Below are 57,671 nucleotides of genomic sequence, written 5' to 3'. Positions count from 1 at the left end.
CCGCGGCGCGCTTCATGATCCGCGCCTCGATCGAATCCGTGCCGCCGATCCGCCGCATCAAGAACCGCGAGATCGACCATTTGCGGAAATTCGCCGGCGCCATGCGCCGCGCCCTGCCCGAGCGCAGCGACGTCGATGTCTACTGGGGCCTCAACTTCGCGCTCGCGATGGCGCATCACACCATCCGCGAGAGCGAGCGGCTGACCAAACTGTCGGAAGGCAAATGCGATCTCGACGACGTCGAGGACGTGGTCGCGCGCGTGGTCAGCGTGGCGACGATGGCGCTGACGGCGGGAAAGGCGGAAACGAAGGCGCCGCCGCGGGTGGCGGCGCGGTAACCCATGAGCTCGGTAGAGCACGCGCCTCGTCCTTCGAGACGACCGCTTTGCGGTCTCCTCAGGATGAGGCTGAACCCGCATTTTTGCTCGCGGAACCTATCGCCGCGTACTCCAGCCTCATCCTGAGGAGCCCGCCCCAGCGGGCGTCTCGAAGGATGGCCGCAGCGACCATGGGGACTTTCAGCGCCTCACATCATCGCGATGCAGTCGATCTCGACGTCGAAGGGGCCGAACCATTCCGGGGTGCAGACGAAGATGCGCGCCGGCGGATCCTGCGGGAAATAGCGGGCGTAGACCGCGTTGAACGCGGCGAAGTGTCTGGTCGAGGTGCAGTAGACGTTGCACTTCATGACGTTGTCGAGCGAGGCGCCGGCCGTTTCCAGGCACAGCTTCATCTGCTCCATGACGCGCTCGCTCTGCCGCTCGATCGGGGCGGAGGCGATCTTGCCGGTCTTCGGGTCGAACGGCGGCAGGCCCGAGACGAAGATCATGTTGCCGGCGCGCGTCACCGGCGAGGTCGGCGCTTTCACGCGATCGAGAAAGGTCGAGATCGGCTCGACACGGAGCGCTTCGCGTTTCATGGGCGTCACTTTCGGTTCAAGCGAGAACGTGAGCCTGACTACATCATTCTGCAGCCGGCATGCTTCGCTTCTGACCGAAGTGTGACTGTAACGGCGGGTTACGCCCGCTGCGGCATCTCCTCGGCCTCTTCCTTGGCGAGCAGCAGCAGCATCTCGATGCCCATTTCGCCCTCCTGCGGCGAGCGGATGAACTTTATTTCGTCGGCACTCTGCCGCAGCGCGGCAATGATGGCGACGGCCTGATTGGCGGTGGCCGCCTCCGTCGCCAGAATGGACTTCTGGTTCCTGGCCTGAAACCCGATCGTGTAGGACATGCAATTCCCTCCCGGACCCAACTGGAGAGATCGAACCAGAGTCCCGCGCAAAGCGGAAGCCTGTGCGACTACGGACCGCACTTATCTGGGGATTGCCCGCAAGCCTCAGGCCAGCCCGCGCATCGCCCGCGCGTTCGCCGTCTTCTTCCCTTCTTCCCTTCTCCCCTTGTGGGAGAAGGTGGCGCGAAGCGCCGGATGAGGGGTATCTCTCCGCTCGCGAAATTATTCGGGAGGATAGATACCCCTCACCCGTCTCGCCGCGTTGCGGCGAGCCACCCTCTCCCACAGGGGGAGAGGGCAAGCGCCGCTTCAGTGGGGCTAGATGATCCCCTGCTGCTTCATCTGCTCGATCTTCGCCGCATCATAGCCGAGCTTGCCGCCAAGTACCTCCTCGGTGTGCTCGCCGAGCAGCGGCGGGGCGCGGTATTCGGTGATGGGGGTGCCCGAGAGGGTCAGCGCGTTGCGGATCAGCGACAGCTCGGGCTCGAACTTGTGCTGCGTCTTCACCCGCATGCCGCGCGACTGCACGTGCGGATCGGAAAACACCTGCTCGAAATTGTTGATCGGACCCGAGGGCACGCCGGCCTCCTCCAGCTTCTCCAGCCAATAGGCCACCGGCTGCTTCAGGAACAGGCCGGCGAAGATCGCCATGATCTCCTTGCCGTGCACGACACGGTCGTTGTTCCTGAGGAAGCGCGGATCGTTCGCCAGCTCCGGCTCGCCGAGCACGGCGCAGGTGCGCTGGAACTGGCCGTCATTGCCGACCACCAGCATCAATTCGCCGTCGGTGCAGCGGAACACGCCGGCCGGCATGCCGCCGTTGCCCCAGGTGCCGCGGCGCGGCGGCGTCTTGCCGTTGACGAGGTAGATCTGCAGCCAGTGCGACAGCGACGCGATCACGGTGTCGAACAGGCAGACGTCGATGTGCTGTCCTTGCCCGTCATTGGCATCGCGGTGGTAGAGCGCCGAGAGAATGCCGATCGAGGTATTCATGCCGGTCATGTAGTCGACGATGGACGGACCGACCTTCATCGGGCCCTCGCCCGGCTCGCCATCCATGTGCCCGGTGACGCTCATCAGGCCGCCCATCGCCTGCAGGATGGCGTCATAGCCGGCGCGCGGCGCATAGGGCCCGGTCTGGCCGAAGCCGGTCACCGAGCAATAGATGATGCCGGGGTTGATCGCCTTGATGGTCTCGTAGTCGAGGCCGTAGCGCTTGAGATCGCCGACCTTGTAGTTCTCCATGAAGACGTCGACGTCCTTGGCCAGCTCGCGGATGATCGCCTGCCCCTCCGGCTTGGCGATGTTGACGGTGACCGACTTCTTGTTGCGGTTGGCGCAGAGGTAGAAGGAATTGTTGTTGTTGGCCCTGCCCTCGGGGTCGGTCAAATAAGGCGGCCCGAACGCGCGCGCGTCGTCGCCGGTGCCCGGCCGCTCGATCTTGATGACCTCCGCGCCGAGATCGCCCAGCATCTGGGCCGACAGGGGCCCGGCCAGCACGCGGGTGAGGTCAAGGATCTTGATGCCTGAGAGCGGCAAGGCCGACATGTCGATTTCCTCCGGGGAACTGATCTTGGCGCGGCGGCTCGACGCGGCCTGCGCCCCTGCCGATACCACCATTTTGGCGCGCTGAGCACTGCACTGGCGGCATGCGGCTATCTCCTGCCGGGCACAGAGGCCATTGCCATCAGCACTTTCCGCGCCGCGAATATTGGCTCAGGTCACGGCCGCCAGCGCCCGCGGCCGCCGCCGTCCGAGCAGGACCAGGATCAGCACCGTGGCGCAGGAGAACACCAGCGTGAGACCGAGCGCGCCGCGGCTGCCGAACTGCGTGAGCAGGCCGACGAGGAGCGGCGGCGAGATCGCGGAGGCGAGATTGAGCGGCAGCGCGATCATCGACATCGCCTTGGCGAACTCGGCCTGGTCGTAGAACACGAGCGGGATGGTGGCCCGCGCCACCGCCATCGCGCCGCTGCCGGCGCCGTAGAGCAGGATGAAGACCGCGACCGCCCAGGTCGCGCCCTCGCTCAGCATCAACAGCAGCATGGCCACGGGCAGCGCCGTGCCGGCGACGAGCCCTGTCGTGATCCCGTCCCACCGCCCGCCGCCGAGCAGATCCAGCCCGCGGGCGCTGACCTGGATCACGCCCAGCATCGAGCCGAAGGCCAGTGCCTGCGCCGGCGCCAGCCCCTCCGCCCTCAAGAGCTCGATCAGGATGGCGCCGATGCCGAAATTGACGAAGGCGTTCAGCGTGATCGCGGCGACGACGAGGCCGAAAGTGCTCCTCGGAATTGCGGGCGACGGCCGTGGCTTGACCGGCTCGCCAGCATCATCCGCCACGATCTTCCGGCGTGGCGCGACGAACGCGTAAAGCGGCAGGCTGACGAGGAGCAGCATCGCGGCATAGACGAGGCACGTCCCCCGCCAGCCGAGATGACCGCTCAGGAACGAGGTGGTCGGCCAGAAGATGCTGCTGGACAGGCCCGTCACCAGCATCAAGGCCCCGATCGCGTTCTTGGCCTGCCGGCCGGCGATCTCGTTCAGCATGATATAGGCGCCGGTCGACAGCGTGGCGCTGCCGGCGACGCCGAGGACGATCCAGGCGGCGAAATACAGCATCGGCTCGCGCGCGAGGGACAGCAGCAGAAAGCCCGGCGCGGTGACGACCGTGCCGACCATCATGACCGTCCGTGCGCCATGACGTGCAAACGATGGGGCGAGCCACGGCGCGCACAGGCCCATCGAGACGTAGAGAACGGATGTCCCGGCGAATACCGCCGGCAGGCTCATGCCGAGATCGGCGGCGAGATCGCGTCCGACGATAGCGGGAAGCCCGATCGTGCCCCATCCGATCAGCTGCGTGATGGCGAGCACCAGCAGGACGCCGATCAGCCTGCCGTCAGATTTCAAGAAGCGCATTCCAAACGTCGCCTGCCTGCCGGGCGCAGATCGCGCCGGCAGCCTCTCTTACCTGCCGGTTGAGGTCACGGGAATGTCGGTTCCGAATGGCACCGCGGCGCTAGCCGCAGAGCAGACCGCATCACGCGGTGTGGCCGGGATCGACCTGCTTCGGGGTCTTCTTGTCGCGCTGCGGGGTCATCCTGGCCGGATCTGGCGCACCGGGCACGCCGCGAGGACCCAGCTGGTCGCGCTGGATGTCGTCCTCGGAGCGGGATGGCTCGACGCCGTTGGGCTCGCGGGGCTTGGTCATCGCGGTCTCCCTCTGCCAATGCTACTCCGCGGTCCGGCTCTAGACGCCAAGTGCGTTGTCGCCGGCTTCGCGGCCGGGCACGCTGACATGGACTTCATGCCCCTCACGAAGCGCGAGGGACGCTGCGGCGACCGCCGATTCGAATGCAGCTTCCTTGGTGGCGTATTTGCTCCTGACGTTGCCGTCGTGCAGCACGCCCCATTCGTCCTGCACCGGTACGATGGCATATTGAGCAAGGCCCATTGTCCACTCCTGAGTTTCAGAAACCGTTCGCCCGATAACGCGCCGGCGGGCTTAACGTTGCGTCAGCTGCGGATGCGCGGCCGTGACGCGCACGTCGTCCTGCACGGTCGGCCTCGAGTGACTTTCGGTCCTGCCCGACCGGCCAACTCGTACTCAATGCGATGGTTCCTAGAGGATCCGGGTCGCTCCGCTCTAACCCGCGCGGATTGCGCGGCGGCGATATCAGCGGTCTCGCTGATCGCGACCGCCCAAGAGGCGCGTCAGGCCCAGCCTTTGGCGGACGTCGTCATCCTCGATCGCCTGATCCAGGCGCCGGTCACCGCCGGCCTTCTTGCCGGCCTCGAAATCTTCGGCGATCGTCTCGAGCGCCCGAAACGCATCCCCGGCGCTCGGCGCCGTCTCGATGTGAGCGATCGATTGACCGTTGACGGCGAGATCGGCCTCGCCCCAGGGAGTGGCGTCGATCTCCAGGCGGTCGCCGCCGACATTTGCGGTGAAGTGCTGCATGGTGGATTTTGAGGTCGGCAGCGTGAGATCCGGAGTCCAATGGATCGGCTTGTCGGTCATGTCGCATTCTTTCCAAGATACGACCGACAGATAGGCCATCCGATCCGCGCCGAATTGATCTGGATCAGGCTCGACTCTGGATCCGACCGATCGGCCCCTCCGTGTCCCGCGACCGAGCATGCCGCCGCAGGTTCAGTTCAGGCGACGGCTGAACTGAGGTTTTGGCATGAACGGACCACAGCTGCGTCGGTGGCCACGATCCGCACCTGCACGTCCCGGGGGTTCGCCAGATAGGGCGACGACGTGACCAGGACATCGGCGCCGGCCTCGGCATAGGCCGCAGCATTTGCCGCATTGATCCCACCAGCCGCGGCAATGATCGGACGGGCACGCGTGTAAGCCATGGCAGCGATGCGCTTGACCAGGGCAGCGACTTCGGCCGGCGAGAACTTCTCGGCCTGAATCACGTCGAAGCCGGCGACTGCCGCGGCAAGGGCAGCATCGGCGGTCTTGACTTCGATCACGAGTTTCTTTTCCGGTGCCGCCCGCCGCAAGCGTTCGACCGCCTGAAACAGCGGCAGCTCGCCGAGAAAAGCACGGTGCTCGGGAAACACCAGCACGGTCTCGGACAGGCCGAGCCGATGCATGGCGGCACCACCGGCCTTGACGGCCGCCACTGCAAATCGCTTGGTGCCCGGCACGTTCTTGCGCGTGCAGGCAACCGCAATTTGCGGGGCGACCGCCCTCGCCGCGTCGACGATGGCGCGCGTCTCGCTGGCGACACCGGACCAGATCTCGATCAAGGTCTGCGCGACCTTCCAGCTCCGCAGCAGGCCGGCGGCCGGACCGCGCGCCTCGAGGATCGGCGCGCCCTGTTCCAGTGCCGCGCCGGACGCGGCGAACAGCTCGACCTCGCAGCCGGCGAGCGCGATGATCGCGGCGGCATCCTCGACGAGCGCCAACACCATCGGCGAGCGCGCAGCAAACTGCATGACGCCCTCGATCGTGCCGATCCCGAGCGCCTCGGTGGTGAGGTCGCCATAAGGCACATCGTCTTCCAGCAGACGCTCGAGCTCGGCGCGCGATGCAACGATTGCCATGGCGTGCTTCCTTTCACTGGTGTCGGCTTGCCGACGACTTTGTCGCAAACCCGACACGGACCGCCGGCCCCGCCGCCGCAAGCAGCGGGAACGCCCATCTTTTGACGCTCATTCCTGCAAGGCGCACACCAGAATCCCCGGATCCATCCGGCACGCCAATTGCTGAGCTCTCGCTGGCCGGCGCCTCGCAGCAATCGGGCTCGCGCGGAGGCGTTGCCGTCCGCTGGAGTTCATCATGAAGCTGTTTCGCACGATCGCCGTCGCCGCAGGGCTGCTGCTCGCATTCGCCGAGGCGCAGGCCGCACAGACCAACGTCGCCGTGGCCGCCAACTTCACCGATGCCGCCAAGGAGATTGCCGCCCTCTTCAAGCAGAAGACCGGTCACGAGTCGCGCTCAACTTGTCAGCATCGCTGCAAAAAGATTCCGTCGCGCTTGCACGCTTTGTCATCCGTCTCGCGGAAATTGCCGCCGGAACGGGGGTCACGCGCGAAAGCGGGTTCGCCGCATTGATCCAGCGCAAATCGACAAAATTTCTTTGGCGATCGACGCCTGCCGCTTGATCACACGTGCTGACCTCCGTTGATCGGTACTTCCGCACCTGTGACGTAGCTTGCCGCATCCGAGCACAGGAAGAAGATCACCTTGGCGACCTCGTCGGGCGTGCCGACACGATGCAACGGGATGATCGGCGCCAGCTGCGCTTCGGTCTCCGGCGACAGGATGTCCGTCTTGATTTCCCCGGGAGCGATCGCATTCACGCGAATTCCAAACTGTGCGTAGTCGTGCGCCATCTCGCGGGTCAGACACGCAAGTGCCGCCTTCGACGTCGCATAGGCGCTGCCGGCAAATGGGTGAACCCGGGAACCTACGATCGACGTGACGTTGACGATCGAGCCGGACGCCAGCTTCAATTCCTCGACCAAGCCCTGGGCGAACAGGATCGGCGCGAGCAGGTTGACGTGGAAGACGCTCATCCAGGTTTCGACCGGCGTCGTCAGCGAGTTCAACCGGCTGCCGTCGGCGGCCTTGGGCGAGATGCCGGCATTGTTGATCAGCGCATGCAGCGGCTGGCCGTCGAGCCGCTCCTTGATTTCCGCGACCGCGCGCGGCAACGCGCGACGGTCGCTCAACTCGACCTGGACGTGGCTATCCGTTCCCGAATCCCACGGGCATCGATCACCATCGAACGGCTGCCGCGAGCAGGTGATGATCCGCCAGCCGGCTTCGGAGAACAGCTTTCCCGTGGCGTGACCAATACCCCGCGACGCACCGGTCAACACGAGCGTTTTCCGCGCGCCGTGCTGTGCGCGCGACTTGTCGCCGTGAAACGGGCACAGGGCAACATCGGGGGCCGACGCGTCGCCCGGCGCGCCGTCGCGGTCCAGCAGATCGAGCGTCACGCAAAGCTCCTCACCGCGCCCCGGCGGGCGCCATACGATGACAACAGGAGCAACTTTGCAGGATTTGGGCCACGCTTTGCCGGCCAATCATTATGGTTTTTGGGGCGCGGTGTCCGCTTCGCGACACGTTGAAAGATTTGCAACAGGCGAGCGTTGAGTTTCGGACCAAGCAACGCCGTCCCGGTGCGCTCCTTCTTCGTGAACGTTGATCGGCAGTTGAGAGCTGTTTTTCAATCGTTCCAAATGGCCCGGCTCTTGCTCTTCCCGTATCGACGTTCATTCGAGCCCTGTCTTGCTGCCCTTTTCCTGCAAAAGTGGTTTCAAATGCCCCAGCCGAACGACCAACGACTCTTTGCTGTTATCCTCGGCACCAATGAGATCGCATCCGCGGTCGGCCTCCGACTCGTGCGCGCCGGCTATTGCGTGGTGCTGTCGCATGATCCGGATCCGCCGGTGATCCGCCGCAAGATGGCCTTCCACGACGCCCTCTTCACCGACACCGCGCGACTCGAGGACATCGTTGCCGAACGCGCGGATGACGGCATGCAGGTCTACCAGGCCCTGCGCCGGCCGGCGCGAATCCTTGTCACCTGGCTCGGCCTGCTCGACCTTCTTCCCGTCCGCCAAATCGACCTCCTCATCGATGCGCGTCTTCAGAAGCGTCGGATCACGCCCGACCTCAGACGGCTGGCCCGGCTGACTATTGGTCTCGGCCCCGGGTTCTCGTCGAACTTCAATTGCGACCTCGCGGTGGAGACGCGCCCCGGAAGGATCGGACTCGTCGCTGAACAGCGCTGGACAGACCCGGCCGACGGCGTTGCGAGCACCCTGGGCGATGTCGGCGCGGAGCGCTTTGTCTACTCGCGGTGCGCGGGGCGCTGGCACACACCGATCGAGATCGGCGCCCGCGTCTACAAGGATCTCGTGCTCGGCCACCTCTCCGGCGTACCGGTGCTCGCACCCCGCGACGGCATCTTGCGCGGCATCGCCCGCGATGGCAGCGAGGCTCCGGCCGGCGTCAAGCTGCTCGAGATCGACCCGCGCGGCCGCGACGCCCAATGGACCGGAACGGACCACCGCGGCCGTGCCATCGCTGACGCCACCATCGCCGCCGTCAGGCTCCACGCCGCGCGACGCATCACACAACGGAATCCGGCATGATCGTCTGTTCCTGCAACATCATCAGCGATCACGACATCAGGGGCGCGCTCGTTTCGACCGACGACGAGCTGTGCTCGGCCGCACAGGTCTACGACTGCCTGGGTTGCACGGTCAGGTGCGGACGATGCTCGCATTCGGTGAAGCGAATTCTGGAGGAGCGGCCAGCTCAAGCGTCAATGGTCATCGACCAAAGCGATGGCGCACGAGCTGCATCACGGCGACGAGGCCAAGCATGACGCGCAGATCGAGCGCGCCAAGCAGCGCAAGCGGGTAGCCAGAAAGCGGAAGCTTGTCGGAATGGATTCAGCCGACTCGTCGGAACGGAAACTGGCAAGTCCAATAAGTCATTGAAAACACTGGAGCGGGTGAAGGGAATCGAACCCTCGTATTCAGCTTGGAAGGCTGCTGCTCTACCATTGAGCTACACCCGCGCTACGGGCTCCCTAACACGGCCGGGCGGCGGTCTCAACTGCTCAGGACGCCGCTTTCCGGTATGTCCTCAGCCCTGCGAATCGCCCTGGTTCCTTCCGGACCCGCCGGCCCTTAACAGCGCCGGCAATGCCCCCTATATTGAGGTCTTCCGAAACCAACGAAAGGCGGTTTTGGAGTCGTTGTTTTTGCGCGTTAATCTGGCGAAATTGTCCAACAAGCTTTTTGTTGTTTTTTCTAAGCTATTGAAAAAATTGTCCAAACGCTCAATTCCGCTTTCCAGAATTGTCTTGAACCGCTACCTCCGCGCAGAGGTGCACTGAAGGCGTGGCGCACGCGGGGCACAGCCCAGCCTTTTTTGCGATCGAATGCCCGCTTAGCGCCCCCGGGATCGATGACGTCATCACGACCTTTTCAATCTCGCGCGCAAGACATGCTATTCACGGCGCGACCACCCGAAACCAATCCCGCATGGTCTGCTTGATCCGAGCCAATTCCTCTTCCGGGATAGTGCTCATATGGCAGATCGTATTCCGGAGATGGACCAGCAGGCGAGCCTCTTGGATAAGGCCTTTGTCGCGGATCAGGTCGTCGAAACCTTCCTTCCACCTCTCATCGATGGTTTTGAGAAGCTGCGGTAGTGTCATGAGTGCGGACTTGTCGCGCGAACCGAGCGACATCCAGCTTTTGACCTCCTCCTTGGCTTCCATATCCCGGACTTCCTTCTGCACATCGCCGGGCACCAGATCGAACCAGTTTGCGACCGTACCTTCCTTCGAGAGCACATCGACGATCATTTCTCGCAGATAGTCCTCGAAGACGAAGAAAAGCTTATAGGCCAATGAGGCATCAACCGCTTTACGCACACTATCCGGAGCCAGCAGCGCAAGGTCGATCTCGTCAGATAGCGTTAGCGTCTCCTTCGGCACCACATGATCGATCTTGGCAACGGTCTTATCGGCCGTCTGCCCGAGCATCATGAACAGCGAGGCGGTGGAATCGACGCTCATTGGAAGGTCTTGCGGATAGCATTGAAGATGTTGAGGTAGGTTTCCTCACTCGCGTTCGATGGAAGGACGACCTGAATATTGTAGACGAACTCAGTGCGCAGACCCTTGATGACCTTGCGGCTGCCATTGCCGTTCTGCTCCTCGCCTTCGCCATCCGGGTCTTTTGGCGGTGGGTCTTTCTTGTCTTCCTTTCTTGTAGGTTCAGCTTTGAAATCGCCAAGCTTGGCCACGGCGGCGAAAGTGCTTGCAATGCGGCTGGTCATATCCTCGTCAGTACCAGCCACCTGAGAGATCAGGTTGCGCAACTTCTCACCGGTGTGCGTGTAGGCCTCCTCATCGGCGTCAAATAGCGGGCCATAGGCTTTGCGCACGCCGTCAGCGATAGCGGTTTGCCGTACCTTCTCAGATCCCTTTAGAAGGCTATAGCTCGGCGTCGGCGTGTTGCCGCTATCAATGAAGCCTAGGTTACGCAGAAACGGGATCAGCGGCCGGTCATTGGTATTTTTCAGCCCAATCGTGTTTTGCAAAAAAGCGTGAGTAAACGAGTCTGGGACTTTAGCGGTCGCGATTTTTTCAAAGAGGACGGGGACGTTTTTATTGCTACTCAAATACGGCAACTGGACCGGCATGAATGGTGCTCCTCAGCGAATCAGCCCACGCCAAGGTAGCATGGTCGGTTGCCGTCAATCGCATAAAGAGGCCTGCATCCCACTATTTCACACCTCGCCCTTGAGTTTGGTGTACCCCTGTTGCTGTCCCCACCGCAGAAATTCGGACATCTCGCGGGTCTCCTCCCCAAAGTTCTCGTAGAACTTTGTCAGTGCCCGCCAGAGCATTATCAAGGCTTCAAAATTCACGATGTCGCGCGGCCCTTGGTCATGATTGTGCTTCAGCCAATCGCGCGTCTCATTGAGAAAGGTGGTCCATTCCTTCTCGTTCTCAAACTCCTCGGGGCGCCTAGCTCTGATCTTCCCGAACAGGTGATTGGCAGTAGGCTCAGGTAGTTGGCCTTCAGCGGCAGCGGCAAGCGTGATCGTGCATTCCCACTCGCCCGCATGAAAGAGCCGAATAGCGGTTTCAATCTGCCTTCGCGCGGCATCCTTCTTGGTAGACTGCCGAGCCTTGATTCCCTTCGGCAGCTTTCCCGGCCCGTCGCTGTCATCGACCTCAATCATAAGCACACCTTTGCAGCACTCTCCGCGCGCAGCACATCAGTCTCGCGCGCGATCCTGCATGCCGGCATTCTCGCGCGATGCGCGCGCGGGCAATCGTTGTTTTGCAATTTCAAACTGAAGAAAATGAGCATTGATTTCAAACGATAATTTCCTGAATTTGTCCAAGCAAAAAAACTTTGGACAATTTCTTGAATACCTCAATGATATCAACTATGTTTTCTAGATCACAAACAACGAAAGGAGGTGATCCAGTGTCTCTTACCAAGCGCTGTCACCTCGCTGGGGTCGCCCGCTAAGCTTTGAGTGAAGGCTTGGCATCGGGGCGCTCTCAGCCCTGGACCAGCGAGCACGAAATCGGGCGCGACGGGGCTTCCCCGCCGCGCCTTTTTCGTCGCCCGCGCGGCTCAGGCCGGCGGCTTGCCGGCAAGCACCTCGCGAATCTTCTCCGACAGCTCCGACTTCCGGTAGGGCTTTCGGAGCAACGCCACGCCGGGATCCAGATGCCCTTCGTGGACGATCGCGTTGTCGGTGTAGCCGGAGGTGAAGAGCACTCTCAGGCCGGGCCGGCGCAGCCGGACGGCGTCGGCCAGTTCCCGCCCGTTCATGCCGCCGGGCATGATGATGTCCGTGAACAGCAGATCGAATTTGGCGCCCTGGTCGACCAGCGCCAGCGCCGATGCGCCGTCGCCGGCCACAAGCGTGCGATAGCCAAGGCTGCCGAGCTGGGCAATGACGTAACCCTGCACCAGCGGATCGTCCTCGACCACGAGGATCGTCTCCTGGCCGCGTGCCCTGACAAGCGGCTGAACCGGTGTCGCCCTGGCCGGCGCCTCGCCCTTCGACCGCGGCAGGAATACCCGCATCACCGTGCCGACCCCCTCCTCGCTCTCGATGGCGACGGTGCCGCCGGTCTGCTTGGCAAAGCCGTAGACCATGCTGAGCCCAAGTCCGGTGCCGCGACCGACGCCCTTGGTGGTGAAGAACGGCTCGAACACGCGCGCGCGGATGTCGGCCGGAATGCCGTGGCCGGTGTCGCTGACTGCGACCATCACGAAGGCGCCGCGCACGACCTCGCCGTCGCCGCTCGTGTCGTCGAGTTCGCGGTTTGCGGTCTCGAGGAGGAGCTTGCCGCCACCCGGCATCGCGTCACGTGCATTGACGGCGAGGTTGACGATCGCGGAAGAGAGTTGCGACGGATCCGCCATCGCGGACCAGGCGTCGTCGGCGAGCTTGGTTTCGATCTCGATATGCTCGCCGAGGATCGGCTTGAGCAGCTTCGCGGTCTCGACCACGAGGGCATTGACGTCGATCTCGCGCGGCTCCAGCGGCTGGCGGCGCGCGAAGGTGAGCAGCTGCGAGGTGATCTCGGCACCGCGCGCGGCCGCATCGTCGATCAGCTGCGCGATCGCGGCGAACTCGGGTTTGTCTGCCAGACCTTCCTGGATGATCTCGATGGTACCGGTGATGACCGTGAGCACGTTGTTGAAATCGTGCGCGACGCCGCCGGTGAGCTGGCCGATTGCGTCCATCTTCTGGGCTTGACGCAGCCGCTCCTCGGTCTCGTGCTGCGCGGTGAGGTCGGTCGCGGACCCCCGGTAGCCCATGAAGCGTCCGTCGGCGGCGAAGATCGGCTGGCCGTTGACGCTGAAATGATGCATCCGCCCGGCGGCGTCGCGGCCACGATATTCGAACTTGCGGAACGGCTCGTGGCGGTCCAGCGTCGCCATGTGCGCACGCCATTTCTCGGGCTCGGCATCGCGGCCGAACGCGGCATCGGTGCGGCGCTTGCCGATCAGCGCCGCGCTGTCCATGCCGAACGCACCGGCACGGTCGGATATGTAGGTGAACCGATGGTCCGGTCCGGTCTCCCAGAACCAGTCGGACGCGGTCTCGGCATAGTCGCGGAAACGCTGTTCGCTCGCCCGTGCATCCTCTTCGGCGCGCCGGCGGATGGTCAGATCGCGCTCGAGACGTTCATTGGCTTCGCGCAGCTCGCCATAGGCCCGCTCGAGGTTCGCACACATGGCGTTGAAGGCGCCGACCACCTTGTCGAGCTCGTCGGCATGGTGGGGCGGCCGGCGCTCCAGGCGCAAAGGCGGCGGCGGCCGCGCCAGGCTGTATTTGCTGACGAACTCGGCGATGGTGACCAGATGCCGCGTCACCAGCAGATGGAACATGTAGATAATGAACAGAGAAACCAGGAATGTCTTCGCTGCCTGGCTCACCAGGATGACCAGCGCCCGATTGAACAGATGCTGATAGACGTCGGTCAGCGTCGCCTCGACGTGGAGCACGCCGATCTCACGTGCCGTGCCCTGCACGCTGTAGGTCAAGGGATAGTCGCGCGTCACCACCGAGCGGGGGCTGGACTCGCCGACCGCAAGACGGATCGGATTGGGGCGATCGGCGATCTCGCGCACCTCGGCGGCCCGGATGTCGGGCAGCCGCAGGATGCCGTCGAGCTGAAGCCTGAGCTGGTTCTGGTCGAGATTCCACAGGCTCTCGCCGAGGCTGCCGGTCGTGCTGCGGCCGATCTCGTCGAGACGCGTCTCGATCAGCCCGACCTCCCGATCGTAATCGAGATAGAGCTGAAGCGCGGTCAGCATCAGCGTCACGGCGGAGGAGAACAGCAGCACCGCGACGAGCAGCCGCGGCCCGATGCCGCTGCGCGACCAGTTGAAGAGCCGTGACAGCAGCGGTGCGAATATCGGAGGCGCGAGCGCGGTGCCGACGCCGGTCAGGCCCGGCTTCGCAGCTGCCGGCGCGATGGCGTGGCTGCGCTTGGGATCCTCGTCAGCTGCGTTGGCCATGCACCACGTCCTCGGAAATGGCGTCTCCCTGCTCCGGTCCACCGGTTGCAGTCTCGAGCGGTCCAAGAGTTGAGACGCCTGCCTCGTCACCCGATGCGCGCAATCACCCTGTCGGCATTTGGGCGGATCGAGGTCGGCGGGTCACGCCTTGCGCCGAGCAGCAGGATTACGGCGCAAACTACCACTCCGCGTGTTAGAATGACACCAGTGAAAGTCCGGAGTCGCGGGCACGGCGGGCGGTAACAGATGCCGGCGCCGAGTATCCATTTCTGGTAGATCGCGCAGGCACCGGAATTCAGTGGTAGCAACGCACGATCAAGGAGACGCCTTATGTGGCGGCCAGTCGTCGTCTGCCTGTCGCTGCTCGCAGCCGATCCGTCGCAGGCGCAGGACTTGATCCGGCTGGCGCGCATTGCCGACATCCCCGATCAATATGTCGGCGGCGAGATGCTGCGGGCTGTCTATGCCAAGCTCAACATCAGGCTGGAGTTCGAGGACCTCCCCGGCAAGCGCGCGCTCGCGCTGTCGAGCGCCGGCGCGGTCGACGGCGAGATCCAGCGGATCGGAACCCTCTCGCGCGACTACCCGACGCTGATCCAGGTCACGCCGGCGATCAACTACATCGAGCCCGCAGTGTTCGCGACCAAGCTCCGGTTCGACGTCGCCGGCTGGGATTCGATCAGGGACTACAGCATTGGTATCGTCCGCGGCGTCGGCTCCTCGGAGGCCGGCACGCGCGACATGGCCCGCGTCACGGCGGCCGCCAGCCTGGACAACATGGTCAGGATGCTCGACGCCGACCGCTTCGACGTGATGGTCACCGACCTCTTCAGCGGACTTGTCGCGGTGAGGAAACTCAATCTGCAGGCCAGGATCTACCCGCTCTCGCCGCCGCTCGAGCGGATCCACATCTACCATTACCTGCATGAACGCCATCGCGATCTGGTGCCGAAGGTAGGCAAGGTGATCGCTCAGATGGAGGCGAGCGGCGAATTGGCGGCGCTGCGTGAGGCCTTGGTCAAGCAGGTCCTGGCCACGCCATGACCGCAGATCAGCCCGCGCGAAGTCGCTCGCGAAACGCGACGGCTGCGATCAGCATGCCGACGCACCAGGCCACGACTGCGCGGTGAGGCTCCCCGCCGAGCAGCACGGTGAAGAGACTCGTCAGCAGGCAGGGCACGATGGCCTTGCCCATCCGGCTCATCAGTGCGAGCAGGAACGGCATTGCCGCGATCGATATCTGCAGGACGTCCATCGCGGACAGACCGTCTCACCAGATGCTTCAGAAGCCGCAGACGCCGAGTGCGCGCGGGCGCTTGCCGCGCCGGCTCTCGGCGATCCGCTCGCCGCCATTCTCGGCCGAGCTGCCGTAATAACGGTGGTGGCCGGCCTGGTCGTGCAGATCGGACGGCTCCGACCGTCCGGCCCGACGCGCGTCGCAGATGATCTTGATGATGTGACCCGACATTGCCGCCTCCAGCAGACATCTTGTTGTTTGTGGTCATCAGTCGCGACCGCTCCCGGCCGCGTTCACGCGGCAAGGGCGCAATCGGGTTTCAGGACGGTTTCGTCGCTTGCGGGCCGCGCAATATTTTGCTTCGGGATTGTCGGCACCGCAGGCGGTGCTACGTCCTTGGGATCTGTACAGAAAACAACGAGGTGACGATGCTTTACGCCATCCTGGCCTACCATGTGGAAGACGAGGTCATGTCCTGGACGCCGGAGCAAGACGCCGCGGTCGTGGCCAAGGTCATCGAAGTTCAGGCGCCCTTGCGGGCCAGCGGACAGTTTGGGCCGGCCGCCCGCCTGGACGAGACCCGAAAGGCCCGGACTTTGCGCGGCCCCGGCCCCGGCATGGTGCTGGACGGGCCGTTTGCCGAGACCAAGGAGCAGCTTCTGGGCTTCCACCTGATCCAATGCGCCACCGAGGAGGAGGCGATCGAGGCTGCGCGGAAGCTGCGTGCGGTCAATCCGACCGCGGTCTACGAAATCCGCCCGGTCAAGCTTTATGTGCCGGCCGATGGGTTCGGCGCGACGTAAAAGCGTTGGATCAGGAGCCCGCCAAACGCCAGGAACCACACGAAGGGCGCGATATGCGGCGCGAACGCCGCAACGATCGTGCCCGGGATGAATACGGCAACCGGAAACAGGGACGCCATGATCTCGCGGCCCCAGCCGCGCAGGATCGTCCACCACAGCAAGGCATTGAGGCCGGCGATTGTGGTCAAATGCAGCCCGTAGAGCACCGCCACCGCGCTGCTCGTGGCGTAATTGGTATAGAGGCCGTTGGTCACCGGCAGCAGCACGATCGAGAGCAGAAAAAACAGGTTGAGGACCACCATGCCGCGGCTGCCGACGGGCTGGCGTGCCAGTCGGCGGTGATGGCTGATCCAGAACACACCGGCGATGATGAAGCTGAGCGCAAAGCCGGCGAGCTTGCCGGAATAGACCCGCGCCAAATCATTCCAGTCGGGCGCGCCGCTGAAGACCGCGGCCTTGGGCAGGTCGTAGGCCAGAAGCGTCATGGCCACGCCAAAGATGGTGTTGCTGAGCGATTCCAGCCGCCGCATCTCGAACTGGTCGGGTTTGAGCTCGGTCATCTCGGGCATGCGCTGCTGGAACTCGGGGCCGTCTTCCCCTAAATCCTAATTCCAGCTCCGTCCAGCCGCATTGCGATTCGCGCCGGGATGGCCGACTCTCGCCCTTTCACCGGGGCGATTCGTGGCGACATATCTGGACACGCTCAATGCGGAGCAGCGCCGCGCCGTCGAGCATGGCGTGGCCGACGGCGCGATATTGGGCGCCCCCCTGCTGGTCATCGCCGGCGCCGGCTCCGGCAAGACCAACACCCTGGCCCACCGCGTCGCGCATTTGATCGTCGCAGGCGCCGATCCGCGCCGCATCCTCTTGATGACATTTTCCCGCCGCGCGGCGGCCGAGATGGCCGGCCGGGTCGAGCGCATCGCCCGAAAGGTGCTGGGCGAGAACAACGCCGCAATCATGCGCGATGCCCTGACCTGGGCCGGCACCTTTCATGGGATCGGCGCGCGGCTGCTCCGCGAATATGCCGAGCGGATCGGCGTCGATCCGGCCTTCACCATCCACGACCGCGAAGACTCCGCCGACCTGATGAACCTGGTCCGGCACGAGCGCGGCCTGTCGAAGACCGAAAGCCGCTTTCCCGCGAAGGGTACCTGCCTGTCGATCTACTCGCGCTGCGTCAACGCCGAGATGGAGATCGAGAAAGTGCTCGGCCAGCACTATCCATGGTGCAGTGGCTGGGCCGCCGAGCTGAAGGGCCTGTTCGCGGCCTATGTCGAGGCCAAGCAGGCCCAGCATGTGCTCGATTACGACGACCTGCTGCTGTACTGGTCGCAGATGATGAGCGATGCGCTGATCGCGGAAGAAATCGGCGGCCGCTTCGACCACGTGCTGGTCGACGAATACCAGGACACCAACCGCCTGCAATCCTCGATCCTGTTGGCGCTGAAGCCCGACGGACGCGGGCTCACCGTGGTCGGCGACGATGCCCAGTCGATCTACTCGTTCCGCGCCGCCACCGTGCGCAACATCCTGGAATTCCCGCAGAGCTTCTCGCCCCGCGCGGAGATGATCACGCTCGACCGCAACTACCGCTCGACCCAGGCCGTGCTGGCCGCGGCCAACGGCGTGATTGGTCTCGCCCGCGAGCGCTTCACCAAGAATCTCTGGACCGATCGCATCGCGGGGCGGAAGCCGCAGCTCGTCACCGTGCACGACGAGGCCGACCAGGCGCGCTACATCGTCGAGGAGGTGCTGGCGAATCGCGAGCAAGGCGCGCTGCTCAAGCACCAGGCGGTGCTGTTCCGCACCTCCTCGCATTCCGGTCCGCTCGAAATCGAGCTGACCCGCCGCAACATCCCCTTCGTCAAGTTCGGCGGGCTGAAATTCCTCGATGCCGCGCACGTCAAGGACGTGCTGGCGTTGCTGCGCTTTGCCGAAAATCCGCGCGACCGCGTCGCCGGTTTCCGCATCCTGCATCTGCTGCCGGGCGTGGGCCCCGCGACCGCGCAGCGCGTGCTCGACCAGATGGCGGAGAGCACCGATCCGCTCACAGCGCTGGGCCAGCTGCCGGTGCCGGCGCGCACCGGCGCGGACTGGACCGACTTCGTTCGTACGACCCAGAACCTGCGCTATTCGGAATGGCCTGTCGATCTCGAGCGCGTACGGCTGTGGTACGAGCCGCATCTCGACCGCATCCACGAGGATTCCGAGACGCGCCGCGCCGACCTGATGCAGCTCGAGCAGATCGCAAGCGGCTATTCCAGCCGCGAAAAATTCCTGACCGAGCTCACGCTCGATCCGCCGGATGCGACCAGCGACAAATCAGGGCCGCCGTTGCGCGACGAGGACTATCTGATCCTCTCCACCATCCACTCCGCCAAAGGCCAGGAGTGGAAATCGGTTTTCGTGCTCAACGTCGTCGACGGCTGCATGCCCTCCGATCTCGGCGCCGGCACCAGCGCCGAGCTCGAAGAGGAGCGACGCCTGCTCTATGTCGCGATGACGCGCGCCAAGGACGATCTGCACCTCGTTGTTCCCCAGCGCTTCTTCACCCACGGCCAGGCGGCCAAGGGCGACCGCCACGTCTACGCCTCGCGCACCCGCTTCATCCCGGAGCAGCTGATTCACCTGTTCGAGCGCACCGCCTGGCCGAAGGCCGCTTCGGGCGCAGCGCGCAGCGCGGCGCAGGGACCGAAGATCGACATCGGGGCGCGGATGCGGGGGATGTGGCGCTAGACGGCGCGGCCGGCGCAATCGGCGAACGCTATAGACGTCGAGCGGCGCGAACCTGCGGCGCATCCGAATCCGCTCACAATCGGAAACCGAGCATTTCCGAAAGCCGACTTGTCGCGCGGCCGCGGTCCATTAAGTCTGCCCGATCCTCCCACAGAGACCCTGATCGATGACCGTACCGCTCCAATTCGGACTGGACACCTTTGGCGACGTCACCAAGGACGCCTCCGGCACGATGCTTTCGCACGCGCAAGTGATCCGCAACGTCGTCGACGAAGCGGTGCTGGCCGACGAGCTCAATCTCGACTTCATCGGCCTTGGCGAGCATCATCGCGCCGATTTCGCGATCTCCTCGCCGGAGACCGTGCTCGCGGCGATCGCATCGCGCACCAGGCGCATCCATCTCGGCTCGGCCGTGACGGTGCTGTCTTCGGACGATCCGATCCGCGTGTTCCAGCGCTTTGCGACGCTCGATGCGCTCTCGAACGGGCGCGCCGAGGTGATCCTCGGCCGCGGTTCGTTCACCGAATCCTTTCCGCTGTTCGGCTTCGACCTGCGCAAATACGAAGAGCTGTTTGAGGAGAAGCTCGACCTGTTCGCCGCGCTATTGTCGCAGAAGCCGGTGAGCTGGGACGGCAAGCTGCGGCCGCCGCTGCGGGACCAGCTGGTCTATCCGCCGGTCGAGCACGGCCGGCTCAAAACCTGGATCGGTGTCGGCGGCAGCCCGCAATCGGTGGTGCGCGCCGCGCATTACGACCTGCCTTTGATGCTCGCGATCATTGGCGGCGATCCCGCGCGCTTCGCGCCTTACGTTGATCTCTATCACCGCGCCTACAAGGAGTTCGGCCGACCTGCGCAGCCGATCGGCGTACACTCGCCCGGCTATGTCGCCGAGACCGATGAAGAGGCGCGCGAGCAGCTATGGCCCGACTACAAGGCCATGCGCGACCGCATCGGCAAGGAGCGCGGCTGGCCGCCGATGGGCCGCGACGAGTTCGTCCATGAGGCCGAGCACGGCTCGCTCTATGTCGGCTCGCCCGAGACCGTCGCACGCAAGATCGCCAAGACGGCGAAGGCACTTCGCATTTCGCGGTTTCAGTTGAAGTATTCGGCAGGACCCCTGCCGCACGAGAAGCTAATGAAGAGCATCGAGCTTTATGGGCGGACGGTGGTGCCGATGGTCAGGGAGATGATGGGGTAGCTGCGAGCGATGGCTTCAGTCCGTCTTCGCCCTACGGGCTTGGCCGGACACCACGCGGTGGTGGCATAGCCGCTGCCCAAACGTCGCGTCTTCATGCGGCTTCGAAAAGGCAATCGCTCTGTGCGGGAGATTTCGGACGGACTCAATGCCAGCCGCCCGGCTGTCTCGCAGCACCTGCGGGTCCTGAAGGATGCGATCCTACAGCGTCCGGAAGGTCATGACCGTGCAGGCGCCGCCCGCGGTGGCCGGCGCGTCTTCACCGAACCGTTGGGAAGCTGGTGGCCGCCAACCAGGCTTGTCGCGCCTCCCTTGCTCGCATGGACTATCGGAACCATATCTGTGGTGGTCGGTTGGCTTGCCGTTGAGCTGGCCCCTGCAGAGCAGTTCGACACACCGGCGTCAGTTCTAGTGCCGGGCATCCGTCGGGAGGCAATCCCATGATGGACCACGCAACCAGAGTAGGTAACCTTTTGTTAACGGCGTTGCCGCCAGCGGATTTTGCTTTGCTTGCGCTCCATCTGCGGAAAGTCGTGATCGAACGCGATTCCGTGCTCGTCCGATCTGGCGATCGGATCGAACAACTCTTCTTCCCGCTCAAGGGAGCGATCGCCGATATCACGGAGCTGCCGAACGGGCAGACAGTTGCCACGGCGATAATCGGGCACGAGGGTGCTGTGGGTTTGACGTCATCGTTAGGCGCGTCCGTCTCGCCCACGACGGCGGTCGTTCGCATACCAGGGACCGCACTGCAGATCTCTCGCGCGCAATTTCTGGCAGCGCAACACCGCAGCCCTGCAATAGCATCCATGGTGCAGGTCTTCACGATGTCGTTGTTGGCGCAACTCCAGCAGGTGGCGGCCTGCAATGCACTGCATTCCGTCGAAGCCCGTCTGGCGCGCTGGCTGCTTCACATTCACGATCGAGCGAATGGCGGCGATCTGCTCCCGCTGACCCAGGAAACATTGTCGGAATTGCTGGGCGTCCGCCGCACCACAGTCACACATGTCGTGAGCACAATGCGCGCATCAAGAGCGCTGAAATCCAATCGGCGCGGCCAGCTCGAGATTGATCGGCCGCGGCTCGAAGCGTTGGCATGCGAGTGCTACCAGGTCATGAGCCGCGAAATTGATCGGATAGTTTCACGGGGCGCGATTGGACTGGTTCATGGGGCGCCGGCGCGGGGCGCCTCCCACTTGCCTGGCAGCCGAAGAGCCGGCACAAGCTCGTAGGGCCGGCTTGTTTTCGCGAACGCAGCCGTGCGTACCTTTGCGATCGCGCAAAACGGTTGCAAACGCCCGCCATTACGATCGCCCAATCCTGCGCGAAAGCGAGCTCAAGAACTTTGCAGCTTTGGAGCTGGGGCTCCCGGCCGAAGCCAAACTAAGACATCAACATCCCTCATTCAATCGCCTTGCGACGCTCGTTACAACGACTGGACCTATTGGGACCAAGCAGCGCAGACACGAGCTTTGCTTCTGCGAAACTAAGACGACCGCTCGCGGTCCGAGCTGTTCTGCGCGAACTGCCCGCCTTGCGCAGCGCTCGCTGACGATTCTCCTCTCGAGTGACCCACTCTCTGAGCTTCTCAAGCTCCGCGAGTTGGGAGACAAGCGCCTCGAGACGCTGTTGAAGCAGAGCCCTGGAATCGCCGGCTTGAACGGGGCTATTCATGACGCGCCTCCTGATCGAGCTCTTCGGAAGAACTGGCCCACCCTCACGAGTCGGGAAAAATATGCAATTCTAGGACAAGCGCACTAACATTTGGCATGTTGAGCTCGCAAAAGCTGCGGCGGTGGGACCCAAAGACTCACGCACTGCTGAGACGGCTCCTACCGGCCCGATTCGGTTGCGCTGGAAATCCGAGTATCAGCTCCGGGGCAGTCGGCCTTGCGCCTTTCCTCGTTCTCTTCGTATGCGCAATCGACTCCACCATCTGCGCTTGGAATTCCAGAGCTGCTGCCAGTTGCGAAGGGCCCCTTTGCACTGCCTCCGCCACTACCGGATCCGCCGCCACCGGATCCGCCACCACCGCCGGATCTCGCTGCGGCGCGAGATGATCCAGCAGAAGGACTGCCAGGCCCCCCCCCACCTCCTGATGACCCGCCACCTCCTGATGACCCGCCGCTGGAGCTCCCCGGCCCTGTCGCAGCCTCCCGATCATTATCGAAAAACGACCGCCCCCCGTCGTCCTGCCTCACCCTCTGCAGGCCGCCCGAACTTGCGATGGCTTTTGAGGTCAGGGACGTGGATAGAAGCAGGGTCATCACTGGGGGTGTCACCGCCGCAAATCTTCCGCAGGTTTTCAAAAACGCCCGCCGGTCATCATCTTCGTTGCCGTCTCGGGTCACAATACGCACTCCCTGATTTAACAATTCAATCTACAATATTATATATTAAATAATTTCTCAACCAATATTCTTCGCCTGAATGGCGTTTCCGAACGTGCGCCGCCGGCAGACCGTCGCCAATTTTCGTGTCACTCCCTTCAGTTACTGGCACATTCCGGTCCCTCGCACACGATTTCGGGTTACGCCGGTCATTTAATAGATTTAATGTATATTTAATGTGAGCAAGCGCAGGCTCGACCGCAACGGATCGTTGCATGCCGCTGCAATTCCATCAGTCCCTTGGGGACACGGAGATCTGGAGCGCGGGCAGCGACGGCTTCTCGCCCGTGGCCGCTCCGGCTACTGGGCCAGCTGGCGTCCGCTCCACGAAAGCCAAGCCGCAATCAAGATTGCCGGCTCGCCCTTTCGAACGTTCGCCGAGGCCGAAGGTGCCTTCCGCAACACGATTGAACATCTGGCACCGCGATGGCCCGCTCCTGGTGCACGCTTCGGAAGACGCCAGCCGTCCTCGTCATTTCACGCCGATCGGATCCTGATGTAACAGATCAAGAGGGTTCGGCTCACGTGGCGCTGCATGCAGCTCGCTTCGAGAAAGCGCCATTGCCGCAAGAACTGTGCGATTGCTGATGTCCAGCTTCTGGAAAATGTGATGGAGGTGGACCTTGATCGTACCGTCGGCAAGATTCAACCGACGGCCGATCGCTTTATTCGATAGACCTTCCGACACGAGCTGCACGATCTGACGCTCCCGGTCCGTGAGTTGCGTCAGAGGCTCGTCATCGACGCGGAGCTCCTCGCTGACCTGCTCGGTGCTCGGCGAGGTGACAGCTTGGCCCTGCGCAGCCTTCCGAAGGGTCTCGACCAGCAGCTCCGGATGCGCGTCTCTTGGCAGGAGGATACAGCCGCCATCCAAGGCCAGACTTTGCAACTCATGGTCGCCCGTAGTACCGGCAAAGAAGATTATCGGCGCACCCGGGCTTGCAGCGTTTGCTCGCCCGAGGATCTGCTCCCGACTGAGGTCCGGCAGCGTAGGATCGACAAGCGCAATGTCCGGCGCAAGAAATCGGATGGCCTCAATGCAGCTTGCTCCGTCGTTGCAAGACGCAACGACCGTAAAATCACGCTGCATCGCAAGAACGCTCCTGATGCCCTGCAAGACGATCGGGTGTCGATCCGCGATGACAATTCTGATGCGGCGCATGCTGCCCCTGCCTATTGCTAACAACCCCCTGTGCAGCGGTTTAATCCAACAAGCTCTTTCTAACACGCGGGGATAACCAGCCCGGACCGCCCGGCACCGTCGATGTGGCGCCACCGTAGCTTGGGCGGCAAATGCGCGCAGCACCGTATGAATGCGGTGCTGCGCGCAGATTCAGGTCTGCCGATTCTTGACGAAAGGACCGCATCTTGGCCAACCTTGGCGAAATGGGAGAGATTCCCTCAGCAAATGTCGGCGCGCCGATTGGCAGCCGGGTATTATGGCTAACATCTAATTAACTTCGTCGGCACAGTTATTACGAATGGTATATTGGGACCTTCACGATTCAAATCTAACATTTGACGAAGTTTCGGCGAAAGCGAGGCCATCGAAGACCCCGCGCTTCTGAAAGGGGGAAAAGTAATACTATTCATCAGGGCGACGATGGACACTAACCACGAAAATGGCTGCGTCTGACCGCAGCCAGTCTAGCACCGATGAAAGAAAGCCGGTCACCCAAGTTGGAGCTGCTTCTTCATTAATTCAGCAACTTCAATGAGCGCGTCAGCAGGGATCGTTGGTAATGAGTAGGTGGTCACATGTATTCTTCGGCTGTTTTGCGTCAAACTCATCAAGCTCTCATCATTCAATTCACTGAATTGCAGAACTTGCGTAGTCGCGTGTTTAAGGCCGAGCAGCGGTTGCTTGCACCCAGGCGACGAGCCCACGGGCGGCGGGCGCTTGGGAGGTGCCCCCTCGCTCGAAGGCACGGGCCCAGCCGGTAACTCCGATCACCACGTTCCCCGCCGGCACGGGCGCGCGAGTGGATCGCGCTTGCCGGACCCCGGCTTGACCTGATAATCCCCCTCCGGTTTCGGTTCGGAGCTAGGTGGGGACGGCTTCCATGGAGAATGAGGATTGGGCATCCATGTCCACAGCGGAGCTGTGGCGACTCTACGATGAGGTCACGACTGTTCTTGGTCGCAGGATGACCGCGGAAAAGGCCAAGCTCGAAGAGCGGCTTCGCAAGATTGAGGGGACGGCCGCTGCGGCCCGGGACGAGGAACGTCCGCGCCGCCCCTACCCCCCAGTGTTGCCGAAATACCAGAACCCGAAGAATCCGTCCGAAACGTGGTCCGGTCGCGGTAAGCAGCCCCGATGGCTGAAAGCTCAGCTTCGAGCCGGTAAAAAACTAAACGATCTCCTGATCGATCGCTCGTCCGCACAAAGGCGCCGCAGGACCGGCTGAGCGCCGGCCGCGCTATCGTAGTGCGCCGCGACGATCCCGCAGTCTGCCCCACGCGGAGGGCTGGTTGTACCTGGCCGCCGTCATGGATCTCTTCGCCGCAAGATCGTCGGTTGGGCGATAGTGCAACCACATGTGGGTCGACCGGGCTCGTTCATCACCGCCGGTACCGAACCCCTGCCGAGGCCCAGCGCGACATCTTCGCCTTCATCGAGGGCTTGCAATCGAACCCGGCTCACTTCCGCCATCGGCCCCGATTCTAACTCCTGATTTGATTATTTCCGACAAACTCTTGCACGATGGTTTGCAACCAATCTGTCCCGGCATCAACTGCATCGTCAGGAAGCGTCCGTAGCCATTCCACATGGCTCATGGAGCTTGGCTCTATTGCCAAAGGGCACGCAATTGAGGGGAGCTGCATGGCAGGCAGAGAGCTGACTCCAAGAAATTGAGCAAGCCTGAACCACCGCTCCGACATCCCGCTGTCAATGAGATGGATCGCTGCATCCATCGTCATCCCTAGATGAGACTGTCTCTGCTCGCTGGTTAAGCGTGCCTTTCGTACCGAAACATACCAAGAACGAAGGGCCGCTAGTTGGCCGACGTATTCCAGGTTTCGTTCGACTCTTGGACCAGAGAGCCCTCTTGCTTCGAAGGTCCAAGGAGCGTCGATCTCGCGCAGCTTTTCGGCATGGATTCGTCCGGCTCCAACATCCGAACGTATGACTTGCCCGGCAACAGTGAAGGTGCCGTAGCCTATCCGGTTAGGGCCCACCATCCCACTGATGCCACCTATAAAGATTCGCTCCTGCCTGAGAAAGACCCCTTGAGGAACGTCTCCAATCAGCGAGGGAGTTGCCTTGTCGCCGGCTTCTCCCCACGGGGTGAAATTGAAATGAATGAACCCGCTACCGACTTCCGTGTGATTGGACCTTGAACGCCCCCCTGAGATAAAACAGTCGCAACAATTAATGAGCGAACCCAGAGTTACAAAGCTCGTCAGGATCGTGTGCTTAAGGCCGACCGCATGAGCAGTCGAAGCTTCCTCTTCAAGAAGAGTACCTCCGCGAATGTGCCCATTCGATCCTATTCTAGCTTTGGAAAGAAGCACCGAGTCGGTGACGAATCCGCTGGCGATTTCAGCGCCTTCTCCAACGATCGAGTTCACAACGGTTGCTGGTCCCTCGCTCCCCAGCTTTGCGCCAGGAGCAACAACGGTCCCGGACCCGAGCAAGCGGACCCCCGGGAAAAGTACAGATCCCGGAAAGATGCGATCAAGTTGAACTTGATCGTCGATGAATATTTGGCGGGGATCAACGAGATCCACGCCCTTCTCAGCAAGGAGCTCAAGTCTGTCGACGAGCGAAAGCTTCTTCATTTGTAGCGTACCTGGCTCGTTACATTGGATGTCTTAGGAACTGCGAACGACCGATCCCGCCGCGACTTTGTCAGATGAAGCCACAATCGAGCCTGGGCAAATTATAGCCCCAAGACCTAGTTGAGCTCCGTCGCCGACGAATGCCACCAGATCTGGTGCTTGAGCTGCTGCGTCTCCCACGAGACACCCTGCTCTGACCAATACGTCAGACCCCAGAACGCAGTTCTGCACAACGGAGTTCTCAGAAATGGTACAGCGGTTCATGAGTATGCTGTCAGAAACGAATGACCCGGCTCGAAGCTGTGATCCTGTCCCAATGAACGATCTGCCAAAAATTCTCGCCCCACATTCAACGACGCAGTCCGGGCCAACTATTAGAGGGCCGCTTAAAACGGCTCCCGATTTAACGTGACTATTCGGACCCAAGTAGACGAGCCCTGACACGATGGCCTTGTCTTCGATAGTCCCGTCAATCTGCTGCCGACCGAGCTTGGCGTAAAGCTGATCCCGAGAGGAAAATAGATCTTCAAGCGTTGCGAACCTCGACAGCCATTTCTCGAATTCTTCCTCCATAGGAGAGTAAAACAAGTCACTGGGCCGCATTGGTGTCTCCTGGCCTTCCGCCAAAGCTCGCAAGTCCGGCACTAAGCGTCTCTACCACGATTTGCCAAAGAGTAGATAATCCGAAGGGCTGCGAGCTTCGAGGCGCAGGTGACGGAGTGCTCCCATGGACCAGTGCAGTGCGCGGATCGGGGCCATTCTCGCCGACCAAGCAAACTCAGGGGAGTCCAAAGCCCCTATCACTCGTCGATCGAGCGGCTCCTGGTCGCCGACATGATTCGGCCAGGTTACGACGAAAGCCTCCGCGCCTTTCTCTGCAGCTTACTGGCCAACGGAAGGAAATGGCGATTCGCGTTACGCTGGCCGAGGCGGCGTTATGCTCCTTTGCCGTCGATTGTCGCCCACAGCTGATGACTGCTCGGCATCTGTACGCGAAGCCAACGATAGGGGACGCGCGACCAGAGCTTGATCTCCGGAGCGAGATTGTCGAGCACGAGATCGCCGCTCTGGGTGCGGACGAGCAGCACCAAATGATGCTCTCCGGAGCTGACGATGACCTCGCTCAGTAGCAAGGCCCGCGCCGGCCAGCCACGCCGCAGGAGTTCGTGGCGTTTGCTTACAGCGTAGTCATTGCAGTCCCCGCGATCGGGATTGATGCTCCACGCCTCGCCGGCCAAGCCGAGGTCATTGGGCACTGGCGCAATAGCCAGATTGACCACGCGATTAACCTCCAAGAGATCCACCCACCGCTCGTCGGTCAACCGGACCGGACCACCCCGGAATCCCCGCCGGGAGCGGCATTCGGCCTCATAGCGCAGGCAGAACATCGTGTACGTCAGAGGCGGAAGAGCGGGCGGTCCGAGTTTGATGCGCCCTGGTGCTGCTTGAGGAATCGTGTGCATCGCCAGGCGTCCTGCGCCCGCCCATTCAGGACCTCCGGCCGCCATGACGACCGCCAAAACCAAGATGGAGCCGGAGACTCGATACATCTGCCGATCCCCTGCAAACACCACTGATTTGGATCCCGCCGCAGCAGGCATCGCCGCACCGCGCGGTTAATGATTTTTTCTATTTAATTATATTAATAATTATATAATGATCAAGCGAATAATAATGGATTAAATAATCCAGCCTCAGGCGAAAAAACGTTCTGCCTGCCAGGGGACGAGCAGGGTCAACGGCGGTTAGTTCTTTCCGGGAACGCTGCGCCTACGCTGCCCTGCCGCCAGGCGAATGGATGCACTGAGCGGGCATGTTTCTTGCGTCGGGGAATCGCCGCAATCGCGCTCAATTTCGTGCGCGGGGCGGCGATGCGAGTCGAAGTCGCCGGCGTTGCTTCTCGCGCGTTGTGACGCCTGACAAAAGCCTGCGGTGGGATCTTCCAATCGGAATTCAATCCGAGCGCTGGGATTGGACGTTCAAGTCCGCTTGTGCCGCGTTTGAGGTGTGGGTTGTTCGTCAAGGCAGCCGAACGAATTCCGCTACTGCGCCCACTGACCAGTCATGACGGCTGCTGCTTTTCGATCACCTTCCGGCAGTCTGCCAGCGGCCTCTTGATCAGCGTGTAATGGGCTCGCGACGGCCGGTGCGTGCGCGGCTGATCTCCCAGGGCCACAAATTCACTAGTTCGCCTGCTCCCGAAGTGGATATTTTGGCGCACAGGGCGGGGGCGAGCCGTTCCAAAATCAGGCGCCGCTCCAAACGGATCTCGCGTTCGAGGGCGTCCGAGTAGATCGGAATCGCGTGGATTGTCTCACGAGGGATACGGCAGGATACGTGCCCAGATGGGGTCACTGCCCTAATCACGATGGCCTTGCCGTCCCATTCGACCTCGCCGACGAACTCAATGTCTCCGATAGAACTCAGTGTCATATCGAACTCCCGACTCTGTTAATCATTGCTTGTAAGTTTTGCTGTTTTCAAAGGATGATGGCGCGTCACCAGCCATCAGCGCCGGATTGTCACCGTCCAACACAAATTCGACTTTGCAGCGAATTCCCCCAGGTAGCGCCAAACGCGGATTCGGCAGGGCCAGACGCACCCCGAACGTTCCGCTCGCAGCGTCGAGGACACGATCGACAACGGTGACAGAGGCAGCATAGAGACCGGCGATAGGCAGCTCCGGTCGCACATTGGCTCTGCTGCCGGTACGGATTTGACCAAAATACGCGGTGGGCACGAACACTTCGACCCTCAGCGGATCAATCTGTGCGAGGGTGAACACTGGGCTCTGGTCATTTCGGTATTCACCCGGAACGAGAAGTCGCTCGACCACCACGCCGTCGATCGGGCTACGCAGCGCGCGTTGATTCAGAACCTCTTCGGCGTGCGCGACTTCCAGGCGAGCAAGCTCCTTGTGAAGCTTCGCCTCCTTGAGCTGCTGTTCGGCGACCCGCACCTCGGCTTCAACTTCCTGGAGTGAAGCGAGTGGACTGACGGACCTTGTATGAAGCTCCCTCAGGCGCTCATGTTTTTGATGCAGGAACTGCGCGCGAGCTTCGGCCGATTTAACGGGGGCATCATTGGTTGCGCGGGCCCGCGCCAGCGCCAGCGTCGCGGCCTCAACCCCATCTTCGATCTTGCCAATGATCTGGCCCTGCCGAACGATGTCGCCGCGGTCAACGTCGAGGCGCGCGATCATGCCGACCGCCGGGCTCGCCAGCTTGACGGTTTGTTGCGGCTCGATCACGCAATTGAATTCTCGCTTCTCCGCCGAGATTTCTAGGGTCTCCGCCCTTGCACCGGAACGGGCTAGCAAGATCCCCGCCGGCACGTACAAGCACAACAGGATGCAGCTCATGCGCTGAGCTCTGCGGACAATTTCCGCAATCGGACTCACCATGCGAGGTTCCCACCGAATTCCGCTTTTCCTCTCATATCATTTATATTATATTAATTTGACTTAATAGGGATTAAAATCAAAACTGCGATAAATATTTAAAGCAAGGGGATCGGCAAATGGCGACCCCTTCCGGCAGCAGCACCTGGTTATTGGTCGCTTGCTTTGGAAAGCACATGTCTGAGCCCGACTTGACGGCAAGCGGCGGCCCCGCTCCACAATTGCGGAGGGTGCCATCAGATGCGACGACGTCGCCGCACTGGCAGGGATTGCTGAACGCAGGAAACGAAGCGACATTTGTTTCGGCCTGGCTGGCGCTGCAATGCAGCCGTATTGCCGGCGTGTCAGCTGGTCTGTTGCTCATGCGGGGGGTTGATTCAACTGCGCCGTCACTATCCGTGACGTGGCCGCCTCGGGATGTCGATGCCAGCGATCTCATGCGCCTGGCCGAAACTGCCTACAAGGAGCGTCGCTTGGTCGTTGCTCCCGGTCGCGTCGGTCCCGATTCCAGGCCGGCACAACCGGTGGCCCTGATAGTCGCCCAGCCACTGGGCACTACGAACGAGCCGATTGCGGCTGTGGCCATCGCATTGACGACGACGGCCGCCAAGCCTCTGGTTACCCCGGCCATCGTCGCTGAGCAATTGCGCTGGGGCGCGGGCTGGCTCGAGGCACTGCCTTGGGCTAGACATACCAAGGATCTCTCGTCTGACGTAACGCGAGCCGCATCGTGCCTCGACCTCCTCGTCACGGTGAACGCGCAGCCGCGGCTGAGCGGTATGGCAATCGCGGTCGTCAACGAGCTGGCCACCCGCCTGCGGTGCGAGCGCGTATCGCTGGGTGTTGTCGGTCGCAACGGCACAATCTGCCTGCGCGCGGTTTCATTCTCGTCCAGCTTCAAACGCGAGAGCCGCCTCGTCAATTCGATCGAGAGCGCAATGGAAGAGGCGATCGAGCAGCGTGAATGCGTCGCTTATCCGCCATTGCCAAGCATGAGACGCGTCGCGGCCATCGCCCACCGGGCGCTGGCGGAGGAAGCAAAGGCGTCGGGCTCGTCGACGATGTCAGCTGTACTGATCGGCCCCCATGGAAAACCGATCGGCGCTCTCACGCTCGAACGTCACCGCGCCGAGCCCTTTTCGGACGACGAGCTGAAGTTGGTGGAGGGGATCGCGGCGCTGCTGGGACCTCAGATCGGATTGCAGCTGCGCGCAAACCGGCTCTTGGGCGGACGTGTGGTTGATAGTATCGGCGACGGATGCGCGGCGCTGTTCGGCGCACGGCGGCCGGCCCTCAAGCTCTGCGTCGCCGGTGCCATCGCGCTTGCGCTGATCTTGGCCTTTGCGAAAGGCGAGCACCGCGTCACCGCGAAATCGGTCCTTGAGGCCGAAGTGCAGCGCGCAGCTGTGGCTCCGTTCGACGGATTTGTTCGAGCGGCTCCGGCTCGAGCCGGCGACACGGTTCGCCAAGGCGACCTTCTCACCCTGCTTGACGACCGGGATCTTGTTCTCGATCGGTTGAAGCGGCGAGCCGAACTCGACAAGCTACTTCAGCGCGATCGCGAGGCGCTCGCCAAGCACAATCGCAACGGCCTCGCGGTACTGGAACCGCAGATCCGGCAAGCGGAAGCCCAGTTGGCACTCGCGGAAGAGAACCTCGCGCGCACCCGCATCCTCGCTCCATTCGACGGTATTGTCGTCTCGGGCGATCTGAGCCAGATGCTCGGCTCTCCCGTTGAGAAGGGAAAAACACTGTTCGAGGTGGCGCCACTCAATTCCTACCGCTTGATCGTTCAGGTCGACGAACGTGACGTTCGCTTCGTGGCGGTCGGACAAAGCGGCACCGTCGCACTCGCAGGCAGGCCCGGCGAACCGGTGCCGATGACGCTGAGCAAGATCACGCCGGTTACGCTCGCCGAGGAAGGACGCAATGCTTTTCGGATCGAGGCCCGCCTCTCGGAACCGGGCATTGCACTGCGCCCCGGGATGGAAGGCGTTGCAAAGATCAATTCGGGACGACGCTCGATTGCGTGGATCTGGCTGCATCCCGTGATCGATTGGCTGCGCATTGCCGCTTGGAAGTACCTGCCGTGAGAGGGGCGATATGACCACAGCCCCGTTTCTGAGCTCGTCCTGGTATCGCGTCGCGCAACTCAGGCCGAAGCTTCGCGACCACACCTCGATCTACCGACATCGGTATCGCGGCTGCATCTGGTATGTCGTTCAGGATCACGCGACCGGCCGCATGCACCGCTTGTCGCCCGCCGGCTACATGATCGTGGCCGCGATGGACGGCGTGCGAACGGTTGACCAGATCTGGCACGAGGTCGGATCCGCTCTTGCTGAGGAGGCGCCGAGCCAGAGCGAGGCCATCCAATTGTTGGCCGAACTCAGCGCTTTCGACCTGTTACAAACCGAAGTGACTCCGGATGCAAGTGCGCTGGTCGCACGTGCGGCGAAAGCCAAACGATCCAGGTGGCTCGGCAACGTGCTCTACCCGCTGGCCCTGCGGATTCCGCTCTGGCATCCGGTCAGGTTTTTCGAACGTACCCGGCCGCTTGCAGAATGGTTATTCGGGTTGCCGGGTGCCGTGCTGTGGCTACTGGTGGTGTTGCCGGCACCTCTGCTCGCGGCACAAAACTGGCAGGAATTAACAGCCGACGTCTCCGACCGAATTCTAGCCACCGATAACCTTCTGTTGCTCGCGCTGGTGTATCTCCTGCTCAAGACGCTGCATGAATTTGGGCACGGATTTGCGGTCGCGGCGTTCGGGGGAACAATACCCGAATTCGGAGTCATGATCCTGGTGTTCGCCCCATTGCCCTATGTCGACGCCTCTGCCGCATCGGCATTCCGCAGCAAGTGGAGGCGCGCGCTTGTTGGCGCGGCCGGAATGATTGTCGAAGTGTTCTTGGCGGCGCTCGCGCTCTACGTATGGCTTACTGTTGAGGCTGGACTTGTCCGCACGCTCGCATTCGACGCATTGGCCGTCGCCGGTGTCTCGACCCTGGTATACAACGGCAATCCACTCCTGCGATATGACGGCTACTACATTCTCGCGGATCTGCTGGAAATCCCTAACCTGGCGCAGCGTGCTACCCGGTACTGGGGCTACCTTGTCAATCGCCATGTGTTTCGCGCGGACGGGTCGAAGGATTTCGTGGCCGCGACTGGCGAACGCATTTGGCTACTTCTATATGCACCGACTGCCTTCCTTTACCGCCAATTCGTGATGCTCGCGATCGCCGTGTTCGTCGCCTCGCAGTATCTCGCCTTCGGCGTCTTGATCGCGGTCTGGAGTCTGCTGACCGGTGTTGCGCTGCCCATCGGCAAGGCCCTGTGGTTCGTGCTCGCGAGCCCGAAGCTTCAACGCAATCGCGCCCGCGCAGTAGCTGCGACTTTCGGCATGATCCTGGCCGTCGGGTTGATGCTTTTCCTAATTCCGGCCCCTTCTTACACTACGACGGAAGGCGTTGCCTGGTTGCCGGAGAATGCAATCGTGCGCGCGAGAACCGATGGCTTCGCGCGCGTGCTGCTGGTCCATCCCGGCATGAACGTCACGGTCGGGGAAGCGCTGGTCGAAAGCGAAGACTCGACACTCAAGGCCGAACTCGTAATTCTCCGCGCACACGTCGCCGAACTCGAGACGAGGCTTGCCATCGAGCGCTTTACCGACCGCGCGAGCGCAGAGATCACCTCGACGGAAATAGGACAGGCACGCGCCGAGCTTGCGACCGCAACCGATCGCGCCGCGCGCCTCGTCGTGCACAGCCGCAGCGAGGGCACCTTTGCCGTTATGAAGCCACAAGATCTGCCCGGACGGTTCCTGCGCGAAGGGCAACAAATCGGCTACGTACTTACTCCCGGCTCTCGCATCGTGCGCGCAACGATCCGTCAGGACGACATCGACCTCGTTCGCCATCGGCTGCAGAGCGCCGAAGTCAGACTCGCAGAGCGCCCAGATGAGACATTGCGCGTTGAGTCCATTCGCGAAATACCGTCAGGCCGTGACGTCCTCCCCAGCAGAGCTTTGGGAGGCGCTGGCGGCGGCGCCTTCACCGTCGATCCCGGCGATCCCGAAGGCGTAAAGACGCTGCAACGCGTCTTCCAGATCGATCTTGTACTGCCCGAAATTGCACCGGCGGCCACCGCGTTCGGCGGCCGCGCCTACGTCCGCTTCAACTTCAATTGGGAGCCGCCGGGCCAGCAGATCTGGCGTCGTCTGCGACAATTGCTGCTGTCTCAGCTGCAGGTCTGAAGGCATCCGTATGCTCACGCGCAAACGAAACTTCTTCGGTTTGGCCTCGGTGTCAGTAGACGCACCCTATGCGGAGCAGGCCGCTCGTCAAGAGATTGGACTCGATGCTGCCCTCCTCGAGGCTTGGGGCCGGGTCTTGCCTTTCCTTCAGCCGGCCCTCGCGCGTGACCGCCTCGGCCGCTTCGTCCGGTCGGTCGGTGATCTGGAACCGCAGTTCGCTGTCCTGACGGACCGGCGCTTGCGCGAAACCGCGGAGGAGCTGCGCGCATCATTGCTGTCAACTCCCCCCTACTCGCATCAAATGGCGCGTTCGTTTGCGCTGGCGCGCGAGGCGGCGCGTCGTCACGTCGGGATGCGTCTCTTTCCGGTCCAATTGCTCGGCGGCGCCGCCATGATGGGAGGCGCAGTCGCCGAAATGGAAACCGGTGAAGGCAAGACTTTGACGGCGCTGCTGCCGGCGATCACCGCCGCACTCATGGGACGTCCGGTTCATATCATCACGGTCAACGATTATCTCGCGCGCCGCGACGCCGAACAGCTCGCACCTATCTACAACGCGCTTGATCTCACCGTCGGGCTCGTCGAGCACGGACAGTCGCGGCAGGAAAGGCAAAGAGCCTACGCGAGCGACGTCACCTATTGTACCAATAAGGAGCTTGTGTTCGACTATCTCCGCGATCGGCTCACGCTCGGCCCTCGCCGTGCCCGTTCTCGGCTTTCTCTCGACACAATATTCAAAAGCAGACTTGCCAGCCACCATCAAACACCGCTTCTGCGCGGTCTGCATTTTGCGATCGTAGACGAGGCAGACAGCGTCCTGATTGACGAGGCTCGCGTGCCGCTGATCCTCTCCGGAACGCAAGAAAGGCCTGAGAATGCCGGGGGCCTGCACGAGACCGCACTTGATCTCGCTCAACGCCTGGTGCCCGGCGACGACTTTCATGTGCGCGCAAGCGAGAAATCGGTGCGGCTAACCAGCCGCGGCGAAGGCCGGATCGCTCAGCTCGCTGCAGGACTAACGGGCCTATGGGCAATCCGACGCGCGCGCGAGGAACTCGCGCAGCACGCGCTTGCCGCCCTTCATCTCTACCGACGCGACGTTCAGTATATCGTCGCCGATAACAAGGTGCAGATCGTCGACGAGTACACCGGGCGCATCATGCCAGACCGTTCGTGGGAAGGCGGCATTCACCAACTTATCGAAGCCAAGGAACATTGCACCATCACGGAGCAACGCACGACCCTTGCACAAATTACCTATCAGCGCTTCTTTCGCCGCTACGTGCACCTTTGCGGCATGACCGGAACGGCGATCGAGCCGGCAGGTGAACTGTACGGCATCTACGGCCTCCGCGTTGTACGCATCCCAACAAACCGGCCTTTGCGACGAATGAATGCCGGCACACGCTTGTTCCCGACGGCCAACGTCAAATGGGACGCCGTGGTCGCTTCTGTTCACGAGATCGTTCGCAAAGGTCGCGCCGTGCTCGTCGGGACCCGCTCGGTTGAAGCCTCTGAGCAAATTTCGCAGTTGCTTGGCAGATCGGGCCTCGAATCCGTGGTTCTCAACGCGCGCCAGGACCACGCAGAGGCCGAGATCATTGCGGGCGCGGGTCAACCGGGCCGCATAACGGTCGCCACCAACATGGCCGGCCGCGGCACCGACATACAACTACATCCTGCAGTCCGGAGCCGAGGCGGCTTGCATGTCATCCTGACCGAATATCACGAGTCCCGCCGCATCGACCGCCAACTCTTTGGGCGCGCCGGCCGCCAGGGTGATTCCGGTAGCTACGAAACGATCGTCGCGCTCGATGATGAGCTTTTCAGGCGCTTTATCAATCCGAAGCTTCTTCGGTTACTAGGCAAACAATCGAAACGAACGCAGCCAATTCAAGGAGCCTTGGGACGCGCATTGCGCAGCTACGGCCAACACGCAGCCGAGCGTCTTCACGGGCGAGCCAGACGTACCGCCCTCGCCGAAGATCTGCGTTTCAACAGAATTCTCAGCTTCGCCGGGACTGAATGATGGTCCCGTGCCATCCGCAGCACACACGCAAATATTATTATATCTTGGAATCATTAATATATGGCCAGCACGGTACATTATGGTAATATTTAATTGGAAACTAAATATCAGTTAATTATCCAGCGCGATTTCAGATTGTGGCGTTCGGAGACAACGATGTCGAATTCCTGGGGCTTGTTCGGCCATCTGGCGCAACGGATCATTTACGGCAGCGCGAGAAGCGATCGCAAGACGATCGTCGATGGCAAACGCGATGCTGGTCATTCGGCTAGTCATTCGCCGCTGATCTTAGAGACGCTCGAGCCGCGCATGCTGCTCGCCGCGGATCCTCTTGGCATCACGGCAGGCTACGCCTTCAACGAGGTCTCGGGCACCACAACGGCTGATGCATCTGGTCACGGCATCGTCGGCACGCTCACGAACGGTGCGACCTTCACAGGGGGAAAATACGGCAATGCGGTCGCACTCGACGGCGTGAACGACCTGGTCGATCTCGGGAATCCGAGTGCGCTGCAAATGACTGGCAGCATGACTCTCAGTGCGTGGGTCTACGTCCATTCGTTCCCCGCTGACGATGCGCCTGTTGTGTCCAAGCGCACCTGGGGCGAATCCGGATACCAGCTTGACATCACCGCGGACACCGGGCCTCGCACGATCGGGTTCAAGCTCACCAACAGCTCGGGCGGGCAGATGTTCCGCTACGGCGCGACGGCGCTGCAGCCCAACACGTGGTATCACGCCGCCGGCGTCTATGACGCCGCGGGCCAAACTTTGAACGTCTATCTCAATGGCGTCCTCGACAACGGGCAGTTGACTGGCACAGTCACGAGCTCCCAGCAGAATTCGACGGCCAACGTGAATATCGGCAGTCGGCCGGGCCGTACAGGATTCGATTTTCCTGGCCTTATCGATGACGTGCGCATCGCCGATCATGCGCTCACCCCCGATCAGATCCAAACCGATATGGCGACTCCCCTCGCCGGAACGGCAGACACGATTGCCCCGGCGGTGTCCCTCACGCCTCCGGCCCCGATCGTATCCGGGTCTGTGAGTCTCGCAGCGAGCGCATCGGACAACATCGGCGTTGCCGGAGTCAAGTTTCTGCTCGATGGCAACACCCTGATCGGCACGGAGGATACCACCTCGCCGTACGGTGTCTCATGGACCACTACCACGGCATCGAACGGCTCGCATGTGCTGACCGCGCAGGCACGCGATGCTGCCAACAACATAACCACCTCGACGCCAGTCAGCATTACGGTCGACAATCAGGCGCCGACCGGTACGGTGACGATCAACGGCGGCGCCGCGGCAACCAACAGCACCTCAGTCACGCTTACGATCACTGCGACCGATGCAGTGACTGCCGTCAAGCAGATGCGCTTCTCCAACAACGGGAGTTCGTATTCGACGGCGGAAGCCTTCGCCCCGACCAAGGCCTGGACGCTATCGAACGCAACAGGCACTAAGACGGTCTTTGTCCAGATCATGGACGCCGCAGGAAACTGGTCCGCGGCCCTGACCGATACCATCGTGCTCGACACCACGGCGCCGACGATCAGTGGGCAGACGGCGACGAACCTAACCGCCAACACCGCACGAGTCACCTGGACCACCAACGAGCCCGCGACTTCGCGGGTCGAGTACGGATTGACGACCAGTTACGGATCGTCGACGACGCTTGATGCGACTCTGGTGACGGCACACAGCGTTACGCTAACCGGCCTTGCTCCCAACACTATCTACAATTTCCGCGTTCGTTCGATCGACGCTGCCGGGAACGAAAGAATCGGCTCAAACGCCACATTCACGACGACCGCCACCCAGGACACCACGCCGCCATCGACTCCTACAGGCCTGGTGGCGACCGGGGCTTCGACAACGCAGATCAATCTGTCGTGGAACGCCTCGACCGACAACGTTGCGGTCACCGGCTATCAGGTCTTCCGCAATGGTACGCAGGTTGGTACCCCGACGACGACCACGTTCGGCGATACCGGCCTGTCGCCAGGTACATCCTACACTTATACCGTGCGGGCGAGGGACGCGGCGTCGAACCTCTCCGGACAGTCCACAGCGGCCGTTGCCACTACACTGACGCCCGACACGACACTACCTACGTCCACGATCACAGGGCCGACGGGATCAACGACCGTTTCGGGTACGATCACGATCAGTGCCAATGCCTCCGACAATGTCGGGGTGGCGGGCGTGACTTTCCTGGTGGACAATATCGCGGTCGGCGGGGGCGAAGACCTAACGTCACCCTACAGCGTCAGTTGGGATACGACGACGGTCGTGAATGGCGTCCACACGATTACGGTACGCGCCCGGGATACCTCCGGAAACACCGGCGATTCGCTGCCCGTCAGCATCACGGTGTCAAACACTCAAACACCGGGTCTGGTTGCGGCCTATTCCTTCGATGAAGGATCCGGAACGACCGCGGGCGATTCCTCAGGGCAGTCGAACCTAGCCACACTCAACAATGGCGTCGCCTGGGTGGCCGGCAAGCATGGCCAGGCCGCAAGCTTTGATGGAGTGAATGACTACATCTCTATTCCAAACTCTGCCTCGACCAACATCTCCGGTAGTGCCCTTACATTGTCGACGTGGATCAATCCCCAGCCGCTCGCGAGCGGCGACTCCGTCGTTATCGGGAAGTTCTGGAATACGACCATGTCGTCACCTTACTACCAGTATGGACTGGAACTGCGCGGCGGCAATCAGACCGATTTCTATATTGGGACATCCAGTGGCGCGCGCGTCGCCGCCTCGGGAACCACCTTGCCATTCAACCAGTGGTCCCACCTCGCCATCACCTTCGATGGCGCGCAAGTCAAGACATATGTCAATGGAAACCTCGTCAACACACAAGCGCTGTCAGCGACTATCACGGCGCGCGGCAACCCCATGCGCGTCGGAGCGGATGCGTCGACCGCGCAATTCTACAAGGGAGCGCTCGACGATCTGCGCATCTACAACCGCGTGCTGACCTCGGCGCAAGTGCAGTCGGACATGACGACGCCGATCGGCAACCCGACGGCCGGATCACCGCAGGTCTTGATAGATTCCCCAATCAACGGGGCGCAAGTTAGCGGCATCGTCAATGTGACTGCAGATGCAACCGACGATACCGGCATCGCCAATGTGCAGTTCTATATCGACAATGTCGCAACCGGATCCCCCGATGCGACCGATCCTTACGCGCTTGCGTGGGACACGCGTACGGCGAGCAACGGCGCGCACATTATCACCGCAAAGGCGACCGACATAGACGGCCATACGACGTTGTCAGCACCGATAACCGTCAACGTCGCGAACAGCAGCTTTTTCCAGAACGAGATTCTCGCGACGGGGTTCAATCTGCCGAGCGCGATCAAATTCCTTCCCGATGGCCGCATGCTGGTGGTGGAACTTGCGGGCACAATCAAGGTATTGCCGCCGCCCTACACCACGCCCGATCCAACGCCGTTCCTGCAACTCACCAATATCGGCTCGGCGGGCGTACAGCAAGGCATCTATGACATTGCACTGGACCCCAACTTCAACACCAATCATTACTATTACATCTTCTATACGCTGGGGACGCCGAACGTGGATCGCTTCTCGCGCTTCACGGCGAACGCGACGCTGACGGGTACTGTCCCTGGCAGCGAGTTCGTCATCTATCAGGATACGGAAATTGCCAATGCCGAGCACCACGGCGGAGCGATCAACTTCAGCAACGACGGCAAGATCCTGCTCACGACCGGGGAGCATTTCCAGGCTGGCGACGCGCAAGACCTCACGAAGCCGCGTGGCAAGATCCTGCGATACAACATGGACGGCACCGTTCCCACCGACAATCCGTTCTACGACGGCAACGGACCGAACTACGATGCAATATGGGCGCTTGGTCTGCGGAATCCCTTCCGCGCCTACTACGACGCGCCCACCGGGCGGCTGATCATCGGCGATGTCGGCGGGAACGGCTATTCAACCGCAATCGAGGAAATCGACATCGGAGCGAAGGGTGCCAATTACGGCTGGCCGGACGTAGAAACTCCGAACGGGAATCCCGCCTACACTGCACCGGCTTACTACTACCCGCACTATGGACGCGACGCCGCGGTCGTCGCTGGATTTGTCTATCACGGCACACAATTCCCAAGCAGCTATCAGGGCAGCTTCTTCTTCGCGGATTACACTCAGAACTGGATCAAGCGGCTGACGTTCGACGCCAACGGAAACGTCGCCGGCGTCTTCAACTTCGAGCCAGCCGACGGTTCGGTAGATGGCCCTTACGGCGACATTGTCTACTTGACCGAAGGCCCCGATGGCGCGCTCTACTATGTCGACCTCGGCTACTCCGATATCAGCGGCACATTCGGCCTAAGCAAAATCCGCCGCATCGAATTCATTCAATCGGATCTGCCTCCTGTAGCGACGGTTTCGGCATCACCAACGAAAGGACCCAGCCCGCTGACCGTCAACTTCTCCAGCAACGGTTCATCTGATCCGGAAGGAAAGCCTCTCACCTATTCGTGGAACTTCGGTGACGGCGCGACTTCGACCGCGGCCAACCCATCGCACACCTATACGGTCTCCGGCCCTTATCAGGCCCGGCTAACGGTCTCCGACGGAGTCAATTCGACGCTATCGACCCCGATCGCAATCAGCGTCGGCAATAGTCCCGTTGTGAGCCTCCTTGGACCAACCGACGGCGCAATCTTCAGGGCGGGCGATGTGATCACATTTAGCGGCACCGCAACCGATGCCGAAGATGGTACACTCGCCGCAAGTGTCTACACCTGGAATATTGACTTCCTCCACGAAGGTCATGTTCATCCGGGCACCCCCATCACCGGCGTGACCAGCGGTACGTTCACGATTCCGACCAGCGGTCACGACTTCAGCGGATTCACGCGGTATCGAATAACGCTGACCGTGACCGATTCCAGTGGGCTGCAATCGAGCCAATCCGTCACCATCCTCCCCGATAAGGTCAATCTCAATTTCAGCACGACGCCTGCCGGATTAACGTTGTATCTGGACGGCATCGCGCACACGACGCCGTTCACCTACGACGCGTTGATCGGCTTCAATCACGAGATCGAAGCGCGCAACGCGACCGTCGGAACCACGACCTACAACTTCGTCTCCTGGTCGGATAGCGGTACTCAAAACCACATCATCACAGTCCCCGTCGGCGGTGCGACCTATACTGCGACTTATAATGCCGTCACGACGCCGGCCCCCCTGGCATTCGTGCAGGCGAATTCAGCCACGCCGCAAACCAACCAGACGCAGGTCTCGGTCGCCTACACGAACGCGCAGACAACAGGCAACACGAACATCCTCGTGATCGGATGGAACAACACGACATCAAATATCACATCCCTCACGGACTCGGCCGGCAATGTCTATCAACTCGCCGTCCCGACAGCGAGAGGTAGCGGCATCAGCCAGGCGATCTACTACGCCCCGAATATCAAGCAAGCCGCCGCCGGCACGAACACTGTGACCGTGACCTTCAACACTGCGACTCAATACGTGGACATTCGCGCTCTGGAATACAGCGGTCTCGATGTCATCAATCCGTTCGATGTCGGGGCCTCGGCGGCCGGCACCAGCAGTTCAGCCAGCAGCGGGGCCGTTACAACGTCCACCGCGCATGAGCTCATTTTTGGTGCCGGAACGACGACGGGTGGTTTCACTGCGGCAGGCAGCGGGTTTACCACGCGCATCATTACAACGCCCGACCTTGATATTGCCCAGGACCGGTTCGTAACCGCGACAGGTAGCTACAGCGCGACCGCATCTCTCCAAGGCTCTGCGGCATGGGTGATGCAGGTCGCGACCTTCAAGGCAGTGAGTTGATCTGCATGCCGCAGTCCCAAGGCTTATGCGCCAACGCCGTTGCGTACAACCGCGTGTGCAGCAACGCCGTTGAAGTGGCACGAGGCACTATATTATGACTGCTTCGGATGAACCGATTGTTGGTAGTTGCGCATCGGCGCTGGCGAAGGACCTAACTCGAGGTGAGTTCTTCGCGGGTCTATTCGCTCTCGGTTGTGCGAGTGGCCTAGCATCCCGCGTCATTCAATCGGTCCATGGGCTTGGATGGCTAGATGCGCTTCTTGGCACGTTTGAAATCAGTGTACTCGTTTGGATATCATGCGCCGCTGGAATTTCCCTCGTTCTTCAAGACCGAACGATCGGGATTCGCTCTTCAGAACTCGTCTTGGGAGCGGCCTTTGTGCTGCTCGCCATTCTACCGGTAGGTCCCGTCAGTTGGCTGGCAGTAACCGCGCTCAGTCTCTATGTCATCAACACGGCCGATGCCTCATCATCGCGGCGCGGCGCTCTCATACTACTGGCTGTTACCGTGCCCATGTTTTGGAGCCGGCTATTCTTTCATTTCTTTGCCGAGCTAATTTTGCGGATCGATGCGGGTCTCGTGGGCTGGATACTGCGCAGCTCTCGAACCGGGGACGTCGTCGAATTTGCCGACGCTTCCGGCGTTCTGGTCATTCTGCCAGGGTGCTCTTCGCTCGCAAACGTATCGCTTGCAGTTCTATGCTGGGTGACTGTGAGCCAGTTAGTCAGCCACAAGAAATCTGCTTACGATCTATTCTGGTGCCTGATGGCTTGCATCTCCGTCGTAGCGGTGAATGTCACTCGCATCAGCTTTATGGGCCTGAGCCAATGGCACTACGCCATGTTCCATAGTTGGTGGGGCGACGCGGTCGCGAACACGACCATTTTGGGCCTGACGGTCGGCTTCTGCGTGCTGGGGGTGAGGCGTGAGCTCTTCCGCCGGATTTAAGTGGTTTATCGCGGCCGTGCTATTACTGGCCACTGGATGGAAGATTGCGATTCCATTCGAAAATCCAGGCCAGCTAAGAGAGGATATTGTTAGATTCCTCGAACGAAATCACTTCAGCGTCACAGCAACCAATGAAGTTACGACAGGTACTCTGATCATCCGAGCCACCAGAGCGTCGTGTCAATTGCAGGTCGCTAAGCTTACTCCGGACGGATCGAACCGACATCTCATTCGACATCTTGCAACAGGGACCGATCGCTCGTTCGTCGTATTTCGGGGCGAAGTGTACACGCAGCAACCGACCGCATGGACAGTGTTGCACTATCTGCGATCCAGATTTCTTCGCGAACTTGGATTCATTCGACAAATCACTCCCGTCATCGACGTGGCGGAAAGCTTGGCCTGCAATGCAGAACGGCTCCCATGGAGTGAACTTCAGGATCGCCCCGCGTGATTCAACGAGCTCTCGGATGTTCACGACTCTCCTCATATGGATATCTGAACTTCGATGCACCGACGTCAAATTGTCGCGCGCGTATTGTCAGCTGGTATCTACCCGAGATTTATGTTGACTGAATTTAATTATTATGATTATTAAAAGATCAAATATTTATTAATGCGCCGTGCTAAGGGAGAAGAAAATATGACCTTGCCTGGGTGGGTCCTTGCGATTTTCCTCACGATGGCCGCGGCGGTGCCGGCCGGCGTCTATTTCACGGCTACTCTGTTCTTTCCTCCCGACCAAAGCTACACTTACGTCGGTCAGGGGACGGCACAGGGCGCACCTGGACCGATCGCGGGCGCGGGGCTATCCTTCGCCGCAGTTGCGTATGCGGCCTATTGGGTAATCAAGCGCCGTCGACGCAAACCGGACTAAGCAATCGACTCTGTTCAGAGCGATGATCGAATGATCCTGCTCGGGGCGTATGCTTGCGAGCAGGACAGGAGAAGTCGGATTGAGCCCACGCTGTTTGCAGGCTTGCAAGCCGAGTACCGGCCGCTCGACCGACAGGCCATCCCTGCGCGCAAGTGGATGAATGCCGATGATGAGGCATCAGCGCGCCTTGAACGCACGCTCCGCCTGATCTTCGCGCTTCGTATGAGCCGGCGCAGCCATTCAACGGCAAAGACCATAGCCGTATTTCTCCGGGGTCAAATCTTCATACAGTGATAGCTCGGGTAGGACGGATTTCACATGCCGAGTGAGCTGCTAGTCGTTCTGGGGGCTGAAGCTACAATACTTGCCTGCGTGGCGGCGATGACCCTGTACGCCAGGCGAATGGACGTACTGAGCGGAAGGTCGATCGAGCGATCGCTAGTTTCGCCCACGGGCAGTAGACATCCGTCACGCTCGATCCGCCGAATGCCGCGCGATTTGCTGCGGTTGATCAGGAGGTGGGGCGAGCTCACTACGCTCGCCCCGCGAAATCTCTGGCAGCGATCTGATATCCCCAGAACGTCGCGGTTAGGCCTTCAAGCCAGATCACAAACTCCGTCCCGGCTCGTGACGCGCTTTCGTCCGTCGGGCACGCCCGCCGGCGATGCGTCCGGCCGACCAGCCCTGGTTTCAGAGCCGGGCCGCAATGTCGACCCCACCGAATAGGCGTCGACCCCGCTTGCGTGAGGTCAAACGCTGCCCAGCTTCCGCGAAGACTCAGCGCTCCTTGAATGCACGCTCCGCCTGATCGTGCAGCGGCTTGAGCAGATAGGACAGCGCAGTCCGACCAGCCGTCTTGATAAAGACCTCCACCGGCATGCCCGGCAGCAGCTTGGCCGACCCGAGTTTTACCAGCTCTTCGGGCTTCAGCAGGACGCGACCCGTGTAGTAACTCGTGCCGGCACGCTGATCCTGTGTGATGTCTGCCGAGACCAAGCTGACCTCTCCGTCGATCTCGGGCGTGGTCTTCTGGTTGAACGCTGCGAAACGCATCGTCGCGGTCTGCCCCATATAAACCTGGTCGATATCGCGCGGTGCGATCTTGACCTCGACTGCAAGCGAGTCCGCATCAGGTACGATCAGCATGATTTGCTCGCCGGGAGAAATGACCCCTCCAACCGTGTGGACGCTGAGCTCGTGGACGCGGCCGGATTGTGGTGCCCTGATATCGATCCGATTCAACTGATCGACCGCTGCAGTCTTACGCTCGCCCAGTTCGGAGAGTTTCGAGCGCGTTTCGATCAGGTCCTTGCCGACCTCCGTCCGCAGATCCTGGTCAACCTGAATGATCTGGAGGCCAATTTCGGAGATCTTGCCCTTCGACTGCGCAACCATGCCGGCCAACTGGCTGCGCTCGCCTTCGAGGCGCGCGGAGTCGCGCTCGAGGGAATTGAGCCGCGTGATCGGCACCAGATTCTTCTGCCAGAGGCTGCGCACGCCTTCCAGCTCCTGGCGAATGAACTCAACTTCCTTCTGCTTGGCCTCGATCTGCCCCGTATAGCCCTTGATCTCGTTTTCCAGCTGGGCGCTCTTCTCCTGCAACTGCGCTTTTTGGCCGCTTCTCGCCTGACGACGCAGATCGAACAGCTTCCGTTCCGCAGTGATCGCGCGGCTCGCCTCGGAGTTGCTCTCCTTGGCCCGATCGAGCAGCAGCTTGGGGAACATGACCTGCTCGGCGCCATCACGTTCGGCCTCGAGACGAGCCTGCCGCGCGAGCAGCTCATCGATGCTGTTGGTAACGATCGTCGCATTCGCGAGCGTCTGGGTCTCGTCGAGGCGGATCAAAACGTCGCCTGCATTGACACGGTCGCCTTGCCGCACGCGCAATTCTCCGACGATCCCGCCGGTGGCGTGCTGAACCTTCTTAACGCTCGAATCCACCACGACCACGCCCTGGGCGATCACCGCACCCGACAACTGAGTCGTTGTCGCCCAGCCGCCGACCCCAAAGGTCACCAGAGCGAACATGATCATTCCAACGATCATGTAACGCTGGATGGATTGCAACGCCGGCGCTATCTGACCGCTCATCGGCCTCCTCCTTGAGCTTCCGCGACGACCTTGAGCGGTACCGGATTTCGCAGCACTTGCCTGAGAACCTCCTCTCTCTTGCCGAAGGACTGAACCCTGCCTTCGCCGAGGCACAAGACATGGTCCACGCCTTCCAGCGCCTTCGGGCGATGCGCGACAACGGCGACAATCCCTCCCCGGCGGCGCACGTTCAGGATCGCCTCGGTCAAGGCCTCCTCGCCCTCGGCATCGAGATTGGAAGAGGGCTCATCAAGCACGACCAGGAATGGCTTGCCGTAAAAAGCGCGCGCGAGCCCGATACGCTGCCGCTGCCCCGCCGACAGCGCCAGTCCTCCCTCGCCGATCTTCGTGCCGTAGCCGTCCGGAAGGGAGAGGATGAGATCGTGCGCGCCCGCGGCATGCGAAGCTTCCAGAACTGCGGCGGCCGTTGCATGCGGGTCGAACCGTGCAATGTTCATCGCAATGCTGCCGTCGAACAATTCGACGTCCTGAGGCAGATAACCGATGTGCTTGCCGAGGGCGTCCGAAGACCAGTGATCGAGCGCGGCGTTGTCGAGCCGGATCCTACCTCGCATGCATGGCCACACTCCCACCAGCGCACGTGCCAACGTCGACTTGCCCGATCCGCTCGGACCAATGATTCCAACCGCCTGCCCGCTCCGCAGCTGGAACGACACTTCACTGACGGTGGGCCTCTGCGCGTTTGGGGCGCCGATATAGAGGTGCTCGGCAGTGAGGGTCTCAACCGGCGGAGGTAGCGCCAACCGCTCCTCGTCGTGAGGCAGAAGCTTCAGCAGCCCATCGAGCCGTTGCCCTGATTGCCGCGCGGCGACGAATCCTTTCCAGTTCGCGATGGCCAGTTCGACGGGCGCCAGTGCCCGCGCGGTGAGGATCGATCCGGCAATGATGATGCCGGCCGTCGATTCCTGGTTGATGACGAGGACGGCGCCAACGGCGAGAACCAGCGATTGCAAGATCGCCCGAAAAAGCTTGGAGGCACCACCGAGTCCGTTTGCGACGTCACTGGCTCGCTCATGAGCCGCGAGGTACTTCGCGTTGACATCCTGCCAACGTAAAGCCGCCTGTTGCCGCATGCCCATGGCCTGTAGAACTTCGGCGTTTCGCCGCCCCTCGAGCGCCAGTGCGGTTCGCGAAACGGCGAGACGCGAGGTCGCCTTTGCCGGGCCTCGCGTGCGGGTTTCCGTGAGCATCGTAATCCCGACCAGCACCAGCGCGCCGGCCAGCGCAGTGACGCCGATCCAGAAGTGAAAGAGGAAGCAGACGCCAAGATAGATTGGCATCCAGGGCAGATCGAACAGCGCCGTCGGCCCTCCGCTCGACAGGAAGCTGCGGACCTGATCAAGGTCCCGCATTGGCTGCAAGCCATCGCCATCGGCTCTGGTCTTCAAGGGCAGGCGAACAAGCGCATCGAATATGCGAACGCCGAGCGCTTCATCGAAATACCGGCCGACCCGGGCGCTGATCCTGCTCCTGACGAGGTCGAGCCCGCCCTGAAACAGGTAAAGCACCGTGGCCAGAACCATCAAGGCGATCAGCGTCGGTATGCTGCGCCCGGGCAGCACCCGATCGTAGACTTGCAGCATGAAGAACGAGCCGGTGAGCATGAGGAGATTGCTCATCCCGCTGAAGGCCGCGAGAGCCCAGAAAATCCGGCGGCAAGACCGCAGGAAAGCCGACAGCTCTGACCGCGACTCATCATCGTCGCCAGCCGACCGCGGGACACCGGAGAACAGTCGTTGCCGCAAGACTTCGACGAGACGCTTTGCCCAGCCGATCGGCCCCTGCGTCCGCAGTTCGGCATCTTCCGCCCACTGTCGTGCGACGACCCCAAGTCTCGTCAAACGCGAAAATTGGATCCGATAAAGGCTTGCTGGCAGGGAGATTACGCCCCACCGTTCAGAATTTGTCATGGCTCCCGCCCTTGAACCGTGCCTTAAGTGATGATCCCCGAGAGGCTCCCCAAGGCAGATGTGAGTTTGATTTCCCTGTCATCGAGCTACTGTTACGCGAGATAGAAGTCAGACCGATTTTGCACCGAACCAAGCCAACTTGAGCGTGTCGCCTCCCCGGTAGCCGGCGCGGACATGATAACCGTCCTGCCATTTAATTCGCTCAATCCGCTCTCCCAGCTTCCAACACGTACTCCGCCGCGAAGTCGTTCGCAGAGCGCGATGTCGTGGTGATTTGTATCCACCACCTCATGGTTAATTAGCTTGGCCTCACGTGCCGGTCGCCATGGGCTTTTTTGGGACCAGATGGGGGCCGGGCCGAGGTTTTTTTAACCAGCACGTCAACTCGCGGTACTACAATAATCGCGCGATACGCCTTCGATTAAATCGTCACGAATTTCCCTGATGTCATGCCCAACCACGAAACTCAACACGCCTCCATCGCGGCACGGCCTGAACACACAGAAATCGTTTACTAAAAAAGCTCGGCAAGCCGATCCGACCAACAACTGAGCACGGACTTCCGCGCGATATTTAATTTTTAATATTCAATTTTCACGCGCTCACATTTTTTAATGCGATGAAGGCCAAACAAGGCTGGTGATCGGAGCGAAGACAGAATCGCGCCTGGACGCGTTCGATGCTTGTCGCGACCGGCCTGAGAATCACCTTCGCACGAAGCGCGACTGGCTCCAGTCGCGCGCCTCGATCTTGTTCGCGCGCTGTATCCAGCGATACAACGGAAAGCTGCTCACGCGTAGACCGCAATAGAGGCACAAAAAAGAAGGCGGGGACCTCCCCGCCTTCCATGATCTGCACCGCAGATCGGCTACTCCATGTCGCTGAATTCGCGACTACGCGAAATGGAAGTCGTGGCTGTTCAGCTTGTCGAGCTGCGTGTTCTTCAGCGTCAGCGTGTCGCTTCCCGTCGCGATGACGACGTCGCGGCCTGACTGAGCCGCGTGAGAGAGAACGCTTGCAAAGCTGTCGAACACGCTCTTGCTGAACTCGATCGTGTCGTGAGCAGGTCCGCGGGCAGCGAAGTCCTTGATGACGTCGTGACCGAAGTTCGACGCGAATTCGAACGTATCCGCCCCCCTTTTGCCGACCATGACATCATTGCCCGCGGTGCTGGTCAGCGTATCGCGGCGGCCGGAGCCAATGATCGCCTCGCCCGAACTGGTCCCGACCACGTGGCCGGTCGTGTCGACCTGCTCGGCGGTAAAGGCGTGGGTCCTGCCCGACAGATCGGAGGTGTGGAAGCTCCACTTGCCATCGGCTCCCGCCGTGACCGAACCGACCGACGTCGTGCCGTCAGACAGCCTGATCTCGCTGTTGGGATCTGCAATGCCCTTGATTGTTGCGGTGTGATCCCAATGCGGACGCACATTGGTGACTTCCACCGTCGAGCTGCTCTCCTTGGGGTCATGCGAGCCAATTGGCGGATCGATCGGCTGCGACAACGCGCTGGTGTTGCCGGCAGCGTCGGTGGCGGTCGCGGTGAAGGTGTGGGACCCGTGCTTGAGATTCGGGGTCGTCACGCTCCAGTCGCCGTCGCTTCCGACCGTCGTCGTGCCAAGCAGGGTCGTGCCTTCATAGAGCTTGATCGAGCTTCCCGCCTCCGCCGTTCCGGATACCGTTGCGCGGTTATGCGTGGTGGGATCGCTCAACAGAACCGGAGCATCCGGAGCAGTGGTATCCACCGTTACATCCAGCGCAGTCGATGCCTTGCTGGTGACGCCAGAGACCGTGTCCGTCGCAGTGAGGCTGTGCTTGCCGTCGAGCAGCGCAGCGGTTGAGTAGTGCCAGGCTCCGTTGGCATCCGCCGTGGCGATGCCGAGCTGGGTCGTGCCGTCGAACACCTTTACCGTGCTGTTGGCAGCTGCAGTTCCCGCCAGGGTCAGCGTCTTGTCGCTGGTGATGTGATCACCGGCGACACCGCTGTCGGTCGAGAAAGAGGTGATCTTCGGTGCGGCAGGCGCAGTGGTGCCAGTGCCCGAGGTGCCCGTACCCGAGGTGCCAGTGCCCGAGGTGCCAGTGCCAGAGGTGCCAGTGCCAGAGGTGCCGGTGCCCGAGGTGCCGGTGCCGGACGTGCCCGTGCCGGACGTGGCGGTGCCAATGACCGGATCCACGGCCGTCGACGCTGCGCTGACGTTACCGGCAACGTCGGTCGCCTTCGCCGTCAGGGCGTGCGAACCGGCCGACAAGGCAGACGTCGTGACGCTCCACGCGCCGCTCGAGTTGGTTGTCGCCGTCCCGACCTGCGTCGTTCCATCAAACACCCTGATCGCGCTGTTCGCTTCAGCGGTCCCTGACATCACGACCTGATTGGTCGCGTTGACGGTATCGCTCGCGATCGTTGGTGCGGCGGGTGCCTTGGTGTCGACGGTAACAGCCACTGCTGCCGAGGCTGCGCTGGTCTGGCCCGACGTGTTGGTCGCGGTCGCCGTCAGCGTGTGCTTTGCGTCGGTCAGGACCTGGGTGATGTAGTCCCAGCTTCCGGTCGAAGTCGCAGTCGCCGTACCGATCTGGGTCGAACCGTCGTAGATCTTGACCGTGCTGCCGGCAGCAGCCGTGCCCTTGAGCTCGAGCGTGCTGTCGTTCGTCACACCATCGCCGCTGACGCCGCTGTCGGTCGAGAAAGAGGCTACAACCGGCGCCGCAGGGGCACTCGGAGCAGGCGAGGTTGGCGGCGTGTAGGTTGGCCCGGTGTAAGCAGGCGCATTGGCATCCTGCTCGACCTCGCCGGTCACCATGTTCACATTGTGCACGAAGGAGGTCTGGGAATAGGAGTCGTCCGGGCCAGCGGCCGGATAGTTGAACCCGAAGGCTTTGGTTACATCGAAATAGTTGTCGTGCGTGGAAAATGCCCCGCTCAGATTGGCGGCATCGGTCCCCGGACCGGAGACGGACATCCAATAGCTGACGCTGCCGATCAGAGTGTTGCCGGCAAACTCGCCCGACTTGGTGTTGTCGGCAATGAAGCCCTGGGTCGTACCGCCATCCTGGACCGCCGTGTTGTAAAGAATGTGGGTCGAATCGATGGTCGGACCATAGACTTGGAGATAGTCGCCGTGGGTGCCAGCGCCGCCCATGCCGGCCTGCTGCAGCAGGTTATATTGAATCGTGATGTCGCCACCGTCTTGACCATGGCGGCCGATCAGGTCGGAGTTGGAATTCTTCAGCCACGAATATTCAATCGTGAGGCCGGGCCCTTCCATTTCGACGAGAAATTCGGCATGCCCACCGCCACTCAGGCCGTCGATGGTACAGTTGGTGATATGCAGATTTGAGGACGACGACGTCCCTGTAATAACCGCATCCTGCGGACCCGACGGATTGAGACCATTGAAGTTCGAGTTGGTCAGGGTGGTGTTCGCTGCCGTGGTTACGACAGCCCAGCCGCCGAAATCATAACCGTCGAGCGTGACGTTGCTGCCCGTCACCGTGATGCTCTTCTGAGCCGCGTCAACGGACACGCCTGCCATCGAGATCGTTGCAGGATCCTTGAGCGTCAGCCCCGTTGGGACGCCGACGTGATAGTCCACCCCCGCGACATTCCATGCCGGCCGGTTCGCACCATAGGTGTCCAGCAAGCTCGAAAGCTGCGCTGATCCAACCGGCGCGTTCGCAGAACCGTCGTTCACTGCCATTACCTGTTCTCCTGATTTGATGTCCATCCGCATGTGCTCCACCCCGAAGGGCCTTCCCCGAGCAACATGCCATTCACTTTTATTATTGGACAAACCACCACGTGATGATCGCCGAGGCGACTATTGGCTGGGTGCCGCAGGCTTTTTTGGGACCACAACTAGGCTACGCCGGGGTGATGTTTGGCTCGCACCTGCCACACTCACTCGAAAATAAATCAAACTGCAGAAGTGCCTACACGACCGCATTGTGAATCGTTCGCAATTCAAAACAAAGAATATTATCGTCTGTCACCATTGATTTCTGTGGAAATAGTTACCGTTGCGCATTGCGGTCCGACACTTTCGTCAATCCGCAGAATCCGCCATTTAATGTCTTCGTTTACATACGAGAGTTTAATCGACACGCGAATAAATATTGTGGCAAGAAAAATCCGAACTTCATCACACTCGGCGCGCGACTCGCACTTTTTTCGTAACGACACTGCACAGTCTCAATGTGCTTCATGCTCTTTTCAGACCACAACTGGATGCGTACCGACAATAGGCCAACGAAAGCAGTTCATCGATCTCGTGCTTGGCCGTTGACGATCCGGGCGAGTGCTAGACAGACAGGCAAGGGGATCGACGTCGTTCACCCTACAGCGGCGATGATGGCCTAGTGCTCGGCTTCTTAGTCGAAGCCTGCGAACCGCGCATTTTCCAAAGCGTGATCGGACGGATGAAGCGCTCGACCGCCCTGTTCTCGAGCGCGATGCGGCCATCTTCAGTCGTCAGGGCGCTCCGGTTGGCTCGCCAGCTTGCTCTTTTGGCTGATTCAATGCGAGCTCTGCACGGAGCCCCCTGTAAAGCTTCCTCCAGCGGCCGGTTCTGTTGCCGAACGAACAGCGCTCTTCGGTGCTACGGCCACCGATGTCCTTTTCGACAGGCTTGAGCGCTTCGCCGACAACGGGAGCCCGGCCGCTGTGGCAAGTTCGAAGAAGTTACCCGCCTGCGCCACGAACAGAACGCTGGTTGAAAGACATGCGCGAGGCAGATCGGCCTAGCTCCATGGCCGGCGTCCACCGCCTAGATCCAGAGCTGACCAGTCTTGCTGACCAGTCTTGGGGTGCCCACGGCAGGGGTTGAGCAGCGGCATCATCGTTTCGTCGGCGGATAGCTGATCCCTGCCGACGACGGAGACGCTCTTGCAACGGACGCGGGTCAATGGTCCTGGCCTCGGTCTGTCAACGCTGGCCGAGCTCAATAGGCACAATTCGCGCCTGCTGGTAGAGCGGCAGGCGGACGTCCTGTTCGGAGACCAGGATCTAGGCGACGGTCGACCTCGGTCCCCTTCGATCGGCCTAGCCGGGCCCGGTGCCTGCATTGGGGCTGTCTTGGCGATCACGCTCCGAACGGCAGCTCCCGAAGAATCAGACGAGGTCATCTGTGACCTCGAGCGTGCCCACGGAGGGCGCGCGCTCCGCCTGGGATAGACTGTCGAAAACATTGTTCGCGCCAGGAATTGCGCTCGCCGCGACAATCTTCGGATTGCAGCTTCTTGCGGCAAGATTCAGCGGGACCGTAAGCGGCGCATGGGATCGGGACCTCCGAGCGACGTGGCCGGCTCGCTGGTCTTAGGACCGGCATGCGTCTTACTCTTCTACGTAATTCCATACCCGCGAGAGCTATTCGAACGCATGCTGATTCGATTTCGGGATTACATGTATATTGTCCATGCACTTCTGTTCATCTTCTTGAGTGACGCGTCCATGTTGTTCATTAGTTTACAGAAGCTCGGAAAAGATCTTGTGCGATTGTTGGGCTAGCCACACTAGCTTGAAGCTCCGATAGTTTGTTCGCGGTCATATCGAGTCTACATCGGTACCCTCTGGCCAATACGACTGCGGAATCAAGGAAGCCCGCGGCGCTGGCCTTCTCTCATCTTTCACGGCTTGTCTGGAAGAGATCTGCAAGACGTTAAGGACGAACGACTTCTCCCAGCCGCTGCCGCGCGCGTTCCCTCGGGATTCTCAGAGGTACGATGGCCGACGTTCCAGAAGACGCTGGTGCACAGGAGTTCTAGCCAACCACGTGCAATCGGAGAGAAGCGTCCGGCTTTCCGGTCTTTCCCAGCGCTCCGTCTATCAGTCCCCTAATCGTGATCTTCGCGGCGGTTGGAGCCCCCATGGCGACATATCTGGTCGCATACAACAAGCCGAAAGCAAAATGGAGGCCCCATCGCCATCCTGCCTCCCGGCGAGCGTAGACAATGCTATTGCGGGCAGACAGATACACCGACAAGTAGGAGCGCTTCCTCGGATCTACGGCAGAACCGATAGCCGTGCCCCCGATGTGCCGTACGATCGCTCGTTCTGCAAAGCCGATCAGATGCTTGTCACGGCGACGCCCCCAGTCCAGATCCTCCATGTAGAGGAAGTAATCTTCGGTCATCAGACCGACCTCTTCAACGAAGTCGCGCGTGACCAGAACGCAAGCACCGCTGATCGCGTCAATCTCAGACATCTGCTCGTGCGACGGAGCACTCCCCGCCGGAGCGTTCCGACCAACCGCTACGACACGGCCCGTCGTGGGCGACCAGTGAAGACCGTAGTTGATAATCTTATCCGGCACGTGATCGAACACCAAGGTCGCACCAACCATACCAAATCCTGCGGCAGCCTTCGCCATTAGTTCGGACAGGCAACGACTGTCCACTTCAGTGTCGGGATTGAGAACGAGCACCGCATCCCAGCCCGGGCTTTCAAGGAATTGCTCGAGCCAGGCGTTGACACCACCGCCATAGCCCAGATTGTCCACCGCAAGTCCAAGCCGAACGATATTTGTCCCGCTCGGAAATCGACATTTTTCGACGGCGGCTAGTCTTCCTCTCGCTTGATCCAGAAGATCCGAGCCACTGTGCACTTGCCGGAGCGTTCGCTCTGGACCGGCAACTACCGCCATCAGCCGCTCGAACGCCTCCTTCCCACCGTTCTCACAGACAAAGACCTCGAAATCCTTCCAATCAGAATGAACCAATGACTTCAGACAGCGATCAACATCATCCGGATTGCAGTACGAGACGATGAGCACCGCAAGTTTGGCGCGATCAGTTGCCATAGCCTAGGCGCCCTATCATCTGCTCGCGGCGCCTGCTCGCGACCGCGGTCCACGTAAAACGTTGCGCATGTTCAAGTGCTGCAACCGACATCCGTTGTCGAAGTTCGGTATCCTCGGCCAACCGACGAATAGCCGCAATCCAACCAACTGCATCATACGGATCCAACACAAGACCTTCACGTTCATTTCGGACGATCCGTCCCGCGCCCATGCTAGTCGTTAGGACCGGTAGACCGCAAGCGCACGCCTCGTAGGTGACTTGAGGTCCGCCCTCCTCCAAGGATGGGAATACGAAGATGTCCGCCGATCGATAAAGCGCCCCGACATCCTCGACATAGTCAAGCACCGTCACGTCGTCCCGTGCGAGCAAGTCGCGGCATTTCTCTTTGATGACCGGCTCCATTCGTCCAGCCAACACCAGCCTGCCCGTCACCCCGCTTTTCGCCCAATAGTCGAGGATCAAATGGGCTCCTTTTCGCACGCCAATGATCCCGACGAAGACCGCGGTCAAACCATGGTTGGAGGGAAGAAGCCGATTCTCTCCCGAAAGGCGAACTGGGTCCCAGCCGTATGCTGCTTCCAAACATTTGCTTTTCGACACACCGTTCTCAAGCAACGAAGTTTCGACCGGTTGATTCGGGCAGAATATGTAGTCTATCGCCTCCAGAATTTTGGTTTCGCGATGGACTGCCGCGTCGGTAATACCATGCATAGGCGTCGCATCAAGCTTGCCGTATGCTCGGTCAAGAATTGTCTTGGCGGTCCTGGTATGACAATTGAACTGCTCCCGAAACACCGTGACGTCACGCCGTTTCAATTCCTGGAGCAACTCCATGCTTGCGCTGGGCCAGAGATAGGCAGCCAACCTTGGCGATCGACAGCCATCCAGATATGAGAGGAACGCAGCCTCCATGCTTCGGCCAGCGCTGTTCTTCACCCAGCCATATGGGAAGTACCGCTTCCAAGCTGGCAAGGCCTCGATCACTTCCACCAGGGGCAGAGGCCATCGGCTGCGCGGAGTAACGATCGTCACGCCAAAATTCTGATCGACCATAGCCTCTGCGAGGGAGCCGCAGGTGTAGCCCACTCCTTTGCCTGTAAGCGGCAATGGCATCAAAACGCCCGTGGAGACACTCAATGCAACCTCTGTAGTATGACCGTCCAGATTGGGTGCCATCCGCGGCGCATAGTTTTCCAGAATGCAAACATCCTGCGCCTCACTCGATGAGATCCTTTCACGTGTGCCTCTGTCAGGTACCAAGTGAAGGTTACGGATAGCGGTGCAGTTCCAGACCTAAAGCATCCCCGATCGTAGACGTAGGGGCGATAGCCCAGGTCAGACAGGAATTCAGTAACCGCCGGCGAGGCAAACGCACACATCAATGCAGGTCTCAGCTGTTGTAACGTTCCATGCGCGCCCTTGAGGATATCCAGCTCCGCTCCCTGGGCATGAAGCTTGATGAGAACCGGTGCCAAGTCGAGAGAATCTAGCGCTTTGCACGTAACCCGATGCTCTCGCACTGTTAGCTTCTTGGCGTCAAAGCGGTACATCCTTCCCGGATTCTTTAGCCATGCCGTCGCCTCCTCGTAGGAAGTCGCGGCCATCCCGTCGCATTCCCATCGGCCGTATCTTGGGAGAAAAAAGTCGATAACTTCGGATCTGCAGCCAAGCGCGCAGTCGAGAATGGTCACAGCGTCATCACGACAATGGCGAAGTGCGAGTCGCTTCGCGGACCTCGGCTCGGGCTCGAAGGCTATGATACGGGAGTTTGGCGCAAGTCTCTTGAACGCGGCAGTGCTCTGGCCTCGGTTCGCGCCCACATCCACTATCAAGGCGCTTCCGATGCCGAGCAACCCAACTCCACGAAACTCCGGCTTGAAGAAGTACGGCGCAACACTGTCTTTAATAGCAAACCTGATCGCCGCAACGCCGGGAACGTTGGCATAAAGATAGCGGGCTACTGCCTTCAAATTCATAGTTGCTCGATCACTATCCTTGGGGAACGGCAAACAATTCCTCTGATATGTTTTGTGCGGCGGCCACAACTCCACACCTGAAGCAGGATGAGGTTGCCACATCGACGATCAGGTACCGCTCCAACCTTTCGTGCGCCTCGGCGTATCAATGCAATAGTACGCGGACGCACGACAAGGCGAGCGCGGTCAGCGAGCGGCCTCATTCGGCGATCCTCCAGCTAAACGGCTTCTGAGGTTCCTCGCCATCGATGGCCTCTCCAAGCATGATATACTGCTTCGCCAGATGATGCTTCAACAAGCCAAACGAAAGACGATGGAGCGTCTTTGCCTTGTAGCCTTGCATTCCGGAAATCAGACCCTTGGAGACCTTCAGACCCGCGTCGTTCATGAGCCCGATCGCCGTATCCTCGACGAAGAACCTGAGATGGGTGCGGTCCAGAATACCCGCATCCTGATATTCAAACCGGCGCTTGAACAGAAGTGGAATCGCGACACTGAGATGCGCGACATTTGGCACGGACACCACGACGTGACCACCAGGCTGGAGCAATCCTCGCACCTTCTGCAGAACAGCTTTCGACTCGACCAGATGCTCGAGGACGTCGAGCAACAATATGAGATCATACTTCTTGAGCCGAGGTAGGCATTCATCAATGCTACCCAGGATCGCCACATCCGCATTGCGGCTAAGTTCCTCTGCGACCGCGTCATTTATCTCGACGCCGGTCGTCATTGCGTCCGGGTAGATCGTTCTGATCCACCGCAACGTCTGCCCGGAGGCGGCTCCAATCTCGAGGATGCTCGTTGCGGTCCTCGGCAGCAATGGTCGTATCTCCTGACGCACATGATGAAAGTAGCAGCTCACGTTTGCTCCGGGCGCCAAGGCCCGTTGCTTGTTCAAATCGCTCAACAAAGGAGCACGGGGGTCAACCGCATGTTCGAGGCTCCGCATCTTCCAAACCCTTCCAGTCACTATGTCTATCCAAAAGCGGCCAGACCTTCACCCGGAGACCTCCGGCTGTGGCCCAGGGTGTAACGCGTTGGCATGCTGGGCCGATCAATGCAGTTGGGTTGCCCCTTCAG

At 61.0% G+C, this 57,671-nt stretch carries 48 protein-coding genes, 1 tRNA gene and 1 pseudogene (2 of these 50 running past the window's edge); 18 read left to right on the top strand and 32 right to left on the bottom strand.

All coding sequences use genetic code 11. The annotated features are described in order from the left end of the window. Positions 1-338 carry the 3' portion of a TetR/AcrR family transcriptional regulator gene (locus tag D6B98_RS16710; protein WP_126258064.1) on the top strand. Its footprint begins 325 nt before the window's first position, so the window shows 338 of its 663 coding nt (coding positions 326-663); its start codon lies beyond the left edge, outside the window; its stop codon occupies positions 336-338. 188 nt (positions 339-526) lie between these two features. On the opposite strand, the gene D6B98_RS16705 is transcribed toward D6B98_RS16710, so the two are convergent. The 8 genes from D6B98_RS16705 to modD all read right to left on the bottom strand — a co-directional run bounded on the left by D6B98_RS16705 (position 527) and on the right by modD (position 6,294). Continuing rightward, positions 527-919, bottom strand: a complete 393-nt coding sequence (locus D6B98_RS16705) for a RidA family protein (RefSeq protein WP_164718668.1) — start codon at positions 917-919, stop codon at positions 527-529. A 98-nt stretch (positions 920-1,017) separates the two neighbouring features. Then, positions 1,018-1,233 (bottom strand): hypothetical protein, encoded by a 216-nt coding sequence (locus D6B98_RS16700; RefSeq protein WP_126258062.1) that lies wholly within the window; start codon positions 1,231-1,233, stop codon positions 1,018-1,020. Positions 1,234-1,551: 318 nt separating this feature from the next. After that, positions 1,552-2,781, bottom strand: a complete 1,230-nt coding sequence (locus D6B98_RS16695) for a CaiB/BaiF CoA transferase family protein (RefSeq protein ID WP_126258061.1) — start codon at positions 2,779-2,781, stop codon at positions 1,552-1,554. Between the two features lie 168 nt (positions 2,782-2,949). Beyond that, positions 2,950-4,152 carry an MFS transporter gene (locus D6B98_RS16690; protein ID WP_164718667.1) on the bottom strand — a complete coding sequence of 401 codons (1,203 nt, stop codon included), beginning with the start codon at positions 4,150-4,152 and terminating at the stop codon, positions 2,950-2,952. Positions 4,153-4,273: 121 nt separating this feature from the next. Next, entirely contained in the window at positions 4,274-4,444 is a 171-nt protein-coding gene (locus D6B98_RS39950) for a hypothetical protein (protein ID WP_164718666.1), read from the bottom strand. 39 nt (positions 4,445-4,483) lie between these two features. Next, positions 4,484-4,687 carry a hypothetical protein gene (locus D6B98_RS16685; protein ID WP_126258059.1) on the bottom strand — a complete coding sequence of 68 codons (204 nt, stop codon included), beginning with the start codon at positions 4,685-4,687 and terminating at the stop codon, positions 4,484-4,486. Positions 4,688-4,909: 222 nt separating this feature from the next. Continuing rightward, positions 4,910-5,254 (bottom strand): hypothetical protein, encoded by a 345-nt coding sequence (locus D6B98_RS16680; protein WP_126258058.1) that lies wholly within the window; start codon positions 5,252-5,254, stop codon positions 4,910-4,912. A gap of 137 nt (positions 5,255-5,391) precedes the next feature. After that, complete coding sequence (gene modD, locus D6B98_RS16675; protein WP_126258057.1) at positions 5,392-6,294, bottom strand: ModD protein; 903 nt, start codon at positions 6,292-6,294, stop codon at positions 5,392-5,394. Between the two features lie 235 nt (positions 6,295-6,529). Here modD and D6B98_RS41955 point away from each other — a divergent pair, with 235 nt between their 5' ends. After that, positions 6,530-6,805, top strand: a complete 276-nt coding sequence (locus tag D6B98_RS41955; protein ID WP_430644567.1) for a hypothetical protein — start codon at positions 6,530-6,532, stop codon at positions 6,803-6,805. A gap of 50 nt (positions 6,806-6,855) precedes the next feature. On the opposite strand, the gene D6B98_RS16665 is transcribed toward D6B98_RS41955, so the two are convergent. Then, complete coding sequence (locus D6B98_RS16665) at positions 6,856-7,683, bottom strand: SDR family NAD(P)-dependent oxidoreductase (RefSeq protein ID WP_245481413.1); 828 nt, start codon at positions 7,681-7,683, stop codon at positions 6,856-6,858. A gap of 336 nt (positions 7,684-8,019) precedes the next feature. Here D6B98_RS16665 and D6B98_RS16660 point away from each other — a divergent pair, with 336 nt between their 5' ends. Both D6B98_RS16660 and D6B98_RS16655 read left to right on the top strand, forming a co-directional pair. After that, entirely contained in the window at positions 8,020-8,856 is an 837-nt protein-coding gene (locus tag D6B98_RS16660) for a xanthine dehydrogenase (RefSeq protein ID WP_126258055.1), read from the top strand. Beyond that, a complete protein-coding gene (locus D6B98_RS16655; RefSeq protein ID WP_126258054.1) occupies positions 8,853-9,092 on the top strand; it encodes a (2Fe-2S)-binding protein in 240 nt (79 codons plus the stop codon). Before D6B98_RS16660 ends, D6B98_RS16655 begins: the two co-directional genes overlap by 4 nt. A 121-nt stretch (positions 9,093-9,213) precedes the next feature. Here D6B98_RS16655 and D6B98_RS16650 read toward each other — a convergent pair. The 5 genes from D6B98_RS16650 to D6B98_RS16630 form a co-directional block, all read right to left on the bottom strand. Continuing rightward, positions 9,214-9,287 (bottom strand) — tRNA-Gly (locus tag D6B98_RS16650). 438 nt (positions 9,288-9,725) lie between these two features. Further along, on the bottom strand, positions 9,726-10,295 hold the full coding sequence (locus D6B98_RS16645; RefSeq protein ID WP_126258053.1) for a Swt1 family HEPN domain-containing protein: 570 nt from the start codon (positions 10,293-10,295) through the stop codon (positions 9,726-9,728). Continuing rightward, on the bottom strand, positions 10,292-10,924 hold the full coding sequence (locus tag D6B98_RS16640; protein WP_126258052.1) for a DUF5343 domain-containing protein: 633 nt from the start codon (positions 10,922-10,924) through the stop codon (positions 10,292-10,294). Before D6B98_RS16640 ends, D6B98_RS16645 begins: the two co-directional genes overlap by 4 nt. Before the next feature lie 87 nt (positions 10,925-11,011). Further along, positions 11,012-11,470 carry a hypothetical protein gene (locus D6B98_RS16635; protein ID WP_126258051.1) on the bottom strand — a complete coding sequence of 153 codons (459 nt, stop codon included), beginning with the start codon at positions 11,468-11,470 and terminating at the stop codon, positions 11,012-11,014. Between the two features lie 404 nt (positions 11,471-11,874). After that, the gene (locus tag D6B98_RS16630; RefSeq protein WP_126258050.1) at positions 11,875-14,280 is read right to left on the bottom strand and encodes an ATP-binding protein; all 2,406 of its coding nucleotides are present in this window, start codon (positions 14,278-14,280) and stop codon (positions 11,875-11,877) included. Between the two features lie 330 nt (positions 14,281-14,610). Here D6B98_RS16630 and D6B98_RS16625 point away from each other — a divergent pair, with 330 nt between their 5' ends. Then, on the top strand, positions 14,611-15,324 hold the full coding sequence (locus tag D6B98_RS16625) for a substrate-binding periplasmic protein (protein WP_126258049.1): 714 nt from the start codon (positions 14,611-14,613) through the stop codon (positions 15,322-15,324). Positions 15,325-15,331: 7 nt separating this feature from the next. Here D6B98_RS16625 and D6B98_RS16620 read toward each other — a convergent pair whose 3' ends face one another. Next, positions 15,332-15,535 carry a hypothetical protein gene (locus tag D6B98_RS16620; RefSeq protein ID WP_126258048.1) on the bottom strand — a complete coding sequence of 68 codons (204 nt, stop codon included), beginning with the start codon at positions 15,533-15,535 and terminating at the stop codon, positions 15,332-15,334. Positions 15,536-15,562: 27 nt separating this feature from the next. Continuing rightward, positions 15,563-15,748 carry a hypothetical protein gene (locus tag D6B98_RS16615; RefSeq protein WP_126258047.1) on the bottom strand — a complete coding sequence of 62 codons (186 nt, stop codon included), beginning with the start codon at positions 15,746-15,748 and terminating at the stop codon, positions 15,563-15,565. 197 nt (positions 15,749-15,945) lie between these two features. Between D6B98_RS16615 and D6B98_RS16610 the strand changes: the two genes are divergently transcribed. After that, positions 15,946-16,320, top strand: a complete 375-nt coding sequence (locus D6B98_RS16610) for a YciI family protein (protein WP_126258305.1) — start codon at positions 15,946-15,948, stop codon at positions 16,318-16,320. On the opposite strand, the gene D6B98_RS16605 is transcribed toward D6B98_RS16610, so the two are convergent. After that, positions 16,287-16,880 (bottom strand): TMEM175 family protein, encoded by a 594-nt coding sequence (locus D6B98_RS16605; RefSeq protein WP_126258046.1) that lies wholly within the window; start codon positions 16,878-16,880, stop codon positions 16,287-16,289. The genes D6B98_RS16610 and D6B98_RS16605 overlap by 34 nt on opposite strands. Before the next feature lie 121 nt (positions 16,881-17,001). On the opposite strand from D6B98_RS16605, the gene D6B98_RS16600 reads away from it, so the two are divergent. The 4 genes from D6B98_RS16600 (at position 17,002) to D6B98_RS16585 (ending at position 21,486) form a co-directional block, all read left to right on the top strand. Next, entirely contained in the window at positions 17,002-19,059 is a 2,058-nt protein-coding gene (locus D6B98_RS16600; RefSeq protein WP_126258045.1) for an ATP-dependent helicase, read from the top strand. Between the two features lie 166 nt (positions 19,060-19,225). Further along, positions 19,226-20,257: an LLM class flavin-dependent oxidoreductase gene (locus D6B98_RS16595; RefSeq protein WP_126258044.1), complete on the top strand. Its 1,032-nt coding sequence runs from the start codon at positions 19,226-19,228 to the stop codon at positions 20,255-20,257. A gap of 93 nt (positions 20,258-20,350) precedes the next feature. Continuing rightward, positions 20,351-20,698: a helix-turn-helix domain-containing protein gene (locus D6B98_RS16590; RefSeq protein ID WP_126258043.1), complete on the top strand. Its 348-nt coding sequence runs from the start codon at positions 20,351-20,353 to the stop codon at positions 20,696-20,698. Then, positions 20,695-21,486: a Crp/Fnr family transcriptional regulator gene (locus D6B98_RS16585; protein WP_126258042.1), complete on the top strand. Its 792-nt coding sequence runs from the start codon at positions 20,695-20,697 to the stop codon at positions 21,484-21,486. Before D6B98_RS16590 ends, D6B98_RS16585 begins: the two co-directional genes overlap by 4 nt. Before the next feature lie 825 nt (positions 21,487-22,311). Here the strand turns inward: D6B98_RS16585 and D6B98_RS40865 are convergent. Both D6B98_RS40865 and D6B98_RS16570 read right to left on the bottom strand, forming a co-directional pair. Next, positions 22,312-22,614, bottom strand: a pseudogene (locus D6B98_RS40865) (hypothetical protein); the annotation flags it as partial. A gap of 502 nt (positions 22,615-23,116) precedes the next feature. Further along, positions 23,117-23,806 (bottom strand): LuxR C-terminal-related transcriptional regulator, encoded by a 690-nt coding sequence (locus tag D6B98_RS16570; RefSeq protein ID WP_126258041.1) that lies wholly within the window; start codon positions 23,804-23,806, stop codon positions 23,117-23,119. Between the two features lie 925 nt (positions 23,807-24,731). Between D6B98_RS16570 and D6B98_RS16565 the strand changes: the two genes are divergently transcribed. Continuing rightward, positions 24,732-25,052, top strand: a complete 321-nt coding sequence (locus tag D6B98_RS16565) for an H-NS histone family protein (RefSeq protein ID WP_430644566.1) — start codon at positions 24,732-24,734, stop codon at positions 25,050-25,052. Positions 25,053-25,308: 256 nt separating this feature from the next. Here the strand turns inward: D6B98_RS16565 and D6B98_RS16560 are convergent, their stop codons facing one another. The 5 genes from D6B98_RS16560 to D6B98_RS16540 all read right to left on the bottom strand — a co-directional run bounded on the left by D6B98_RS16560 (position 25,309) and on the right by D6B98_RS16540 (position 29,830). After that, a complete protein-coding gene (locus D6B98_RS16560; protein WP_126258039.1) occupies positions 25,309-26,427 on the bottom strand; it encodes an LbetaH domain-containing protein in 1,119 nt (372 codons plus the stop codon). A gap of 33 nt (positions 26,428-26,460) precedes the next feature. After that, positions 26,461-27,000, bottom strand: coding sequence for a GlgC family sugar phosphate nucleotidyltransferase (locus tag D6B98_RS41950; protein WP_478271319.1), 540 nt, complete (start codon positions 26,998-27,000; stop codon positions 26,461-26,463). Positions 27,001-27,362: 362 nt separating this feature from the next. Further along, positions 27,363-27,977, bottom strand: coding sequence for a transglutaminase-like cysteine peptidase (locus D6B98_RS16550; RefSeq protein WP_126258037.1), 615 nt, complete (start codon positions 27,975-27,977; stop codon positions 27,363-27,365). A gap of 568 nt (positions 27,978-28,545) precedes the next feature. Further along, the gene (locus D6B98_RS16545; RefSeq protein ID WP_126258036.1) at positions 28,546-28,860 is read right to left on the bottom strand and encodes a hypothetical protein; all 315 of its coding nucleotides are present in this window, start codon (positions 28,858-28,860) and stop codon (positions 28,546-28,548) included. Between the two features lie 22 nt (positions 28,861-28,882). Continuing rightward, positions 28,883-29,830 carry an efflux RND transporter periplasmic adaptor subunit gene (locus D6B98_RS16540; protein WP_126258035.1) on the bottom strand — a complete coding sequence of 316 codons (948 nt, stop codon included), beginning with the start codon at positions 29,828-29,830 and terminating at the stop codon, positions 28,883-28,885. A 173-nt stretch (positions 29,831-30,003) separates the two neighbouring features. On the opposite strand from D6B98_RS16540, the gene D6B98_RS16535 reads away from it, so the two are divergent. The 7 genes from D6B98_RS16535 (at position 30,004) to D6B98_RS16505 (ending at position 44,095) form a co-directional block, all read left to right on the top strand. Beyond that, a complete protein-coding gene (locus D6B98_RS16535; RefSeq protein WP_164718665.1) occupies positions 30,004-31,920 on the top strand; it encodes an efflux RND transporter periplasmic adaptor subunit in 1,917 nt (638 codons plus the stop codon). A gap of 10 nt (positions 31,921-31,930) precedes the next feature. Further along, positions 31,931-34,084, top strand: coding sequence for a zinc metalloprotease (locus tag D6B98_RS16530; RefSeq protein WP_126258033.1), 2,154 nt, complete (start codon positions 31,931-31,933; stop codon positions 34,082-34,084). Positions 34,085-34,094: 10 nt separating this feature from the next. Next, a complete protein-coding gene (locus D6B98_RS16525; RefSeq protein WP_126258032.1) occupies positions 34,095-36,113 on the top strand; it encodes a preprotein translocase subunit SecA in 2,019 nt (672 codons plus the stop codon). A gap of 156 nt (positions 36,114-36,269) precedes the next feature. Beyond that, positions 36,270-41,975, top strand: coding sequence for a LamG-like jellyroll fold domain-containing protein (locus D6B98_RS16520; RefSeq protein WP_126258031.1), 5,706 nt, complete (start codon positions 36,270-36,272; stop codon positions 41,973-41,975). A gap of 379 nt (positions 41,976-42,354) precedes the next feature. After that, the gene (locus D6B98_RS16515; RefSeq protein ID WP_126258030.1) at positions 42,355-42,924 is read left to right on the top strand and encodes a hypothetical protein; all 570 of its coding nucleotides are present in this window, start codon (positions 42,355-42,357) and stop codon (positions 42,922-42,924) included. A 643-nt stretch (positions 42,925-43,567) separates the two neighbouring features. Beyond that, complete coding sequence (locus D6B98_RS16510) at positions 43,568-43,801, top strand: hypothetical protein (RefSeq protein WP_126258029.1); 234 nt, start codon at positions 43,568-43,570, stop codon at positions 43,799-43,801. Positions 43,802-43,831: 30 nt separating this feature from the next. Beyond that, positions 43,832-44,095: a hypothetical protein gene (locus D6B98_RS16505; protein ID WP_126258028.1), complete on the top strand. Its 264-nt coding sequence runs from the start codon at positions 43,832-43,834 to the stop codon at positions 44,093-44,095. A gap of 483 nt (positions 44,096-44,578) precedes the next feature. Here D6B98_RS16505 and D6B98_RS16500 read toward each other — a convergent pair whose 3' ends face one another. The 8 genes from D6B98_RS16500 to D6B98_RS16465 all read right to left on the bottom strand — a co-directional run. After that, positions 44,579-45,892, bottom strand: a complete 1,314-nt coding sequence (locus D6B98_RS16500) for an HlyD family type I secretion periplasmic adaptor subunit (protein ID WP_126258027.1) — start codon at positions 45,890-45,892, stop codon at positions 44,579-44,581. Next, positions 45,889-47,823 carry a type I secretion system permease/ATPase gene (locus D6B98_RS16495; RefSeq protein WP_245481404.1) on the bottom strand — a complete coding sequence of 645 codons (1,935 nt, stop codon included), beginning with the start codon at positions 47,821-47,823 and terminating at the stop codon, positions 45,889-45,891. The genes D6B98_RS16500 and D6B98_RS16495 overlap by 4 nt, the downstream gene beginning before the upstream one ends. A gap of 893 nt (positions 47,824-48,716) precedes the next feature. Then, positions 48,717-51,542, bottom strand: coding sequence for an Ig-like domain-containing protein (locus tag D6B98_RS16490; protein WP_164718664.1), 2,826 nt, complete (start codon positions 51,540-51,542; stop codon positions 48,717-48,719). Positions 51,543-53,573: 2,031 nt separating this feature from the next. Next, the gene (locus D6B98_RS16485) at positions 53,574-54,611 is read right to left on the bottom strand and encodes a glycosyltransferase (protein WP_126258025.1); all 1,038 of its coding nucleotides are present in this window, start codon (positions 54,609-54,611) and stop codon (positions 53,574-53,576) included. Beyond that, entirely contained in the window at positions 54,601-55,788 is a 1,188-nt protein-coding gene (locus D6B98_RS16480; protein ID WP_126258024.1) for a glycosyltransferase family 4 protein, read from the bottom strand. Before D6B98_RS16480 ends, D6B98_RS16485 begins: the two co-directional genes overlap by 11 nt. Further along, on the bottom strand, positions 55,746-56,588 hold the full coding sequence (locus tag D6B98_RS16475; protein ID WP_164718663.1) for an FkbM family methyltransferase: 843 nt from the start codon (positions 56,586-56,588) through the stop codon (positions 55,746-55,748). Before D6B98_RS16475 ends, D6B98_RS16480 begins: the two co-directional genes overlap by 43 nt. A gap of 199 nt (positions 56,589-56,787) precedes the next feature. Beyond that, the gene (locus D6B98_RS16470) at positions 56,788-57,540 is read right to left on the bottom strand and encodes a class I SAM-dependent methyltransferase (RefSeq protein ID WP_245481403.1); all 753 of its coding nucleotides are present in this window, start codon (positions 57,538-57,540) and stop codon (positions 56,788-56,790) included. 105 nt (positions 57,541-57,645) lie between these two features. Further along, a protein-coding gene (locus D6B98_RS16465) for a class I SAM-dependent methyltransferase (protein WP_126258022.1) crosses the window boundary here: on the bottom strand, positions 57,646-57,671 show its end. It continues 943 nt past the right edge of the window; only the last 26 of its 969 coding nucleotides appear in the window; its start codon lies off the right edge, out of view — the gene reads right to left on this strand; its stop codon occupies positions 57,646-57,648.

Source organism: Bradyrhizobium sp. LVM 105 (assembly GCF_003957705.1).
In the GTDB taxonomy this organism is placed as follows: Bacteria; Pseudomonadota; Alphaproteobacteria; order Rhizobiales; family Xanthobacteraceae; genus Bradyrhizobium; species Bradyrhizobium frederickii.
The sequence above is the reverse complement of the archived record's forward strand: the minus strand, read 5'-3'. Positions and strand labels throughout refer to the sequence as shown.

Coding starts and splice junctions, on each gene's coding strand:
- D6B98_RS16705 (WP_164718668.1), bottom strand. CDS start 919: ATGAAACGCGAAGCGCTCCGTGTCGAGCCGATCTCGACCTTTCTCGAT.
- D6B98_RS16700 (WP_126258062.1), bottom strand. CDS start 1,233: ATGTCCTACACGATCGGGTTTCAGGCCAGGAACCAGAAGTCCATTCTG.
- D6B98_RS16695 (WP_126258061.1), bottom strand. CDS start 2,781: ATGTCGGCCTTGCCGCTCTCAGGCATCAAGATCCTTGACCTCACCCGC.
- D6B98_RS16690 (WP_164718667.1), bottom strand. CDS start 4,152: ATGCGCTTCTTGAAATCTGACGGCAGGCTGATCGGCGTCCTGCTGGTG.
- D6B98_RS39950 (WP_164718666.1), bottom strand. CDS start 4,444: ATGACCAAGCCCCGCGAGCCCAACGGCGTCGAGCCATCCCGCTCCGAG.
- D6B98_RS16685 (WP_126258059.1), bottom strand. CDS start 4,687: ATGGGCCTTGCTCAATATGCCATCGTACCGGTGCAGGACGAATGGGGC.
- D6B98_RS16680 (WP_126258058.1), bottom strand. CDS start 5,254: ATGACCGACAAGCCGATCCATTGGACTCCGGATCTCACGCTGCCGACC.
- modD (WP_126258057.1), bottom strand. CDS start 6,294: ATGGCAATCGTTGCATCGCGCGCCGAGCTCGAGCGTCTGCTGGAAGAC.
- D6B98_RS41955 (WP_430644567.1), top strand. CDS start 6,530: ATGAAGCTGTTTCGCACGATCGCCGTCGCCGCAGGGCTGCTGCTCGCA.
- D6B98_RS16660 (WP_126258055.1), top strand. CDS start 8,020: ATGCCCCAGCCGAACGACCAACGACTCTTTGCTGTTATCCTCGGCACC.
- D6B98_RS16655 (WP_126258054.1), top strand. CDS start 8,853: ATGATCGTCTGTTCCTGCAACATCATCAGCGATCACGACATCAGGGGC.
- D6B98_RS16645 (WP_126258053.1), bottom strand. CDS start 10,295: ATGAGCGTCGATTCCACCGCCTCGCTGTTCATGATGCTCGGGCAGACG.
- D6B98_RS16640 (WP_126258052.1), bottom strand. CDS start 10,924: ATGCCGGTCCAGTTGCCGTATTTGAGTAGCAATAAAAACGTCCCCGTC.
- D6B98_RS16635 (WP_126258051.1), bottom strand. CDS start 11,470: ATGATTGAGGTCGATGACAGCGACGGGCCGGGAAAGCTGCCGAAGGGA.
- D6B98_RS16630 (WP_126258050.1), bottom strand. CDS start 14,280: ATGGCCAACGCAGCTGACGAGGATCCCAAGCGCAGCCACGCCATCGCG.
- D6B98_RS16625 (WP_126258049.1), top strand. CDS start 14,611: ATGTGGCGGCCAGTCGTCGTCTGCCTGTCGCTGCTCGCAGCCGATCCG.
- D6B98_RS16620 (WP_126258048.1), bottom strand. CDS start 15,535: ATGGACGTCCTGCAGATATCGATCGCGGCAATGCCGTTCCTGCTCGCA.
- D6B98_RS16615 (WP_126258047.1), bottom strand. CDS start 15,748: ATGTCGGGTCACATCATCAAGATCATCTGCGACGCGCGTCGGGCCGGA.
- D6B98_RS16610 (WP_126258305.1), top strand. CDS start 15,946: ATGCTTTACGCCATCCTGGCCTACCATGTGGAAGACGAGGTCATGTCC.
- D6B98_RS16605 (WP_126258046.1), bottom strand. CDS start 16,880: ATGACCGAGCTCAAACCCGACCAGTTCGAGATGCGGCGGCTGGAATCG.
- D6B98_RS16595 (WP_126258044.1), top strand. CDS start 19,226: ATGACCGTACCGCTCCAATTCGGACTGGACACCTTTGGCGACGTCACC.
- D6B98_RS16590 (WP_126258043.1), top strand. CDS start 20,351: ATGCGGCTTCGAAAAGGCAATCGCTCTGTGCGGGAGATTTCGGACGGA.
- D6B98_RS16585 (WP_126258042.1), top strand. CDS start 20,695: ATGATGGACCACGCAACCAGAGTAGGTAACCTTTTGTTAACGGCGTTG.
- D6B98_RS16570 (WP_126258041.1), bottom strand. CDS start 23,806: ATGCGCCGCATCAGAATTGTCATCGCGGATCGACACCCGATCGTCTTG.
- D6B98_RS16565 (WP_430644566.1), top strand. CDS start 24,732: ATGTCCACAGCGGAGCTGTGGCGACTCTACGATGAGGTCACGACTGTT.
- D6B98_RS16560 (WP_126258039.1), bottom strand. CDS start 26,427: ATGAAGAAGCTTTCGCTCGTCGACAGACTTGAGCTCCTTGCTGAGAAG.
- D6B98_RS41950 (WP_478271319.1), bottom strand. CDS start 27,000: ATGGAGGAAGAATTCGAGAAATGGCTGTCGAGGTTCGCAACGCTTGAA.
- D6B98_RS16550 (WP_126258037.1), bottom strand. CDS start 27,977: ATGTATCGAGTCTCCGGCTCCATCTTGGTTTTGGCGGTCGTCATGGCG.
- D6B98_RS16545 (WP_126258036.1), bottom strand. CDS start 28,860: ATGACACTGAGTTCTATCGGAGACATTGAGTTCGTCGGCGAGGTCGAA.
- D6B98_RS16540 (WP_126258035.1), bottom strand. CDS start 29,830: ATGGTGAGTCCGATTGCGGAAATTGTCCGCAGAGCTCAGCGCATGAGC.
- D6B98_RS16535 (WP_164718665.1), top strand. CDS start 30,004: ATGTCTGAGCCCGACTTGACGGCAAGCGGCGGCCCCGCTCCACAATTG.
- D6B98_RS16530 (WP_126258033.1), top strand. CDS start 31,931: ATGACCACAGCCCCGTTTCTGAGCTCGTCCTGGTATCGCGTCGCGCAA.
- D6B98_RS16525 (WP_126258032.1), top strand. CDS start 34,095: ATGCTCACGCGCAAACGAAACTTCTTCGGTTTGGCCTCGGTGTCAGTA.
- D6B98_RS16520 (WP_126258031.1), top strand. CDS start 36,270: ATGTCGAATTCCTGGGGCTTGTTCGGCCATCTGGCGCAACGGATCATT.
- D6B98_RS16510 (WP_126258029.1), top strand. CDS start 43,568: ATGACCTTGCCTGGGTGGGTCCTTGCGATTTTCCTCACGATGGCCGCG.
- D6B98_RS16505 (WP_126258028.1), top strand. CDS start 43,832: ATGATCCTGCTCGGGGCGTATGCTTGCGAGCAGGACAGGAGAAGTCGG.
- D6B98_RS16500 (WP_126258027.1), bottom strand. CDS start 45,892: ATGAGCGGTCAGATAGCGCCGGCGTTGCAATCCATCCAGCGTTACATG.
- D6B98_RS16495 (WP_245481404.1), bottom strand. CDS start 47,823: ATGACAAATTCTGAACGGTGGGGCGTAATCTCCCTGCCAGCAAGCCTT.
- D6B98_RS16490 (WP_164718664.1), bottom strand. CDS start 51,542: ATGGACATCAAATCAGGAGAACAGGTAATGGCAGTGAACGACGGTTCT.
- D6B98_RS16485 (WP_126258025.1), bottom strand. CDS start 54,611: ATGGCAACTGATCGCGCCAAACTTGCGGTGCTCATCGTCTCGTACTGC.
- D6B98_RS16480 (WP_126258024.1), bottom strand. CDS start 55,788: ATGGCACCCAATCTGGACGGTCATACTACAGAGGTTGCATTGAGTGTC.
- D6B98_RS16475 (WP_164718663.1), bottom strand. CDS start 56,588: ATGAATTTGAAGGCAGTAGCCCGCTATCTTTATGCCAACGTTCCCGGC.
- D6B98_RS16470 (WP_245481403.1), bottom strand. CDS start 57,540: ATGCGGAGCCTCGAACATGCGGTTGACCCCCGTGCTCCTTTGTTGAGC.